Raw genomic sequence first — 51,009 nt, 5'->3', positions numbered from 1 at the left:
CGGCGACGAAAGGCTGGCCTTTGATTTTGTCACAGTACGCCGCCAGTTCGGCGGTGGTTGTAATCGGCGTCATCAATTAGCTATAGCCCCGCGCACGCCCGAGTCTGCAACCCCGGCGGCGAATTTCTTGAGGCCTATTTCACCATGACCGACCGTCCGAACGGCCTCACCTATGCTCAAGCCGGCGTGGATATCGACGCGGGCAACGCCCTGATCGAGAAGATCAAGCCCCTGGCCAAGGCCACCCGCAGGCCCGGGGCGGACGCCGCCCTCGGCGGCTTCGGCGCCCTCTTCGACCTGAAGGCGGCCGGCTACGCCGATCCCCTGCTGGTCTCCACCACCGACGGCGTCGGCACCAAGCTGAAGGTGGCCATCGAGACCGGCATGCACGATACGGTCGGCATCGACCTGGTGGCCATGTGCGTCAACGACCTGCTGGCCCAGGGCGCCGAGCCCCTGCTGTTCCTGGACTATTTCGCCACCGGCAAGCTCAATGTCGAGGATGCCGCCCGCGTGGTGGGCGGCATCGCCGAGGGCTGCCTCCAGGCCGGCGCGGCCCTGGTGGGGGGCGAGACCGCCGAGATGCCCGGCATGTACAGCGAGGGCGACTATGACCTGGCCGGCTTCTCCGTCGGCGCGGTGGAGCGCGGCGCGGTCCTGCCCCGCATGGGCGACCAGCAGGCCGGCGACCTGATCATCGGCCTGGCTTCCAGCGGCCCGCACTCCAACGGCTATTCCCTGGTGCGCCGCATCGTCGAGCGCTCGGGTCTGGCCTGGACCGACACCGCGCCCTTCGACGAGAACCTGAGCCTGGCGAAGGCGCTGATGGCGCCCACCCGCATCTACATCAAGAGCGTCCTGCCCCAGATCAAGGCCGGCCGCATCAAGGGCTGCGCCCACATCACCGGCGGCGGTCTGATCGAGAACCCGCCGCGGGCCATCGCCGAGGGGCTGGAGGCCAGGTTCGACTGGAACGCCTGGCCCCTGCCCCCGGTCTTCGCCTGGATGCAGCAGGTGGGCGGGGTCTCCGACCACGAACTGCGCCGCACCTTCAACTGTGGGGTCGGGCTGATCCTCATCGTCGCCCCGCAGGACGCCCCGGAGGTGCTGGAAGGCCTGCTGGCGGCCGACGAGGACGCCTTCATCTGCGGCGAACTGGCCGCGACCTGAGCGCCACAGGCGCGCCCAACTCCTGCCAAGCTACGGAAAATAAAGAAATTTGGCGGAACCTGCCCTCGGCCCCACGCGTAGCTCACAATGTGGAATTGAGGCTTGAGATGACGCGTGACGAACGGATCGACCGGGAGGCCCTTGGCCTCTGGCGCGCCCTGAGGGACGGTCCGCCGCCCGCGGGCGTGCACGGCGGCGAGCTGCTGAGCATGCTGATCGGCCAGTCCGGCGCCCCGCCCTATGAGCGCCTGCACTCCCCCTATCTGCGCGACAGCCAGATCACCCGGCCGCCGTCGCGGTCATGAATTCCGGGACCGGCCGGCCGATCGAGGCCAGGTCGTCCATCATGGCGCCGCCGTCGCCCCCTACCGCCCCTTGAAGTCCGGCGACCGTTTCTGATTGAAGGCCGCGACGCCCTCGCGCCGGTCCTGCGTGGTGAAGAGGTGGTTGTAGGCGTCCAGCTCCAGGGCCATGGCCCGGTCCAGGGGCAGGACCGCCCCGCCGCGCACGACGCGCTTGAGCGCCCGCACCGACAACGGCGCCTTGGCCGCGATCAGGGCCGCGCGCTCCAGCACCTGGGGCAGCAGGGTCTCGGCCGGGCAGACCCGGTTGACGATCCCCACCGACAGGGCCTCGGCGGCGTCCACCGGCGCGCCGGACATCAGCATCTCGGCGGCCCGCCGCTCCCCCACCGCCCGGGTCAGCAGCTGGGTGCCCCCCAGGCCCGGGATAATCCCCAGCCCGGCCTCGGGCAGGCCGATCCGCGCGGTCTCCGAGGCCCAGGCGAAGTCGCAGGCCAGCGCCATCTCCGCCCCGCCGCCCATGGCCGCCCCGTTGATCGCCGCGATCAGCGGGAAGGGACAGGCGAGCTGGGCGCGGATCATGTCCTCGAACAGGCGGTGCTGCTCGCCCCAGGCCGCGTCGGTCATGCCGTCGCGCTCCTTCAGGTCCGCCCCGGCGCAGAAGAACCGCCCGGCCCCGGTCAGGACCACGGCGCGGACCTGCTCGTCGTCGGCGATCCGCATCCACAGGGCCAGCAGCTCGCGGCCCATGGCGGTGTTGAGCGAATTGGCCGCCTCGGGACGCGACAGCGTCACCACCAGCAGCCCGGGACCCGTCTCCTCGACGGCGATGGTCTGGTTCATTTACCCTCCGGTCCGGCGACGATCCTGGCGTCGTGCAGCTTGGCGATCTCGGTTCCCGACATCTTCAGCAGCTGCGACAGCACCTCGTCGGTGTGTTGGCCAAGTTTCGGGGCGGGGCGCACGTCGCCGCGCGCGTCCTGCGGGATGGTCGCCATGGCGCCGGGCGCGAGATAGCTCAGGCCGCTGGGATGGCGGATGTCCTGGAACATCGGATTGGCCTTGAACAGCCGGGGATCCTCCAGCGCCGCCTCCAGGGTCTGATAGGCGCCCCAGGTCACCCCGCCGGCGTCGAAGGCCGGGGTCAGCTCGGCGGCGGTCCTGGCGGCGAAGGCCCGCTCGAACAGCGGATAGAGCCGGGCCCGGTGGGTGAACCTCAGGCCCTCGTCCGTGGCGAACGAAACGCCGAGCTCGGCCTCCACGACCCCTACCTCGGCGACGATCCCCAGGGTCTCCAGCGCCTTGCTCCACTGCTTGGGCGTGATGGCCAGCAGCATGAGCTTCTCGCCGTCCTTGGTGGTGAAGTCGCGGCCGAAGGCGCCGTAGATGTCGTTGCCCATCCGCGGCCGCTGGTGGCCGGCCAGCAGGGTCTCGGCGGTGAAGCCCAGATTGGCCATGGTCGCCGCCCCGATGTCGGACAGCGGCGCGCGAATCTCCCGGCCCCCACGCCCCTTCATCCGGGCCAGCAGGGCCGAGACCAGGGAGAAGGCGCAATAGGCCCCGGTCAGCAGGTCCCAGGCCGCCAGGACGTGGTTCACGGGGCGGTCGTCCCCCACCGGCCCGGTCATCAGCGGCAGGCCCAGCGCCGAGTTGATCGTGTAGTCCATGCCCTGGGAGCCGTCGGCCCAGCCCATCACGCGCACGCAGATCAGGTCGGGCCGCAGGGCGCTGAGCTTCTCGTAGGAGAGGAATCCGTCCACCGGGAAGTTGGTCACGAACAGGCCGCCGTCCTCGCCGGGCGCGGCCGCCAGCCGCTGCGCCAGCTCACGCCCCTCGGGCCGGGCGAGGTCCAGGGCGACCGACTTCTTGCCCTTGTTCAACCCCTCCCAGTAGAGGCTGTCGCCGCCCTGCGAGAGCGGCCAGCGCCGGAAGTCGGGCCCACCGCCGATATTGTCGAACCGGATCACCTCGGCGCCCATCTGCGCCAGGTAGAGCCCGCAGGTCGGCCCCGCCACGAAGGCCGAGCCCTCCACCACCCTCAGGCCTTTGAGCAAATCGTACATCAGAAGGACTTCGGCATGCCGAGCACGTGGGTGCCTACGTGGCTCAGGATCAGGTTGGTGGAGATCGGGGCCACCTGGTAGAGCCGCGTCTCCCGGAACTTGCGCTCGATGTCGTACTCCTCGGCGAAACCAAAGCCGCCGTGGGTCTGCAGGCAGGTGTCGGCGGCGAACCAGGAGGCTTCGGAAGCAACAAGCTTGGCCATGTTGGCCTCGGTCCCGCAGGGCTCGCCAGCGTCGAACATCGTCGCGGCCTTGTCCACCATCAGCGAGGCCGCGGTCATCTGGACGTGGGCGCGGGCGATGGGGAACTGCACCCCCTGGTTCTGGCCGATGGGCCGGCCGAACACCTCCCGGTCGCGGGCATAGGCGCTGGCCCGGTCGATGAAGAACTTGGCGTCGCCGATGCACTCCGCCGCGATCAGGATCCGTTCGGCGTTCATGCCGTCCAGGATGTAGCCGAAGCCCTTGCCTTCCTCGCCGATCAGGTTGGCGACGGGCACTTCCATGTCGTCGAAGAACAGTTCTGTGGTGGCGTGGTTCAGCATGGTCCTGACCGGTTTGATGGTCAGGCCGCGACCCACGGCCTCGCGCATGTCCACCAGCAGGACGCTCATCCCGGCGCTCGGCTTGGCGGCGTCCTCCCGCGCGGTGGTGCGGCAGAGCAGGATCATCAGGTCTGAGTGCTCGGCGCGGCTGATCCACAGCTTCTGGCCGTTGACGATGTACTTATCGCCCTCGCGCCTCGCGAAGGTGGAGATGCGGGTGGTGTCGGTGCCGGCGGTGGGCTCGGTCACCCCGAAGGCCTGCAGCCGCAGTTCCCCGGAGGCGACCTTCGGCAGGTAAGCCTGCTTCTGAGCCTCGCTGCCGTGCTTGAGCAGGGCGCCCATGGTGTACATCTGGGCGTGGCAGGCGCCGCCGTTGCAGCCCGAGCGGTGGATCTCCTCCAGCACCGCCGTGGCGGCGCCGAGACCCAGGCCCGAGCCGCCATAGGCTTCCGGGATCAGCACCGACAGGAAGCCCGCCTCCGTCAGGGCGGTCACGAACTCTTTGGGATAGATGCGGTCGCGGTCCAGGGCGCGCCAGTACTCTCCCGGAAACTGGGCGCAGAGCCGGCCCACCGCCTCGCGAATCTCGGGGAAGGTCTCACCCGCTGCTGCGCCCACGAAAAAGCCCTCCCTGCGACCAGCCTGAGCTAGCGCATGGAGGGCTCCTTGGAAACGGTGACGCGGCGTCGACTAGACGCCGGCCGATCGCTTAGCCGACGATGTCTTCGTCCTTGAAGAACTGGGCGATCTCGATCTTGGCGTTCTCGACGCTGTCCGAACCGTGCACCGAGTTCTCGCCGACGTTCAGGGCGAACAGCTTGCGGATGGTGCCGGGGGCGGCCTGCTCGGGGTTGGTGGCGCCCATCACTTCGCGATAGCGGGCCATGGCGTTGTCGCCTTCCAGGACCTGCACGACCACGGGGGCCGAGGTCATGGTCTCCACCAGTTCGCCGTAGAAGGGACGCTCAGCGTGCACTTCGTAGAACTTCTTGGCTTGGGCTTGCGTCATCTTGATCCGGCGCTGGGCGACGATGCGCAGGCCCGCGTCTTCGATCACCGCGTTGATCTTGCCGGTCAGGTTCCGCTTGGTGGCGTCCGGCTTGATGATCGAGAAGGTGCGTTCAGTCATGGTCTTGGCTTGTTCTTTGTATCTGAGGCGCGGCCGTCCGCGCCGAAGGGTGCGGGCTTATAGCCGCACCAGGTGACAGCGCCAAGGCAGGTTGCGCGCGACGCGGGCCCCGACCTCTGATATGGAGCGCCCGTCATCGGAGAGACGGTTGATGCGACCCTAGTCAACGCCGCAAGCGAAGACGTGCCGGAGCGTGACAGCCTGAAGTGGATACCGGTTCAGGCGCCCGTCACGCTCCAACGCAAAAGATTGGAGCCTTTTTTGATCGTTTCAGACTTGTCTGAAACGAAAAGGCTCCAGCGACGGCCACCGGGCCGGCCGTTCACTCAACCTGTTTTGTAAGTCCGATCCCATGCTGCAGATCCATGAACTCGTCTTCGACTCCTGGGGCCGTCGTTTCTTCGACGAGGCCACCATCAGCCTGCCCGTGGGCTCCAAGGTGGGCCTGGTGGGCCGCAACGGCGTCGGCAAGTCGACCCTGTTCAAGCTGATCCTGGGCCAGCTCCACCAAGGCTCGGGCGAGATCGGCTATCCCAAGGCCGCCCGCATCGCCTCGGTGGATCAGGAACATCCGGCCACGCCGGTGACCCTGCTGGACACCGTGCTGGCCGCCGACGTCGAGCGCGAGACGCTGACGGCCTCGCTGGACACCGCCGAGCCCGAGCACCTGGGCGAGATCTACGCCCGGCTCAGCGACATCGGCGCCGACCGCGCCCCCAGCCGGGCGGCGGAAATCCTCTCCGGCCTCGGCTTCTCCCACGCCGACCTGGCCCGCCCCATGGCGGAGTTCTCCGGCGGCTGGCGGATGCGCGTGGCGCTTGCCGCGGCCCTGTTCGCCGAGCCCGACCTGCTGCTGCTGGACGAACCCACCAACTATCTCGACCTGGAAGGGGCGCTCTGGCTTGAGGCGCGCCTGAAGAAGTATCCCAACAGCGCCATCATCATCAGCCACGACCGCGAGATCCTGAACAACTCGGTGGACCACATCCTCCACCTGCACTCGGGCAAGCTCGACCTCTATCCGGGCAACTACGACAACTTCGAAACCCAACGCGCCGAGCGCGCGCGCCTGCTGGAATCCAACAAGTCCAAGATCGACGCCCAGCGCGCCCACTTGCAGGCCTTCGTCGACCGCTTCCGCGCCACCGCGTCGAAGGCGACCCAGGCCCAGTCGCGCCTCAAGCAGCTGGCCAAGCTGCCGCCGGTCTCCATCGTCGCGGCCGAACGCACCGCCCCCTTCATCCTGCCCTCCCCCGAGCGGCCGGTGGCCCCGCCCCTGATCCGCCTGGAGGGCGCCTCGGTGGGCTATGACGGCTCGCCGATCCTGCGCAACCTCGACCTGCGGCTGGACCTGGACGACCGCATCGGCCTGCTGGGCGTCAACGGCGCCGGCAAGTCCACCTTCGCCAAGCTGGTGGCCGGCGCCCTGACCGTGCAGCACGGCGACCTGCGCCGCGACCGCCGCCTGAAGGTGGGCTGGTTCCACCAGCACCAGATCGAAGCCCTGGATCCCTCCGACACCCCGCTGGAGATCATCCGCCGTGCCATGCCCGAGGCCAGCGACGCGGCCCGCCGCTCGCGCCTGGCCCAGTTCGGCATGGGGGTGCAGAAGGTGGAGACCACGGTCGCCAACCTGTCCGGGGGCGAGCGCGCGCGCCTGCTGCTGAACATGGTGGCCATGGAAGCGCCCCACCTCCTGATCCTCGACGAACCCACCAACCACCTGGACATCGACAGCCGCCGCGCCCTGCTGGACGCGCTCAACGAATATGCCGGCGCCGTCATCCTGTTCACCCACGACCGTTCGCTGTTGGAGCTGGTGGCCGACCGCCTCTGGCTGGCCGCCGACGGCACCATCGCCCCCTTCAACGGCGACATGGACGACTACGCCAAGCTGGTGATCGACCGGGCCCGCCAGGCCGCCAAGGGTCCCTCCCAGGTTCCCCAGGCCGCCGCCCCGCCGCCGCCGCCCAAGCCCGCCCCCAAGGCCAAGGTCCCCACCGGCACCGCGCGCCGCCGCGCCGAGCAGGCCGAGGCGGCGCTCGCCCGCGCCACCGCCGCGGTGGCCGAGATCGACAAGGCGCTGACCGACCCCACCATCTTCACCAAGGATCCCGCCAGGGCCGCCCGCCTGGGCGCCGACCGGGCCAAGGCCCAGGCCACCCTCGACGCCGCCGAGCAGGAATGGATCGAGGCCGTGGAAGCCTATGAGTCCTTGAAGGCCGACGCCTAACCCAACGTCAGGTTACGCCTTCACAGCCTGGCCCAATCCACCTTAGGCTGTGGCCGTCGTCGCCTTGGGGCTGTGGTCATGTCGGAACTGGACGAGCTCCGCGCCTCCAATGCGGCCCTGCAGGCCCGCGTGCGGGCCCTGGAGGCGGCCCTGGCGGCCAAGCCCCTGATGGAGCGGGCGCCGTTATTCGCCCTGCTCCGGGCCATGCCCCTGCAGATCGCGGTGATCGACCGGCAAGGTGTGTGCGTCTTCGTCAGCGCCAATTTCCGCCCCTGGCTGGCGGAGGACGAGGCGACGGCCCACGGCCATCCCTTTCTCGATGTGCTGGTCCCGTCCCTGCGCCCGATCGCCGCCGAGCTGCTGGCCCTGGCGGCCACCGGCGTCCATCAGCGCGATCTCACCGCCGGCGACCGTGAGGGCCAGGTTCGCGATCTCCAGGTCACGGTGAGCCCCCGCCAGATCGGCCCGGGCCAGATCGACGGCGCCGTCTGGATCGCCCAGGACCTGACCCACCACCGCCTGGCCGACGAGGCCCTGAGGCTCAGCGAACGCCGCCTCAGCCTGGCCACCGAGGCCGCGGGCCTGGGCGTCTGGGACTGGGACCTGGCCACCGGCGCCGTGATCTATTCCGACCAGGCCAAGGCCATCTTCGGCTTTCCGATGGACCAGCCGGTGAGCTTCGAGATGGTCCGCGACCTCGTCCACCCGGAGGACCAGACCATCACCGAGGCCATGGCGCGGCGCGCCACCGATCCGGATCTGCGCGAAAAGGTCTCCTACGACTGCCGCATCGTGCGGCCCGACGGGGCGGAGCGCTGGTTGCTGGCCCATGGCGAGGCCCTGTTCGAGGACACCCCTGAGGGCCCGCGCGCCGTGCGCTATGTCGGCGCCATCCAGGACATCACCGAGCGCGCCCGCGCCGCCGAGCGCCGGCAGTTCCTGATCAACGAGCTGAACCACCGGGTGAAGAACACTCTGGCCACCGTCCAATCCATCGCTCGCCAGACCCTGCGCCCCGGTCAGAGTCCCGGGGAGGCCCGCGGCCTGCTCACCGCCCGCCTGATCGCCCTCTCCGGCGCCCACGACATCCTGACCCGCGAGAACTGGGAGGCGGCCGACCTGCGCGACATCGTCGCCCAGGCCGTGGGCCCCTTCGAGCCGGAGACCGGCGCCCGCTTCGACATCCAGGGCCCGGCCCTGCGCATCGCGCCGAGGGCGGCCGTCGCCCTGGCCATGGCCCTGCATGAACTGGCCACCAACGCCGCCAAGTATGGCGCGCTCTCCACCGAGGCCGGCCGGGTCTCGCTGACCTGGACCCTGGCCGCGCGGGGCGGCGACTCCTGCCTGGTGCTGGACTGGCGCGAGCGGGGCGGCCCTCCGGTGACGCCGCCGACCCGCAAGGGGTTCGGCTCCCGCCTGCTGCTCCAGGGTCTCTCCGCCGACCTCGGCGCGGCCGCGCAGCTGACCTACGAGACCGACGGCCTGCGCTGCCGCATCGACGCTCTGCTGATCGCCGCCAGCGCCCTTGAGGTGGCCTGAGACCGCAACCCGACCAATTAGGGTTTATAATCGCACACCCTGTTCATTCGCCATATTGCAAGAGGGACCCACCCATAACCCCCTGACAGTTCGAAGCTATTAGCACCAGGGGTGGGGCATGCGGCTCGTTACCATCGGCAGTTTGGGAGCCTCGGTCGCCCTGGGTCTGGGGGCCATCATCGTGGCCCGCGTGGCCCTGCCCGACACCGGCAAGGTCCAGGCCGCCCCGGTCGCGGTCTCCCCCATGGCCAACGCCGTCTCCGTGGTGGTGGCCGCCCGGGACATCGCCTATGGCGCCCGCCTCGACGCGGGACAGCTCAAGCTGATCCAGGTGCCCCGCGACGCCGCGCCGGCCAACGCCTTCACCTCCGTCGCCCAGGTCCTGGCCCAGGATCACGGCGGCGCCCCGGTGGCGCTCACCCTGATCGCCGCCCGCGAACCCCTGCTGCCCGCCAAGCTCAGCGGCCCCGGAGCCCGCCCCTCGGTGGCCGCCGAGATCGCGCCCGGCATGCGCGCCTACGCCATCGGCGTGACCGACATCTCCGGCGTCGGCGGCCACGCCCTGCCCGGCGACCACGTCGACGTCGTCATGATGCGCAACCTCACCCCCGACGGCCCGCACAAGGTCCTGCAGTCCCAGCTGGTGGTGCAGAACGTCCGCGTCCTGGGGGTCGACCTCAACGCCGACCCGACCTCCACCAAGGCCGAGAAGCCGTCGACCACCACCCTGGAGGTCAGCGTCAAGGACGCCCAGAAACTGGCCATCGCCGCGGAGATGGGAACCCTCTCCCTGGCCCTGCGCCCCCTCGGCTCCTCCGACGTCGAAGCGGTCGCCGAGGTCGCCTCGGCCGCCCCGCGTGGCCCGAGCCATGTCCGACGCGCCCGGTCCGGCGGCGCCCCCTCGGGCGGCCGCATCACCATCGTCGAAGGCGAAAACAGCGCCGCCCCGGCCGCCAGCCCCAAGCCCGCGGCCTAAGGAACATCCCCCCAATGCTCCGCTCCTCCCTCCTGGGCGCCCTGGCCGCCACCCTGGCCCTCGCCACCGCGCTTCCCGCCTGCGCCGAACAGTTCTCCAGCGAGGCCGCCCGCTCGCGGGTCATCACCGTGCCCCGCAACAAGTCGGCGTCCTTCCGGCTGGATGCGCCCGCCAGCAAGATCGTGGTGGCCCAGCCCGAGACCGCCCAGATCGTCGCCACCACCGACCGCAGCTTCTATGTGCGCGGCAAGGCGCTCGGCTCCACCAACCTGCTGATCTACGGGGCGGGCGGGACCCTGCAGGAGGTGGTGGACGTCCGGGTGGGCTATGACGCCGACGCCCTCCAGGCCGACCTGGCCGCGGCCCTGCCCGGCGAGATGATCGAGGTGCGCAACCTCGGTGAGGGGCTGCTTCTGGCCGGCGACGTCTCCACCACCGCCGCCGCGGCCAAGGCCAAGGCCCTGGCCGAAAAGTTCGCGCCCGGCTCCGTCACCTCGGCCCTGACCGTGCGAGCCTCCCAGCAGGTGATCCTGGAGGTCCGCGTGCTGGAGGCCAGCCGGTCCTCGCTCAAGGACATCGGCTTCAACATCGCCGCCAGCAACAACACCACCTTCGCCCTGCAGACCGGCTCGGGCCTGATCGGCAATTCCAGCCCGCAGGGGGCGCTCAGCATCGGCGGCTCCATCGGGACCGCGCGCATCGACCTGGTCCTACGCGCCCTGGAGGAACAGGGCGTGATCCGCACCCTGGCCAAGCCCAACCTGGTGGCTCTGTCGGGCGAGAAGGCCAGCTTCCTGGCCGGGGGCGAGTTCCCCTTCCCGGTGCCCAACGGCCGTGACTCCGTCACCATCGAATTCCGGCCCTTCGGCGTCACCCTCGACTTCCAGCCCACGGTTCAGGACAACGGCCTGATCCGCCTGCAGGTGGCCCCCGAGGTCAGCCAGCTCGACAGCCGCGCCCCGCTGAAGCTGAACGGCGTCGAGATCCCCAGCCTGATCGTGCGCCGCGCCAACACCACCGTGGAGCTGCGCTCCGGCGAGAGCTTCGCCATCGCCGGCCTGTTCCAGCAGGACTATTCCAACTCCGTCCGCCAGCTGCCCGGCGCCGGCGAGGTGCCGGTCCTGGGCGCCCTCTTCCGCTCCTCGCGCTGGAAGAAGGCCGAGACTGAATTGGTGATCATCGTCACCCCCCGCATGGCCGGCGCCGACGACTACAAGGCCGACCCCGCGGTTCTGGCCGGCAACGAGGCCACCGCCATCGACCTGATCCTCAACGGCCTGTCCCTCGACAAGCCGCTGTCCAAGATCGATGGCCGCACCAAGAGCGGATCGCCCTCATGAGCAACTGGAGCCTTCTGGGCCGCAGGGTCCTGGCCATCGGCGACAGTCTCGCCCCCCTGTCGCGCGGCCCCCTGTTCGGGGCCGCCATGGAGGTTGCGAGCCTCGACCGGCTCGCCGACCTGCGGCCGGGCATGACCGACCTGATCCTCATCGACGCCGACAGCGCCGAGCCGGCCGCCCTGGCCGCGGCGGTGGCGACGCTCGCGGGCGTCACCGACCTGCCCCCGACCCTGTTCCTCGGCGGCCACCTGCCGGTGGGCCTGGTCCGCGCCCTGATGCGCCTGCCCCACGCCGACGTGGTGGAGGCGCCCTACACCAACGAACAGCTCCAGAACGCCATCTACAGCCTGCTGGACCAGGCCGCCGCCCAGGCGCCGGCCGCGCCTGGCCACGCCTCCCGCTGCTGGACGGTGCTGGGCGCCGTGGGCGGCGCCGGGGCCACCATGCTCTCCATCGAGATCGCCAGCGCCCTGGCCGCCAAGTCGCCGCGGGACTCCAGCGTCTGCCTCATCGACCTGCACCTGGCCGACGGCGCCTGCGCCGCCTATCTCGGCGCCTCGCCCGCCATGGGCCTGGCCCAATTCGGCCCCGCCGCCGAGCGAATGGACGCCGCCCTGCTGGCCGCCTTCGCCAGCCCGGTGAGCAAGGGCCTGGACCTGCTGGCCTGTCCCCGCGATCCCACCGCCTTCGCCGCCATCTCGCGCGAGGCGGTGTTGCGCATCCTGGAGATCGCCTGCGACTCCTATGACCACGTGGTCCTCGACATGCCCCGTCACCGTCACGGCTGGACCCTGGAGGCGCTCTCCGGCTCCGACGAGGTGCTGGTGGTCTCCGAACTGACCGTGCCCGCCCTGCTGGCCGCCCGCGCCCTCTCCGACGAGGTGGAGGCCGCCGCGTCCCTGCGGCCGCGCATCGTGCTCAATCGCCTGGCCGCCCGCATGTTCGGCCCCGCCCCCTCCACCGCCGAGGCGGAAAAGGCCCTGCAGCGCAAGGCCGACGGCGCCATTTCCTCGGACTGGGAGGCCGCCGCGGCCTCCGTCAATCTGGGCGGGGCCATCGCCCAGCACCGGCCCAAGTCCAAGATCGTGCGCGACGTCGGGGGTCTGGTGGACCGTCTGCTGGCCGAGCGCGGCCGCCGCGCGCCCCTGGCCGTCCCGGCCGCCGCCTCGCGGGCCGCCTGATGGGACGCTTCAGCCCCGCCAAGCCGGTCGTCCTCGAAGTCGTCGAGACCGAGGCGCCCGCGCCTGCGCCGACCCCGGAGCACGTGGCCGCCGCCACCGCCGCGGCGTCTGCCGCCTCCACGGCGCTGGCCGAGAGCCAGATGCTCGACATCAAGCTCAAACTTCACGCGCAACTCATTGAAGAACTTGATCTCTCCAAACTTGAGAAGGTTGGCGAAAAGGAGATCCGTCGCCAGGTCATGGCCCTGATCGGCGACTTCGCCCGCGCCGAGCGTCTGGTGCTCAACACCGCCGAACTCGAGGAGCTGGGATCGTCGGTCTATGACGAGATGATGGGCCTGGGTCCCCTTGAGCCCCTGCTCAAGGATGACAGCATCAATGACATCCTGATCAACGGTCCCTTCCAGGTCTATGTCGAGCGGCGCGGCGAGCTGGAGCCCACCGCCGTCCGCTTCCGCGACAACGATCACCTGCTGCGCATCGTCAATCGCATCGTCGCCGGGGTCGGCCGCCGGATCGACGAGAGCCAGCCCATGGTGGACGCCCGCCTGCCCGACGGCAGCCGGGTCAACGCCGCCATCGCCCCCATCGCCATCGACGGGGCCTGCGTCTCGATCCGCAAGTTCTCGAAGAAGCCCTACACCCTGGAAAAGCTGGTGGACGTGGGGGCCATGCCCCAGTGCGTCGCCGACTTCCTGCACGGCGCCATCAAGGCCCGGGTCTCCACCGTCATCTCTGGCGGCACCGGCTCGGGCAAGACCACCCTGCTCAACGCACTGTCGGCGGCCATCAGCCACAAGGAACGGCTGATCACCATCGAGGACGCCGCCGAGCTCCAGATGCAGCAGCCGCACATCGTGCGCCTGGAGACCCGCCCCCCCAATATCGAGGGCAAGGGTGAGATCCGGCAGCGGGAGCTGGTGAAGAACGCCCTGCGGATGCGTCCCGACCGGGTGATCCTGGGGGAAGTCCGGGGCGAGGAAGCCTTCGACATGCTCCAGGCCATGAACACCGGCCACGAAGGCTCCATGGCCACCATCCACGCCAACACCCCCCGTGACGCCATCACCCGCCTGGAGCAGATGGTGGCGATGTCGGGCATGAACATCAGTCCCGAGGCGGTGCGCGGCCAGATCGCGTCGGCGGTGGGCCTGATCATCCAGATCATGCGTCTGTCGGACGGCAAGCGGAAGCTGATGAGCGTCACCGAGATCACCGGCATGGAGGGCCAGGTGGTGCAGATGCAGGAGATCTTCTTCTTCAACCGCCTGCACACCTCGGCCGACGGCGCCGTGCATGGCGAGTTCCGCGCCAGCGGCCTGCGCGCCCGCTGCCTGGACGAGATGACCCGGCGCGGCATCGCCTACGACACCGCCAACTTCGATCCCTCGCGGGTGCTGGGATGAGTTTCGACGCCTCCAGCGCCTATCTGGTCCTGGTCTTCGCCGCGGTCTTCGCCGCCTGCCAGGCCGCCTTCGGCCTGCTCAGCACCGCCAAGGTCAAGCGCAAGGTCAACCAGAGGCTCAAGGTCTCCGAGCGCATCGGCGGCATCCAGGAGCTGGTGGTGGAACTGCGCAAGCAGCGGGGCCTCACCGCCGCCGGCGACCTGCGGGCCGGGGTGAAATGGCTGGCCGAGCTGATCGTCCGCTCCGGCGTGCCCTATGACCCCAGGAAGTGGTTGATGGCCGTGATCGCCGCGGCTGTGGTGGGCGCGATCCTGATCGTCGTGGTCAGCCACAGCCTGCTGATGGCGCCGGTGGGCGCGCTGCTGGTGGGCGGCGCCGGACCCATCTTCTTCCTGAAGTTCATGGCCGCCCGCCGGTCCAAGGCCCTGGGCCACCAGCTCCCCCAGGGCCTGGAGATCATCGTCCGCAGCCTGGAGGCCGGTCACCCGGTCCCCACCGCCATCCAGCTGGTCGGCCGCGAGATGGCCGACCCGATCGGCTCGGAATTCGGCATGGCCGCCGACGAGATCGCCTATGGCGCCACCCTGGAACAGGCCATCGGCCGCATGTCCCAACGCTGCCAGCACCCCGACGTCGACCTCTTCGCCGCCACCGTGCGCCTGCAGGAGCGGGCCGGCGGCAACCTGACCGGCCTGCTGAAGCTCAACGCGGCCACCGTGCGCGAGCGCCACCGCATGCGCCTGAAGATCAAGGCGGCCTCCGCCGAGGGCCGGATCTCGGCCATCATCCTCACCGCCGCCCCCTTCATCGCCGGCGGCGCCATCAGCCTCATGTCGCCGGACTTCTACGGCGAGGTGATCGGCGAACCCTTCATCCAGACCGGCCTGCTGGCGATGTTCATCTGGGTGGCCATCGGCAACCTGATCATGCGCCGCATGGTCGACATGCGGATCTGAGCCCATGGACCTCCAGACCCTGATCCTATGGTTCGGCATGGCCATGGTGGCCGGCGGCCTGCTGGGCGGCGGCGTCCTGGCCGCCGGCGAGCTGCGCGTCCGCTCCCTGCGCAAGGCCCGCTTCCAGGACCCGGCCATTCCCACCGTCGAGTCCCGCGGCGAGGTCCGCATCCTTGGCCAGGTGACCGCCAGCGTGCGCCGCCTGGGCCAACAGGCCGCCGTGCGCGACCCCTCCAAGGTCTCCGATGTCCGCATGCGCCTGGTCCGCGCCGGCTTCTTCGGCCGCGAGGCGCCGATCTACTATCTGGGCGCGCGGGCCGCGGCCCTGGCCCTGGCGACGCTGGGCACCATCGTCCTCCTGCCCTTCGCCCTGCAGCCGGGCCGCGGCATGGCCCCCGTCCTGCTGGCCGCTGTCCTGGCCCTGCTGGCCCTGCTGGGCCCCGACCAGGTGCTGTCTGCGCGCCAGAAGGACCGCGAGCGGGAATATGCCGACGGCTTCCCCGACCTGCTGGACCTGCTGGTGGCCTCGGTGGAGGCGGGCCTGTCCCTGGACGCCGCCGTCGGCCGGGTCACCGACGAGCTGGCCCGCCGCTATCCGCGCCTGACCGTCCACCTGCGGATGCTGACCCTGGAGCTGCGGGCCGGCAAGTCGCGCAAGGAGGCCTGGACCGCCTTCGCCGACCGACTGGGCATAGACGACGCCCGATCCTTCGCCACCATGCTGCGCCAGGCCGAGGACATGGGCACCAGCCTGGGGGAGACCCTCTCGGTCTTCTCCCAGGACATGCGCCAGAAGCGGATGCTGCGGGCCGAGGAAAAGGCCCTCGCCCTGCCGGTCAAGCTCACCGTCCCCCTCATCCTGTTCATCTTCCCCTGCCTGCTGGGCGTCCTGCTGCTGCCGGCCGCCTTCCGGCTGATGCACGTGTTTAACTAGGAACAGGGACGCTGCCGGCCTCGTCCAGCAGCCAGTCGCGGAACGCCGCGGCGGCGGGCTTGGCCGGCCCAGGCGGCAGGATCAGGTAGAACTGGGCCGGCGTGCGCACGAACCCCACCGGCGCCGCCAGCCGCCCGGCCTCGATGTCGGCGGCCACATAGACGAAGGGGCTCAGGCCCACCCCCAGCCCCGCCACCGCCGCCTCGAGCATGTAGAACAGGTGCTCGAACTCGCGGTTCTGCGGCGCCTCGGGCAGAGAGAGACCCGTGTGGCGCTCCCACTCCGCCCAGGCCTGCAGGTGCGGCCGGGTGTGCAGCCGCGGCAGGCCGGCGAAGGCCTTCACCCCCGGCCTCCCGTTCACCAGTTGCGGCGCGGCGACGGGGCCATGGAAGTTGTCCAGGAAGGCGATCGCCTCCCCGCCATGCGCCGGCACGTGTTCGGTCAGCCGGATGGCGGCGTCATAGCGCTCGCGGGCGAAATCGGCCGGGGCGAAGCTCTCGGTCACCCGCACCCGCAGGCCCGGATGCTGGTCGTGGAAGGTGCCCAGGCGGGGGATCAGCCAGCGCATGGCGAAGGTGCCCAGGCAGGACAGATGCAGCTCGGCAGCGTCCGCCGACCTCAGGTCGGCGAGCGTTCGCTCCACCCGGTCGAATGCCCCCGACAGCGAGGCCGCCAGCCGCTCGCCGGCGTCGGTCAGCTTCAGCCGGTGCCGCGGCCCCTCAGTGAGCGGCAGGCCCACGCTGAGCTCCAGGCTGCGGATCTGCCGGCTGACCGCCCCGTGGGTGACGCAGAGCTCGTCGGCCGCCGTGGTCATTCGCCCCAGCCGCGCGAAGGCCTCGAAGGCGCGCAGGGCGGTCAGGGGCGGAAGCGAACGCTTGGTCATCGCCGTCTCATGTGAGGTGAAGTCACAAGAACAACACCGTTATATCGTTTGTTGCGCTGCATCAAATTCCACATCCTCCGCGCGAGCCAACGAGCTCGCGACCGAGGGGATTGGTCATGACCGACACCGCCATCCTGGGCCCCGCGCCCTTCCGACCCGCCGCGCCCGAACAACCGGAGGACTGGGCGCCCACCTGGCGGATCTTTGTCGACAAGGCGGCCCAGAACCCCCTGAACGGCTGGCCGAAGGAGGCCTTCGAGCACCACCACCACGCCCGCCGCGTCTTCAACCTGCGCTACCACTTCATCAGCGACCCCGACGCCATCAAGCGGGTCCTGCTGGACAAGGTCGGCGCCTATCCCAAGCCCGGCATCGTCAAGAAGATGCTGGCCCCGGCCATGGGCGAGAGCCTGCTCACCACCGAGGGCGAGACCTGGCGCGAGCAGCGCCGGATGATGGCCCCGGTCTTCACGCCAGCCATGGTCACCGAGTTCACCCCGATCTTCGGGGAGGTCGCCGCCCGGACCGCCGACCGCTGGGCGACAGCCGACAGCGACGTCATCGACGTGGCCGCCGAGTGCCTGCGCACCACCTTCGAGATCATCAACGCCACCCTCTTCTCCTCCGAGGCCGGCCTCTCGGTGGAGGAGTCGGCCGACCACATCGCCGCGGTGATGGCCGCCACCGGCCAGTATCGGCTGGGCGTGGTGCTCGGCGCGCCCTGGCTGGACCAGAACCCCGTCCAGTGGCGCGGCGCCGCCGGCCGGCGCTTCATCATCGGCCGGCTAGCGGCGTTCATCGCCCGGCGCCAAGCCGATCCCACCCCGCCCCAGGACTTCATGACCCGGGTGATCGCCGCCTTCGCCCAGAGCCACCCGCCGAAGGAGGCCGCCAAGCTGGCGCTGGACAACGCCGTCACCTTCCTGGGCGCCGGCCACGAGACCACCGCCAACGGCCTGACCTGGGCGCTCTACCTGCTCAGCCGCGACCGCCAGGCCCAGGACTGGGCCGGCGAGGAGGCCCGCGAGGCCTGGGACGCTGGCGGAACCCCGGAGGAGATCCTGGCCCGCCTGCCCTATCTGAAGATGGTCTGGGAGGAGACCCTGCGCCTCTATCCCCCAGCCCTGCGCATCGACCGCGAGGCGGCGGAGGCGGACGAGCTCTGCGGCCACGCCATCCGCAAGGGCGATCAGATCTCCATCTGGCCCTGGATCGTCCACCGCCACCGCGCCCTGTGGGACCAGCCGGAGCTGTTCAACCCGGAGAACTTCCACCCCGAGGCCAAGGCTGGCCACCATCGCTTCCAGTACATCCCCTTCGGCGCCGGCCCTCGGGTCTGCATCGGGGCGGCCTTCGCCCAGGCCGAAGGCCTGCTGGTGCTCTCCCACTGGCTGGCCCGGTTCCGCTTCCGCCCCGCCGCCGGCCACACCGTCGAACCCACCGGCGACATCGCCATCCGCCCCAAGGGCGGCCTGCCCCTGGTGGTGGAGCGCGTATAGGGCCCACCCCCACGCCCGCCAGCCGACACAATTCCGTCCTGAAACAACATTCCGGGCCCATACCCGGCATTCGACCTAGTCCTTTCGCCCGCTGGCGCGTTAAGGACATCGGCGATGCTGAAAACACCCTCTCCCCCCGTCGGCGTCTCCGAGACGCGTGCGCCCTCCGGGGCGCTCGATCAGCCGCCCCTGCGCATCGCCTTCCTCTCCTACCGCTCCGATCCGCGGGTCGGCGGCCAGGGGGTCTATCTCAGCCAGGCCGCCGCGGCCCTGGCTCGCCGGGGCCACAGCGTCGACATCCTGTCAGGCCCGCCCTATCCGGACGTCCCGGCCGGCGTGCGCCTCATCACGCTGCCGTCCCTGGATCTCTACAACCAGCCGCACAACGGCCACCGCGCCCTGCGCTGGAAGCACCTGGTGAGCTGGACCGACACCGCCGAATATTTCGGCCACTGGGCCGGCAAGTTCATGGAGCCGTGGAGCTTCGGTCGCCGCGCCGCCCGGTACCTGCGCGCCCACCGCCGCGACTACGACGTGGTGCTGGACAACCAGTCCCTCAGCCAGGGCCTGCTGGAGATCGAGCGGGCCGGCTTGCCGGTGGTCGGCGTCGTCCACCACCCGATCCGCCGCGACCTGGAGCTGGCGCTCGCCGCCGAGCCTAGGTGGGGCATGCGCCTGCTGATCGCCCAGTGGTACTCGTTCCTGAAGATGCAGGAGAAGGTCGCCCCCAGGCTCAACGACGTCATCCTGGTCTCCGAGGCCGCGGCCCGAGACGTGGCCCTGTGCCTGGACGTCGACCCCCAGGTGATGAACGTCATCCACCTCGGCATCGACCAGGAGATCTACAAGCCCCAGCCGGACATCCGCCGCCGGGACAACCGCCTGCTCACCACCGCCAGCGCCGACGTGCCGCTGAAGGGGCTCAAGCACCTGATCGAGGCCTATTCCACCCTGCTGGAAACCTATCCGCGCCTGGAACTCGTCGTCATCGGCAAGCTGCGCGAGGGTCCGACCGCGCAGATGCTGGACGACCTCAACCTGCTGGACCGCGTCAGCTTCATCCACGACCTCAGCAACGAGGAGGTGGCCGAGCAATATGCCCGCGCGACAATCTGCGTGACCCCCTCCCTCTATGAAGGCTTCGGCCTGCCCGCCGCCGAGGCCATGAGCTGCGGCGCCCCGGTCATCGTCACCGACGGCGGCGCCCTGCCCGAGGTGGTGGGCGACGCCGGCGTCGTCGTGGCCCGGGGCGACAGCGCCGCCCTGGCCCGCGCCATCGCCGCCCTGCTGGACGATCCCGCCCGCCGCGCCGACCTGGGCGCCGCCGCCCGCCAGCGAGCCCGCACCGCCTTTTCCTGGAGCCGGGTCGCCGCCGCCTACGAGACCGTCCTGCGCCGCGCCGTGGCCCGCAAATGCTGACCGTCCGCCTTGAGACCCTGGGCCTGAAGGCCGGCGACTGGGTCCTGGACCTGGGCTGCGGCGAGGGCCGCCACGTCCACGGCCTGCACATGATCGCCGGCGTCAATGTCGTGGGCCTGGACCTCGATATCCCCAGCCTCATCAAGGCCCGCGACGGCCTCGACCACCTGCCGCCGAGCTCTGGCGACGCGGCTGCCAGCTTCCTCTCTGGGGACGCCTACCGCCTGCCCTTCTCCGACGCGGCCTTCGACGTGGTGATCTGTTCGGAGGTGCTTGAGCACCTGCACGACTACGACAGGGCGCTCGCCGAGATCCGCCGCGTGCTGAAGCCCGGCGGCCGTTTCGTGCCCACCGTGCCGCGCGCCTGGCCCGAACGCATCTGCTGGGCGCTCGCCCCCGGCGCCGGCGGCTATGCCGACCAGCCCGGCGGTCACGTCCGCATCTTCCACGAGCCCGACCTGCGCCGCGCCATCAGCGCGCTCGGCTTCGCCTATCGCGGCAAGCACTACGCCCACGCCCTCCACGCCCCCTACTGGTGGCTGAAGTGCGCCTTCTGGGACCGCCGCGACGACCATCCCCTGGTGAAGCTCTACCACCGCTTCCTGGTCTGGGACCTGATGGACCGCCCGGCCCTCACCCGTGTCCTTGAGGCGGTGACGGCGCCGCTGATGGGCAAGAGTGTGGCGCTCTATTTCCGTAAAGGCCTCGCATGAGTCTGGCCTTCGACCGCGTCGGCGGCCCGCTGGCCCCCCATGCCGGCGCCCTGGACGTCATTCTGGTCCAGCAACAGGCCAACGGCGCCATCCCCTGGTTCGACAAGGGGCCCTGGGATCCCTGGAACCACGCCGAATGCCTGATGGCCCTGGGCGCCATGGGCGAGTTCGACGCCGCCGACCGGGGCTTCGAATACCTGGCCTGGTCGCAGGAGGCGTCCGGCGCCTGGCTCGGCGAGTACGGCAACACCCTGCCCATGGCCGACCGCCTGCACATGGCCCGCACCCCGGCCGCCGCCTTCCGCGACAGCAATTTCGCCGCCTATCCCGCCGTGGCCCTGTGGCACCGCTACCGCCTCGACAACGACCTGGCCTTCGCCCGCCGCTACTGGCCCATGGTCAGGTCCGCCATCGATTTCGTCCTCACCCTGCAGCACCCGGAGGGCGACATCTCCTGGAGCCAGGAGGCTTTCGGGACCGCCGCGGATGACTCGGTGCTGGCGGGTGCCTCCTCGATCCACAAGAGCCTGGACTGCGCCCTGAAGCTCGCCGACCTGGTGGGCGACCCACAGCCGGCCTGGCGCCTGGCCAAGGATCGCCTCAGCCACGCCATCCGCAACGCCCCCCACCGCTTCGACCGCCTGCAGGACCGCTCCGACTTCGCCATGGACTGGTACTATCCGGCCCTGGCCGGGGTGCTGTCGCCGGGCGCCTCCTTCGCCAGGCTGGAGGCCCGCGCCCCCCGCTTCGCGGTCCTCGGCCGCGGCTGCCGCTGCGTGGCCAGCCAGCCCTGGGTGACGGTGGCCGAGTCCTGCGAGCTGGCCATGGCCCTGCTCGGCCTCGGCGCCCGGGCCGCCGCCTGCGCCCTGCTGGATTCCCAGCTCAACCACCGCGACGAGGACGGCGCCTTCTGGATGGGCTGGCAGTTCGCCGAGCAGATCGTCTGGCCCCGCGAACGCCCCACCTGGACCCAGGCCGCCGCCATCCTGGCCTTCGACGCCCGGCTTGGGGCGTCAGCGGCGTCGGATGTGCTGATCTCGCGCTAGCCCCGCGGAGGTCGCATGCGAGGTCTCATAAAAACGCGCACCATCGGGACCACCGCAGCATAAAGCGCCACTCCGGGCACAGCGCCGACAATGAAGGAGAGCAAGAACAGGGGAATGACGCTCGATAACACCGGATATCCGGTTTCGAAGTCGTAGAACTCACCTTGGTTTCCGTTGTACTCGAAGGCCATACTCAGGGCGATCGACGCAACAACCAGTCCGCAGAGCCCTGCGACGATGCCTGCTGTACGAATGTGACCAACCACCGTCATTGGATGCCTCCGACGCGCGACCCAGCTCCACGTTACACCCGTCGCAGCACCCGCAAACTCTTCACCGCCGCCACCTCCTCATAGAGGTCGGAGGCCAGGGCCCGCTGGTAGATCTCGAACGGCGGCCGGCCCCCGTCCGCCGGATCGGGGAACACGTCGTGGATGGCCAGGGTCCCGCCCGCCATCAGGTGCGGCGTCCAGTGGCGCCAGTCCCCCAGGGCGGCCTCCATCGTGTGGCCGCCGTCGATGAACAGGAAGCTGAGCGGCGTCGCCCAGGCCTTGGCGATCAGGGCCGAGCGGCCCACCACCGGGAAGACCACCTCCTCCAATCCCGCCCGCCGCAGGGTGGTGCGCAGGAACGGCAGGGTGTCCATGGCCCCGGCCGCCTCATCCCACAGCTCGGCGTCGTGATACTCCCAGCCCGGCTGGTTCTCCTCCGAGCCGCGATGGTGGTCGACGGAGAACAGCACCCCGCCCGCCGCCTGGCAGGCGGTGCCCAGATAGACCGCCGACTTGCCGCAATAGGCGCCGATCTCCAGGCACGGCCCGCGCGGTGCGCAGGCCAGGGCCGCCACGTGGAGGGCCGCCCCCTCTGCCGGGTCCATGAAGCCTTTGACGCTGTCGATATCGATGGGGAGTTTCATGGCGGCTTCCTAGCAGAGGCGGTTCGCAAGCGCGCGTCCGTGGCGTAACAGTCGTCATAGATTTGCGAAGGTCCCCCATGCGCCCCATCCTGCTCACCGCCCTCCTCGCCTTCCCCCTGTTGACGGCCGCCGCCAAGCCGCAGCCCGAGCTGGTTCAGATCGCCAAGCAGGTTCAGCAGGCGAGGCTTCATGCCACCATCACCAAGCTGGTGGGCTTCGGCACCCGCCACACCCTGTCGGACCGCGCCTCGCCTACCCGCGGCATCGGCGCCGCCGAGCGCTGGACCGCCGCAGAATTCGAGGCGATTTCAAAGGATTGCGGCGGTTGCCTCACCGTCGCGGTTCCCAAGCAGACCTTCACCGGCCGCCGGGTGCCCAACCCCACCGAGATCGGCGCCATCCTGGCCATCCAGAAGGGGACCACCGATCCGGACCGGGTGATCGTCATCTCCGGCCACATCGACAGCCGGGTCACCGACGTCATGAACGCCACCTCCGACGCGCCGGGCGCCAATGACGACGGCTCGGGGACCGCCGCCGTGATCGAGGCCGCCCGGGTGCTGTCGAAGCATAAATTCCCCGCCACCCTGGTCTTCGCGGTGCTGGAGGGGGAGGAACAGGGCCTCTATGGCGGCAAGGTCCTGGCCGCCTACGCCAAGGAGCACGGCTGGCGGGTCGAGGCCGACCTCAACAACGACATCGTCGGCAACACCCATGGCGCCAGCGGCGTCCACAACGACCGCCAGGTCCGGGTCTTCTCCGAGGGCACCAAGGCCGTCGAGACCCCCGACCAGGCCAATGGCCGCCGCTACAACGGTGGCGAGGTGGACTCCCCCTCGCGCAACCTCGCCCGCTTCGCCGACGGCCTGGCCGAGACCTATCTGAAGGGCTTGGACGTCGTCATGGTCTACCGCACCGACCGCTATGGCCGCGGCGGCGACCAGGTGGAGATGCTGAACGCCGGCTTCCCCGCCATCCGGGTCACTGAGGCCGCCGAGCACTACGACCGCCAGCACCAGGACCTGCGCACCGAGAATGGCCGGGTCTATGGCGACACGATCGAGGGGGTCGACTTCCCCTACCTGGCCAAGGTCACCCAGCTCAACGTCGTGATGATGGCGGCCCTGGCGCGGGCGCCGGCTCCGCCGCAGGACGTCAAGATCGAGGGCGCGGTCTCGCCGGACACCAAAGTCACCTGGTCCGCCAGCCCCGGCGCGGCGGGTTATCGCGTTCATTGGCGGGAGACCACGGCGCCGCGCTGGCGGTATTCCAAGGACACGGCCGCCACGTCCGAGACCCTCAAGGGCGTGGTCATCGACGACTGGTTCTTCGGGGTCTCGGCGATCTCCGCCGACGGCTATGAGAGCCCGGTGGTCTTCCCCGGCCCGGCGGGGTCCTTCAGCGTCGTGAAGTGAGGCTCAAGGCGCGTAGCTCGACCGCGCCTTGACGCCCCAGTGGCCGTTCTCGCGGGTGATCACATAGATTGAATCGAACCCGCCGATCACGCCGCCGTCCTTGCGATAGCGTGTGAAGCGGGTGTCGATATGCACCTTGTCGGCGCCCGCGTGGATCACCTCGCGCCGCTCCCAGGCCGAATGGTCCCACTCCGCCAGGGCGCCCTGGTCGAACATGCCCGGCTTATGGTCGCCCGCCTGGATGATCACCAGGGTTCCCGAGGCCAGCCGCACGCTCGGGAAGTTGAAGGTGGCGTCCCAGCGCCCCACGTCGCGGGCGTTGAAGCCCGCCATGAACTCGTCCAGCACCCCCTGGGCGGCGGCGATCTCGGCGGCGTGGTCGGACATGCGAACTCTCCCTCAAGACATCGGCCTTGTTCCTGCTAGCATCGCCGCCAAATCCAGGGAGGCAAGCATGAACAAGCTGATCATCGGCGGCGTCGCGGCGGCCATCGTCATGGTTGCGGCCGGCGGGGCGGTCGTCGCCAAGGAACACTCCAAGATGACCTTCTTCATCACCAGCGTCGGCCCCGGCAAGGGCGGCGACCTGGGGGGCTTGAAGGGCGCGGACGCGTGGTGCCAGAAGCTGGCGACGGAGGCCGGCGCCGGCGACCACACATGGCATGCCTACCTCTCCTCGACGGACGCCAAGGGCAAGGCCCTCAACGCCCGCGACCGCATCGGCAGGGGTCCCTGGTTCAACGCCAAGGGCGTGCAGATCGCCTCCAGCCTCGACGACCTGCACAGCGAGGCGGCCCTGACCGGCAAGGCCAACTCCCTCGACGAGAAGGGAAACCCCGTCAAGGGCCGCGGCGATAGCCCCAACCAGCACGACATCATGACCGGCTCGCTCACCGACGGCCGTCTGGCCCCGCCGGTGGCCTCGCCCCTGCCCGCCAACGCCCCGGTCGGCACGCCCGCCCCCGTCGCCCCGCCGAACCTCACCTGCAACAACTGGACCTCGTCGGCCGAGAGCCGGACGATGGTCGGCCACCACGACCGCATCGGCGGCGGCCAGAACCCCACCTCCTGGAACTCCGCCCACCAGACCCGCAGCTGCTCCCAGCCCGACCTGGTGGCGACCGGCGGCGCCGGGCTCTTCTACTGCTTCGCGATCAAGTAGGACGGGTCGGCCTAGGCCGAGGTTGAACAGGGTGATTGAACTCAAGAAGATCAGGCCGCTGGCCGGCGGTGGCGGCGCCGCGACCATCGATCTTGTCGAGATCGGCGACAGCACATTCGTGCTCAAACGTCAGACGGCGCGCCATGTCGGGGCTGAACGGCTTTTCCAGAGGACCCTCGCCAACGCGAACCTGCCGAGCCTGAAGGTCATCGATCATCCCAGCCTGCGGCCAGACGAGATTCTGCTCGAATATGTAGAAGCCTCCGTAACAGTCGGCCGCTCACTGTCTCTGAGCTTGTGCGAACGCTGGGGCGCGGCGATCGCCGCCCTGCATGCGATCCGTCCCGGATGCTTCATGGAGTTGAATGAGGCCGCCTTGCCGATCGCCGCGAGTTGGCCGGACTTCCTTGAGCGCACCCTCCGCGACGGCCTGGCTAGGCAACGCGGGCGCCAAGACGGGATCCCCTCCCAACTGCTTGATCGTATTGAAAAGCGCCTGGCCCCCCTGCTGGCGTTCCACCCCGACGAGTTCGCTGTCGCGCATGGTGACCTGCATATGAACAACGCCCTGATAAGGGGCGGCGACATCGTACTGTTCGACAAGGCGCCGGGCATCTGGACCGCGCCACAGGTGTTCGACATCGCGTTGGTGGTCACCGAGGCCTTTCCCGGCGCGCGCTACTTGGACAGCCAGGCCAGGAATGGCGACAAGGCGCGCCTTGCGGCCTTCATGTCGGGCTATCGCGGCCTACCGCCAGCGCAGGACGCCTGGATCGACCACTTCGCCCTGCTCCGGTCCCTCCGGCGCTATCCCAGTCCGTTCGTGCCAGACATGCTGACGACGATTCAAACCGCGCTGGACCGGCTTTAGCTTCACCTCTTTCATGATGCCGGTCTGGGCGCCGTAGAATAGGACCCGGCGGCTAGTTAGGCGGAAGAGTCGCCAGGAAGGTGCGCAGGTCCTTGGCCGACGGGTCGGGAATCTGCTCCATCGGCACGTGGCCGACGCCGGGATAGGTGATCAGTTTCGCGCCGGGGATCGCGCTGGCCAGACCCCGCCCGGCGGCGACGTCGATCACCGTGTCGGCCTCGCCGTGCATGACCAGCGTCGGGGTCTTGATGGCGCCGAACGCCGCCTTGTCGACCCGCCGCTGCGGCCCGTCGCGGCCGGAGGTCAGGATGGCCCGGTGGCCGGGCGCCAGGGCCAGCTCCACATAGCGGTCCACCAGGGCCGGGGTGACGAGCTTCTCGTCCACATAGGCCGACCTCAGCCCCTTGGCCGCCAGGGGTCGGGGATTGATGTTGCGCAGGAAGGCGCGGCCCGCCGGATTGCCCAGCAGCTTGAACACCACCGGCGGCTTCTCCTTGCCCTTGTCCGCCCGCGGCCAGCCGGCGGCGTCCACCAGCACCAGGCCGGTCAGCCGGTCGGGATGTGCGAGCCCATAGGCCCAGGCCACGCCCCCGCCCATGGAGTTTCCGACGATCGAGAACCGCTCGGCCTTCAGGTTGCGGGTCAGCTCGTCGACCACCGCCACATTGGTCGCCTGGGCCGCCACATAGCCCTCTGGCGCCCGGGTCAGACCGTGGCCCGGCAAATCGAGGCTGATCACCCGGTAGTCGGGCGCCAGCCGCGCCACCCAGGGCTCCCAGGTGTGCAGGGAGGCGGCGAAGCCGTGCACCAGCACCACGGTGGGCCCGTCGGCCCTGCCCTGGTCGCGGTAGTGGACGCGCAGGTCTCCCGGCAGGTCCATGTAGTGCGAGGCTGGCCCGCCGTACTTGGCCTCCAGGGTGGCGTAGGGGATGTCCTTGGCGGTGATGCCGCACCCGGCCAACACCAGGCTCGCGCCCAAAACCGCCAGCAGTCCGATGATGCGCTTCATGCCCGCTCCCCGTTTGAGGCATCAGGCCCGATTGCCCCTTCGTAAGGTCAACCGCACTTCACCTCTTTCACGATCCCGGTCTGGGCGTCGTAGAAGAAGTTCAGCCGCCGGGGGCTGTAGTCCATGGTCACCGGGCAGGTGGTGCAGGCCACCCGCTGCAGGGCCGGCAGCACCGGGATCGGGATCTCGGTCCGCGAGCGGCCGACATATTTCTGGGCCTCGGCGGCGCCGCACTGGTCGGTGGACGGCGGCGGCGGCGGCGCGGGGCGGTAGGGCGCGGGCGAGGGCGGCGCGGGCGGCGGCGCCTCGCTGGCGCAGGAGGCCATCAGCAGGGCCAGGCCCGCGCCCGCCAGGATCTTGAGTTTCATGCCTGCTTCTCCCAGCCGCGGCCCTGTTGCTTCCAATAGGAGGCGGGCAGGCCCTTGGCCTTGACCGCGCTCCACTGGCGGCGGGCGAGCGCCACCGCCTCCTCGTCACCGCCGTCGAACAAGATCACGCACCGGGCGTAGTCGCCAAGCTCCCCGGGCTCGGCCCCGTCCACCAGGAACAGCGCGTCGGCCCCGTTGGGGTTCTCGGTCCCCGCGGTGATCAGGATCGGCTGCCGCGCCGCGCCCGGCTCGTCGGCCGGGGCGTGGGGCAGGAAGCTCTCGTCGCGATAGGCCCACAGCCAGCCGTCCAGGTGCTCCACCCGCTGTGGCCCGGCGGCGCGCACGATGGCCTTCCAGCCCCGCGCCAGGGTCTTTTCCAGCAGTTCCGGCAGGGCCTGGTCCAGGCCCGTCCGCTCCAGGTGATAGAACCACACCTCGCAGGCCATGCTCAGCCCCGCACCAGGTTGATCAGGGCCGCGGCCACCTCGGCCGGATGGGTCATCATCGCCAGGTGATGGCGGTCGAGCCTCAGGGTGGCGATGCCGTGGGCCCGGGCGACGGCGGCCTCGTCCTCATAGGCCTTGGAGAGCCGCAGATAGGCCCAGCCCACGTCGTCGGGCAGGTCCAGCTCCGGCTCGGCCTCCTCCAGATAGGCCATCGGCGTGGGCGTCAGCTCGGCGAGGAAGGCCTCGCGCGCGCCGCCCTCCGGCAGCAGGGCGGCCAGGACGCCGGCCGGGAACCACTGGTCCCAGGGCGGGGCGCAGCCGTCGCGGGCGGCCTCCCTCAGGGTGCGCACCAAGGCGTCGCCGGCGGTCTCGAACCAGCAGCGGCCAGGATTGGGCAGGATGGCGTCGACGAAGATCACCTGGCTCACCTTTCCCTGCGCGGCGGCCGTCACCGAGGTGGCCAGCGCCCCGGCCCCGGAGTGCGCCACCAGCACCACCGGGTCCATGGGCGCGATCTGCGCCGCCACGCTCTCCCCCAGGGCGGGGAAATAGGGCGGCGTCACCTGGGCCAAGGCCGGCAGCCTGGGCGCGGCGGCCCAGACCCCCAGGTCGGCGAAGGCGTCGATCGCCGGCCGCCAGCAGCTGGCGCCCACCAGGGGGCTATGCAGCAGGGCGAACCGCAAGGCGCCCGATCAGCCTTCGTACTTGTCGGCCACCATGCGGTTCAGCAGCCGCACGCCGAAGCCGGTTGCGCCCTCGGGGATGGTGGGGACGGTCGACGGCTTCTTCCAGGCGGTGCCGGCGATGTCCAGGTGGGCCCACGGCACGCCGTTGACGAAGCGCTGAATGAACATGGCCGCGGTGATGGAGCCCCCCGGCCGGCCGCCGGTGTTCTTCATGTCGGCGATCATGGAGTCGATGTTCTTGTCGTACTGGGCCGGCAGGGGCATGCGCCACAGGGGCTCGCCCTCGGCGTTCGACGCCGCCAGAAGATTACCCGACAACTCGTCGTTATTGCTGAACAGACCACCGACGTCGTCGCCGAGCGCGATGATGATCGCCCCGGTCAGGGTGGCGAGATCCACCATGAACTTCGGCTTGAACCGCTGCTGGCAGTACCAGACGGCGTCGGCCAGGACGAGGCGGCCCTCGGCGTCGGTGTTGATGATCTCGATGGTCTGGCCCGACATGGAGGTGACCACGTCGCCCGGACGCTGGGCGTTGCCGTCGGGCATGTTCTCCACCAGGCCCAGTATGCCCACCGCATTGACCTTGGCCTTGCGGCCGGCCAGCACGTGCATCAGGCCCGAGACCGCGGCCGCGCCGCCCATGTCGGTCTTCATGTGCTCCATGTTGTCGGCGGGCTTGATGCTGATGCCGCCGGTGTCGAAGCAGACGCCCTTGCCGACGAAGGCGATGGGCTGGGCCTTCTTGTCGTCGGCGCCGTTCCACTTGAGGATCGCCAGCTGGCTCTCGCGGATGCTCCCCTGCCCCACCCCCAGCAGCGAGCCCATGCCCAGCTTCATCATCTCGGCCTCGCCGAGGATCTCGACCTCCAGGCCCAGCTCCTCCAGCTGCTTCACGCGCTTGGCGAACTCGGCGGGGTAGAGGACGTTCGGCGGCTCGGAGACCAGGTCGCGGGAGAAGCTGATGGCGTCGGCCAGGGCCGCCAGGTCGGCGAAGGCGGTGACCGCGGCGTCGGCCTCGGCGGTAACCACCTCGGTCTTGACGACGGAGGGCTTCTTCTCGGCCGCCTCCTTGGTCCGGTACTTGTCGAATCGGTAGGCCGCCAGCCGCACGCCGAAGGCCGCGCGGGCCGCCTTGGCCGCGTCGGCGCCCGGCAGCACGACCCGCAGGGTGGTGAGGCCCGAGGTCTTCACCGCGGCATAGGCCGAGGCCGCCGCCGTCTCGGCGCCCATCACGTCGAAGTCGGCGGCCTTGCCGGCGCCCACCAGCACCACGCGGGCGGCGTCGGAGCCGGCCGGGGCGAGCACGTCCAGGGTCTGGCCCTTGGCGCCCGTGAAACGGGCCCCGGCCATAGCCTTGGCGAAGGCCCCGCCCTGGACGGAGGCGGCCTCGCCCTCGAACACGACGATCGCCAGGGCGCTCTTTTCACCAAGCGCGGCGTCAGCCGCGACGAACTGGATATCCATGAAATTCTCTCAAACGTCTCGACCCGGCGCAGCGTGCGCCCTGAACCCTTCCCAGCCTGACCGTTCGTGCGGCGGTTGTGTGGCGGGGCGACGCATGGTTTAGAGCAGCTTCCCGTCCCGGGCGCGGCAAATATCTTGGCCTGCCCCATATTTCTTGCCGATGCGCCTGATCGATCGATACCTGCTTCGTCAGCTCTTGGGACCGACCGTCTATGCGACGCTCGCGCTGACGGCGGTCGCGCTCTTGTCCACCAGCCTGTCGCAGCTCGACATCATCGTCAGCCAGCGCCAGAGCGCGCTGGTGTTCCTCCAGGTGACGCTGCTGGCCATGCCGCAGCTGGTCAACATGGTCATGCCCATCGCCCTGCTGGTGGCCGCCCTGGTGGCCCTCAACCGCCTGCACGTCGAGCAGGAGATCGTGGTCTGCTTCGCCGGGGGCATGAGCCGCTGGCGGGTGATCGCGCCGGCCCTGCGCCTGGCGGGCGTCGTCACCCTGATCGCGCTGTTCATGAACCTCTGGGTCCAGCCGGCCGCCTCGCGCCAGATGCGCGAGACCCTGTTCCAGGTGCGCACGGACCTGGCCTCGACCCTGGTGCGCGAGGGCGAGTTCACCGAGCCCGCCCCCGGCCTCACCGTCTACGCCCAGTCGGTGGACTCCGGCGGCCTGATCCACAACCTCTTCATCCACCAGACCAAGAGCGACGGCGGGGCCACCACCTACACCGCCGACGAGGGCCGGGTGGTCAAGCGCGGCGACAAGCCGGTGCTGCTGATGCGCAAGGGCTCCAACCAGGAGTTCAGCCGCACCGGGGTGCTGAACTTCCTGTCCTTCGACGAGTACGTCTTCGACCTGTCGCGCTACCTGCAGTCCAACGAGATGGTCCACTACAAGCCGTCGGACCGCTACCTGCACGAACTGCTGTTCCCCGACCTGCAGCAGGTCTGGGAGACGCAGAACCGCGACAAGCTGCTGGCCGAGGGCGCCGCGCGCCTCTCGACCCCGCTCTACAACCTCACCTTCATGAGCTTCGCCCTGCTGGCCATCATCGGCGGCGGCTTCTCGCGCCTGGGCTATGGGCGGCGCATCGCGACGGTCGCCGGCCTGGCGGTCGCCGTCCGCATCCTGGGCTTCGTGGTCCAGGCCGGCAGCGAGTCCGAGCCCTGGCTGAACCTCGTCCAGTTCGTCGTGCCCCTGGGCGCCATGGCGCTCGCCCTGCGCGGCATCTTCAAGCAGCGGGTCAGCCGCTTCATCGACATGCGCCAGCGCCCGGCCCGCATCGCCCAGGCGCCCGCATGATCGGGACCGGCCGCCTCGAACGCTACGTCCTGGTCCGCACCTTCACCGGCGTCGGCGCGGCGCTCGCCGTGATCTCGGCGGTGATCCTGCTGGTGCAGTTCGTCGACCTGTCGCGCTCGGTGGGCGTGCGCGCCGATGTCGGCGTCGCCCAGCTGTTCGGCCTGACCCTGCTCAAGGCGCCGGCCCTGGTCCTGCTGCTGCTGCCCTTCGTCTTCCTGGCCGGCGGCATCAGCGCCTATGTGGGCCTCAACCGCTCCAGCGAGCTGGTGGCCATGCGGGCGGCCGGCATCTCGGCCTGGCGCTTCATCCTGCCCTCGGGCGTGGCGGCCTTCCTGGCCGGCGTCCTGGCGGTCACCGCCTTCAATCCCCTGGCCTCGGCCCTCAGCGCCCGGTTCGAGGCCGAGCGCGCCAGCCTGATGGAGAACTACCTCACCGACGCTCCCAAGGAGGTCTGGCTGCGCCAGGGCGACGACCGCAACCAGATCGTCATCCACGCCAAGGCCCGCGACGTGGTGGCCGGCCGGGTGCGGCTCAAGGGGGTATCGCTCTTCGTCTACCAGAAGAACAAGGCCGGCCTGCCCGAGTTCAAGCGCCGCCTGGAGGCCGCCCAGGCCGAGCTGCTGCCGGGCTTCTGGAAGCTCACCGACGTCCGCGAGGCCACCGCCGGCGAAAGCTCGGTGCGCTCCGACTCGCTCTCGATCCGCTCCACCCTGGATTCCGAATCGGCCATGGAGCGGTTCGCCTCGCCCGACGCCATCGCCTTCTGGCGCCTGCCCGCCGCCATCCGCCTGACCGAACAGGCCGGTTTCTCCGCCGACGGCTACCGCCTGCGCTTCCAGCAGCTGCTGGCCACGCCCCTGCTGTTTGCGGCCATGTCGGTCCTGGCGGCGGCCTTTTCCCTGCGGCTGGCTCGCCTGGGAGGCCTCGGCAGCCTGGCGGGGGCCGGGGTGGCCATCGGTTTCATCTTCTTTTTCTTCAACGAATTCTCCGGCGCGCTCGCCGATGCGGAGATCATCCCGCTCTATGCGGCCGCCTGGGCGCCGCCCTTGGTCGCGCTCCTGTCCGGGCTGACTTTGCTCTGCTACACCGAAGACGGTTGAATCGTTGGCGTTCCCGGCTATCCATCCGCCAACAACCGCCTGGAGGGGGTTTCCTAGCTTCATGAGTCGTGGTCGCCGTTCCGTCTCCGTAAAGCGCGGCCTGCTGGCGAGCGTGGCGGTCATCGTCGTGGCGATGTCCGCGCAGGCGCACGCCCAGGCGCCGGGCGGCAAGGCCCCCGTCGACGGGCTTGAGCCCGGTCAGCTCTACATGGAAGCCGACCTCGTCATCCGCGACGACAAGAACAAGATCACCACCGCCCGCGGCGAGGCCGAGGTCCGCTACGAGGGCCGCACCCTGCGCGCCGACGAGTTGGTCTATGACGAGGCCCGCGGCGTGATGACCGCCAAGGGCCAGGTCCAGATCATCAACGCCGACGGCAGCATCGAATATGCCGACGAGCTGGTGCTGGACGAGGCCATGAAGGCCGGGGTCGCCACGGGCTTCGCCGCCCGCCTGGCCCCCAGCATCAAGCTGGCCGCCGCCACCGCCGTCCGCCGCAGCGAGCGGGTCAACGAACTGAACCGCGCGATCTACACCCCCTGCGAGATCTGCGCCGCCGACGGCTCGCCCAAGTCCCCCACCTGGTCCATCAAGGCCGACAAGGTGGTGCAGGATCGCGACCGGCAGCTGATCTACTACCGCAACGCCGTGATCCGCATCTTCGGGGCCCCGGTGCTCTATTTGCCGCTGTTCTGGCACCCCGACCCGCAGGCGGTCCGCAAGTCCGGCTTCCTGCCGCCCAAGCTCGGCGCCTCGAACCGCCGCGGCCTCAGCTATGAGCAGCCCTATCTGCAGGTTCTCTCGCCGTCTTCGGATATCACGCTAAGTCCTCAAATTAACACGAAAGTTAATCCGTTCTTCAACGGACATTACCGCAAGCGGTTCTACTCCGGCGCGATCGACGCCCGGTTCGGCTACACCTATGACGAGGACTTCGACGGCAAGGGCAATCGCTTCGGCGACGCCACCAGCCGCAGCTATGTCCTGGCCTCGGGCCAGTTCGCCATCGACGAGCGCTGGAACTGGGGCTTCACCGCCGAGCGCACCTCCGACGACCTGCTGTTCGACAAGTACGAGATCGGCGACGTCTACGCCGCCCGCGGCCCTTATATCGCCGACGACCGTCGCCTGATCTCCCAGGTCTACGCCACCCGCCAGGACCAGAGGTCCTATTTCTCCGCCGCGGCCTTCTCCATCCAGGGTTTGCGGCCCGGCGACAACGACCGCGCCTTCCCCTTCGTCGGCCCCCTGATCGAGGCCCGCTGGGAGCCGCAGACCAACATCGCCGGCGGCCGCCTGCGCCTACTGGGGTCGGCCGTGGCCCTCACCCGCGAGGAGTCGCCCCTCAGCGTCGCGCCGCAGCGCCTCCCGGGCCTCGACAGCCGCCGGGTGACCGGCGAGGTCGACTGGCGAGCCACCTTCACCGCCCCCGCCGGCATAAGGGTTTCGCCCTTCGTGAACCTCCGCGGCGACGCCTACGCCCTCGACGACCTGAACACCGTCAAGGGCGCGTCGAAGACCCTGTCGCGGGGCCTGGCCGTGGCCGGCGCCGACATCACCTGGCCCTTCGTGCGCCGGTTCTCCGACTCCACCGTGATCCTGGAGCCCATCGTCCAGATCGCCGCCTCCCCCAACGCCCGTCAGGTGGTGGTGGGGACCAGCGCCACGGGCGCGCCGGTCTATCTCAACGAGGACTCGGTCGCCTTCGAGTTCGACGAGACCAACCTCTTCCGGGCCAACAAATTCCCCGGCTACGACCTCTATGAGGACGGCGTGCGGGTGAACGCCGGCGGCCGCGCCTCGGTGTTCTGGGACGACGGGCGCCGCGCCAGCCTGCTGGTGGGCCGCAGCTTCCGCAACCAGAGCAACGACGTCTTCTCCCCCCAGAGCGGCCTGCGCCAGACCCGTTCCGACTGGATCGTCGCCGCCGACGCCCAGCCCATCAAGGGCCTGTCCTTCTTCGCCCGCACGCGTCTGGATTCCGACGACCTCACCGTCCAGCGGGCGGAAGCCGGCGCCAACCTCTCGATGAAGCGGGCCAACGGCTATTTCCGCTACCTGCGCGACCGCGCCAACGCCAACGGGGTCAAGGTGGAGAACCTCGATCTCGGCGGCGACATCTACCTGACCAAGCACTGGGGCCTGACCGCCTACGGCAACCGCGACCTGGTCCAGGACGCCTGGGTGATCCGCGACCTCGGCGTCACCTACCGCGACGACTGCACCCGCGTGGACATCATCTACCGGCGCGAAGACACCGTGGTGGGGCGTCTGGGTCCCACCGAGTCTCTCGCCATACGCCTCACCCTCGCCACATTGGGCGGACCGTTGTATGCGAACTGAAATTCGCCACCGGAATGGCCCTTCGCACCGACCTGCCCATGGCCATCCGCTCCAAGGAAACTCCCCACCCATGATGCGTGCGCGTAATGTCACGGGCCTTTCGGCGCGCGGCGCCGCCATGGCGATCGCCCTGGCCACGACGGCGATCCCTTCGGTCCTCTGGGCCCAGGAGGCGCCGCCAGCGGTCGCTGCTCCCGTCGCCCCGACCCCGCCGGCCGGGATCAACGAGTCCGTCGCCGCCGTGGTCAATGACGACATCATCTCGACCTACGACCTGGCCCAGCGCATGCGTCTGTTGATCGCCACCTCCGGTGTGCAGCCGACGGCGCAGAACCTGCCCCAGTTCCAGCGCGAGGCCCTGATCGGTCTGGTGGACGAGAGCCTGCAGCTCCAGGAGCTGCGCCGCGTCGAGCGCGAGCAGAAGATGGACATCGTCGCCACCGACGACGAGGTCACCGAGGAGCTGGCCGAGATGGCCAAGGGCAACAACATGTCCCTTGAGCAGTTCCTCGGGAACCTCAAGGCCCAGGGCATCGGCGAGGAGACCCTTCGCCAGGAGGTCCGCGCCAACACCAGCTGGCAGCGCTGGATCCGCGGCCGCTACGGCTCGCGGCTGCGCATCGGCGACGATCAGGTCAAGGCCGTGCAGCAGCGCCTGGCCGCCGCCGCCTCCAAGCCCCAGTACCAGATCAGCGAAGTCTTCATCGACGCCAACCGCGTCGGCGGCATGGACACCGCCATGACCGGCGCCGGCCAGCTCATCACCCAGATGCAGCAGGGCGCGCCCTTCCCCGCCGTGGCCCGCCAGTTCTCCGCCGCCGCCACCGCCGCGGCCGGGGGCGACGCCGGCTGGATCACCGCCGGCGAGATGGCCCCCGAGATCGACGCGGCCCTGGAGCAGATGCGCCCCGGCCAGCTGTCGCGCCCGATCCAGGTCAAGGACGGGGTCTACATCATCTACCTGCGCGACAAGCGCGCCGGCGCCGGCGGTATGATGGTCAGCCTCAAGCAGGCCGCCGTTGGGCTGCCCCAGACCGCCGACCAGAGCGCCGTGGAAGCCGCCAACGCCAAGCTGGTGGCCCTGCGCGCCCAGGTGACCGGCTGCGGCGATCTGGAGGCCCAGGCCGCCAAGACGCCCGGCATCATCGCCGGCGACCTGGGCGAGGCCGAGATCAAGGACCTGGCGCCCGCCTTCCGCGAGGCCGCCGAGAGCCTCGAGGCCGGACAGCTCTCGCAGCCGATCCGCACCAGCGCCGGCCTTCACCTGCTGGCGGTCTGCGCCAAGCGCGCCAGCGGCGGCGAGGGCCAGACCCGGGAGCAGATCGAAAACCGTCTGTTCGGTCAGCAACTCAGCATGATCGCCCGGCGTTATATGCGTGACCTTAGGAACTCGGCGACCATCGAGACCAAGTGAAGACAGGCCCACTCGCCCTGACGCTCGGCGACCCCGCCGGCATCGGACCGGAGATCATCGTCAAGGCTTGGGCGCAGCTGCGCCAGTCGGGGCCGGCCTTCCTTGTGGTCGGCGACAGCCAGTCCCTGGCCTCGGCGTCGGGGTCCGGCGCCTCCATCGTCCGCCGGGTCATTTCGCCCGACGACGCCGCCCGGGTCTTCCCCGACGCCATCCCCGTCCTCGACATCCCCCTGCGCGCGCCGGTGGTTTCGGGCCAGCCCACGGCGGCGGCGGCCAAGTCGGTGATCCAGTGGATCGAGACCGGGGTGGGCCTGGCCCTCTCCGGCCAGGTCTGCGGCCTGGTCACCGCTCCCATCGCCAAGGCGCCCCTCTACGAGGCCGGGTTCGCCTTCCCGGGCCATACCGAGTTCCTGGGCGAGCTGACCCAGTCCACCCGCTATGACGGCGCCCGGGGGCCGATCATGATGCTGGCCGTCCCCGGCCTGCGCACCACCCTGGTCACCGTCCACGAGCCCATCGCCAAGGTCGCCGCGGCCCTGAGCATCGAGAAGGTGGTCAATGCCGGCCTGGTCACCGCCCAGGCCCTGCGCCGCGACTTCGGGATCGAGATCCCCCGCCTGGCCGTGGCCGCCCTCAACCCCCACGCTGGCGAGAGCGGGGCCATTGGGCGCGAGGAAAACGACATCATCCTGCCCGCCATCCGCTCCCTGCGCGACCTGGGTGTCGACGCCACGGGACCGACCCCGGCCGACAGCCTGTTCCCCGAGGAGATGCGCGCCCGCTACGACGCCGCGCTCTGCATGTATCATGATCAGGCGCTTATCCCCGTGAAGATGCTCGACTTCTGGGGCGGCGTTAATGTGACCCTGGGCCTGCCGATCGTGCGCACCTCGCCCGATCACGGCACCGCCTTCGACATCGCCGGACGCGGCCTGGCCCGCGCCGACAGCCTGGTGGCCGCCATCCGCATGGCCGACGAGATCGCCACCCGCCGCGCGGGCTGATAGGCAGGGCCATGACCCTCGACGACCTCCCGCCCCTGCGCGACACCCTCGACGGGCACGGCCTGATCGCCAAGAAGAGCTTCGGCCAGCACTTCCTCTTCGACCTCAACATCACCCGCAAGATCGCCCGCCTGGCCGGGGTGGGGGCGGGCGATCACGTCATCGAGGTGGGCCCCGGCCCCGGCGGCCTGACCCGCGCCCTGCTGGAGACCGGCGCGCAGGTCACCGCCATCGAGAAGGACCCGCGCTTCCTCCCCCTGCTGGAGGAGCTGGCGCAGGCCAGCGGCGGCGCCCTGACCGTCCACCTCGACGACGCCCTGACCGCCGACGAGGCCGCCCTGGCGGCGGGCGGGCCGACGGCCGTCGTCTCCAACCTGCCCTACAATGTCGGCACGCCCCTGCTCATCAAGTGGCTGACCGGGCGCTTCCAGCCCATCTCTCTCACCCTGATGTTCCAGAAGGAAGTGGCCGAGCGGATCGTCGCCGCGCCCGGGTCCGACGCCTATGGTCGGCTGGCCGTCATCGCCCAGGCCACCGCTGACGCCAAGCTGGTGATGGAGGTCTCGCCCCGGGCCTTCACCCCGCCGCCGAAGGTGACCTCGGCGGTGGTCCATCTGGTCCCCCACGCCGCGCGCCTAGACCAGGCCCTGTTGGACGCCCTGCAGACGATCACCGCCGCGGCCTTCGGCCAGCGCCGCAAGATGCTCCGCTCCAGCCTCAAGCAGCTGGGGGGCGAGAGCCTCTGTGAAAAGGCCCGCATCGATCCCTCCCGCCGGGCCGAGACCCTGGACGTCGAGGAATTCCTGAGCCTGGCGAAGGCGATCTAACGCGGCGCCATACGCTCGTCGCCGACGGAGCACGCGCCGCGGTCCAGGCCGCTCGGCCCATGGCTGCGGGGGCCATGCCAGTTGGGGCCGTGATCCATCCGCTCGGCGCACAGCGGCCCGTGGTCGGCCGCGGCTGGGCTGGAGGCATAGGACAGCCCGATCGACTGCCGGTCGCCCGACCCATAGCCGCCATAGCCGCCGAACCGGTCGTCGCGGCTCTCGCTGACGGCGATGGCCAGGGTTCCGGTCTCGCCGAGGGGGATCAGGCTCATGGCGTAGACGCTGCGATAGCCGCCGGTGCCGACCGCGATCCCCACCTCGCCGTGGACCTGGCGCTTGCTCTCGCCCGAGGTGATCCCGTCCACGCCCTCGTCCTCAAGGCTGGGCAGGGGCGCCGACCTGATGAACTGGTCGATCTGGGCCGCCGTGGAGAGCTCCGCGACCGGAGCCGGGGTCGCCGAGGCCGTGGCCACCGCCTCCTCCGCCCGCGCCGAGCTCGCCCCCATCAGCGCGGCGAGGGCCAGGCCAGCGGTCCAGGATCGTGGCGTCATGGGGAAGCTCCTTCGCTCTCAAACTCGCCCGCGATTGCGGCGCGCTGAGGGCTCGACTGTTTCAGTCCTAACCCAAAAGCGAGATCGCGCCATCCCAGGCCAGCTTGCCCCCCACCCCGATCAGCAGCAGGTAGATCACCCGGTAGAAGGCGGCGCCCGGGACCCGCCGCACCAGCCACACCCCGGCCCAGGTCGAGGCGATGGCGAGCGGCAGCAAGGCGACCGAGGTGGTCAGGCTCTGGTGGGTGAACTGACCGAGCGCCAGATAGGCCGGGACCTTCATCCAGTTCACCACGGCGAAGAAGATGGCGCTGGTGCCGATGAAGACGTCGCGCGCCAGCCTCTTGGGCAGGACGTACATCTGGAAGGGCGGCCCGCCGGCATGGCTGATCTGGCTGGTGAAGCCCGCCGCGATCCCCGCCAGCACGCCGCGCCAGGCCAGGCCCTCGGGCAGGGCCTCGACCACCGGCGCGGCCGCCCGCTCCAGCCACAGACGCTGCAGGGCGAAGACCACCGAGACCGCCCCCACCGCCAGCTCCACCGCCCCGGGCTTGACGAAGGCCGCCAGGGCGAAGCCCGCGAATATCCCCACCGCCGCGCTGGGCAGCATCAGGATCAGGATCTTCCGGTCCCAGGTCTTCCGGAACGCCCAGACGCTCACCACGTCCTGCACGATCAGGATCGGCAGGGTGATCGAGGCCGCCAGCACCGGCGAGACCGACAGCGCCATCAGCGGCACGGCGATCACTCCGATCCCGGCGAACCCGCCCTTGGCCAGGCCCAGGATGATCACCGCCGGAACCGCCAGGGCGTAGAACCAAGGGTCGGTGATCATCGGCGCGCGCCGCTCTGGTCCGATCCGGTGACGATGTCGGTCCCCGGCCCGCCGTCGCGGATGGTCTTGTCGCGATAGATCACCGCCCCGATCAGATTGGGCGTCCGGCGGATGGCCGCGCAGAAATCGTCCCAGTGTTCGCTCGGAACCCACAGGCAGGGGCTGCGCGGATCCTCGTCGATGGCGAGGTCCACCAGGTCCATGACGCCCATCATCCCAGGGCGGCCACGCGGGCGGCCAGGGCTGCGTTCACCGCCTCATAGGCGGGGACGAAGTCGCGGGCGATCTGGGCCTTGGAGAAGGTCATGGGGATCAGCCCCCTCAGGTCCTCGCCGTGCAGCAGCCGCGTGCCGCCGCCCTCCGGCGACAGGGTGAAGTGATGCCGCCCCCTGAACAACAGCGGAACCGACCCGGCCCAGGCCAGGGCCTTGCCCGGCTCGCAGGCCACCAGCGTCACGGTCTGGGAAATGGTGGCGCCGGGCTTGGCCGAGCCCAGGTTGCGGAACACCATGGGGATCTTGGCCCCCAATACCGCTTCGCCGTGGGCCTCCAGGTTCAGCGGGTTCCATTCCCGATACCGCGCGAAATCGGCCAACACCGCCCACACCGCCTCGGGCGCCGCCGGGATCAGGGCGTCGGTACGGATCAGGTGGGCCATCAGCGCTTCTTGCCCAGCTCGGCGGCGATGTCCTTCACCATCATGCCGACCTTGCGGTAGGCGCTGATGATCTGGTCGTGGGTCACCCCCCAGCGCTTGGCCCAGTATTCCACCTGGTGGCGCTCCTTGGGATCGAGCCGCGGCGAGTCGCGGAAATCCCGCTTGCCCTTGGGTTCGGCCATGTCAGCTCCTTGAATCCGAGCCCCTGGATTGTCACCGCAGCGGGACCAGGGCAAGACCCGGGTCTTCCTCCGCCCGCCGGCGCCCTGATCCAAGCTTGACCAGGATCAATCCTAGCGCGCGCCACCCGAGGCATGATCTTCCCAAGTTGTCCGCCGCATTTTGGAGCAACGATGAAGGCCCACGCCTTCGCAGGATGAGGAGACCCCCATGACCCGTGTTCTGAGCGCCGCCCTGGCGCTGTCCCTCTTGAGCGGCGCCGCCGTCGCCCAGCCCTACGACCCCTACAATCGGAGCAACGATCCGCAGAACCGCTACCAGTACCAGCGCACCCCCGGCGGCTATCAGTACGGCCCCCGCTGGTCGCGGGGCGACCGCCTGCCCAGCCAGTACCGGCAGAACGACGACATCGTCCGCGACTGGCGTCAGCTCGGCCTGCGGTCCCCGCCCCGCGGCTATCGCTGGTACCGTTACGACAGCCACAACTACTTCCTGGTGGCCACCTCCAGCGGCCTGATCGCCGAGACCGTCTACCGGGACGACCGCGACCAGCGCTGGAACCAGCGCTACACCCGCACCTACACCTATCAGGACGACAGCTATTACCAGCAGTGCCGCGACAAGCCCGATCCGGCCGGCGTCCTGATCGGCGCCATCATCGGCGGCCTGCTGGGCCAGTCCGTGGGCGGCGACAACCGGACGGGAACCACCGTCACCGGGGTCATCGTCGGCGGCGCCATGGGGGCGGCCCTCACCGGAAATCTCGACTGCGAGGACCGCAGCTACGCCTATCGGACCTATTACGACGGCTTCAATTCCGGCCGCCAGGGCAGCCGCTACCAGTGGCGCAACCCCAGCAACGACCACCGCGGGACCTTCCAGGTCGGCCAGTACTACAACGACGCCGGCGGCTTCCGCTGCACCACCTACAGCCAGACCGTCTACATCCAGGGCCGCACCCAGCAGGCCCGCGGCCACGCCTGCCGACAGCCCGACGGCTCCTGGACCGTCGTCGACTAGGTTCGCCTCCTAGGTTCGGCCCGCCGCTCCGGTCCAGCCGGGGCGGCGGGTCAGGCCGGCGGGCAGGCCAGGCCCAGCCGCACGCCCTTCAGATAGCCCCGCCGCGCCGTGGCCGCCAGGATCGCCAGCCGCAGCTCGCGGTCCAGCTTGCCGGCCTGGGTCATCCAGCGCAGCACCCAGCGATAGGGGATGGCCCCGCGCACCGCGCCCACGATCGCCCGGTCGGCCGCCCGTCCCATGGCCCCGGACCGGGTCTCCGCCGCCGCCAGCACATCGACGTCGGGGCCCAGCAGATCGTCGAGCTGGAGGATCTCGCGGGCCAGGGCCGCGCAGTCGGGGGGACTTGGCAGGGCGTAGGGCGCGGCCGCCACCGCCTTCATTTCCGGCGGCGTCACCGCCCCGGTGATCCCCAGCCCGCTCTCCCCGCCCCGCACCATGGCGCCCGACCGCTGGGTGGCGACGGGCGGGGTGGGTTCCGGCGCGGCGCCGTCGCGCGTCGAGGCGCAGCCTCCCGCCGCCAGGCCAAGGACCAGGACGGTGGCGAGGGCGGCGCGCGGAAAGGATCTGGTCATCGCTGTCATGGTCTCAACCCAGGGTGTGCGGGAGCTTGGCCGCACAACACGCCCCACGACCTGATTCAGATCAAGGCCCCGCGAGGTTCTGCGCCGAGGATCGCGACCGCCTTGACCGCGCGCGGTCCTTGCCGCCTGACTGGCGCCGATGGACACCGAAGACGATCTTCTGCTCCGCCTGGGCCTGGCCCTGGCCATCGGCCTCATCGTCGGCATCGAGCGCGGCTGGCGCTGGCGCGACGCCCCGGAGGGCGCCCGCACCGCCGGGGTGCGCACCTTCACCCTCATCGGCCTGCTGGGCGGGCTCTGCGGCGCCCTGTCGATCCTCGCGGAAAGCTTCGTCCCCTGGGTGGCGGGCCTCGCCGTCCTCACCGCCGCCTTCGCCGTCTTCAGCTACCGGGAAAGCACCGCCGAATCCGACTTCAGCGTCACCAATGTGGTGGCGGCCATGACCGTCTTCGTCCTCGGCGTCCTGGCCGCCATGGGCGACATCCGCGCCGCCGCCGCCGGCGGGGTGGCCACCGCCGGCCTCCTGGCCAGCCGCGAGACCCTGCACCGCGCCGTGGCCCGCCTCAGCTGGATCGAGCTGCGCGCGGCCCTGCTGTTGCTGGCCATGACCGTGGTGGTCCTGCCCCTGCTGCCCAACCGCACGGTCGACCCGCTGAACGCGCTCAATCCCTACGAGCTCTGGCTGCTGATGATCCTCATCGCGGCGGTCTCCTACAGCGGCTACATCGCCCAGAAGGTGGCCGGCCCCGACCGCGGACCGCCGCTCGCGGGCCTGCTGGGGGGCCTGGCCTCCTCCACCGCCACCACGCTGGCCATGGCCCGCCTCAGCCGCCAGGCCGACGACGCCCGCGGCCTCGGCTCCGGGGTCTGCCTGGCGGCCATGGTCTCCCTGACCCGCGCCACGGTCCTGGCTGGCGTCCTGGCGCCGGACCTGATCCCCCTGGTGGCCGTTCCCGCCGCCGCCGGGGCCCTGGTCTTCGCCGCCGCAGGCCTCCTGCCCCTGCTGCGCCCGGCTGTCGGCGCCCCGGCCCGGCCCGACACCGTCCCCTTCGAGCTCACCGCCGTGCTCGGTTTCGGCCTGCTGCTGATCGTCGTCACCTTCCTCGGCGCCTGGGTGACGAAGGAGGCGGGCGTCACCGGCGGCTACCTGTTCGCCGTGGTCTCGGGCCTGGTGGACGTCGACGCCATCACGCTGTCGACCGCCCGCTCGGTGGCCCGCGGCGTCAGCCTCGACTTCGCCGCGGGCGCCATCCTGGCCGCCTTCGCCGCCAACGCCGTCCAGCGCGTCGTCTTCGCCCACCTGTTCGGCAGCCGCCCCTTCGCCCTGCGCTTCACCCTGGCCTCCGCCCTGGCCCTCGCCGCCGGCGCCGCGGCCTGGGGCGTCCAGGCGGCGCTGTAGGCCGCGCCCCCAAGATGCTCCCCCTCTGGGGGAGCTGTCAGCAAAGCTGACTGAGGGGGACTTTGACTCTTGTTTTGGGGCGGTAAGGGTCAACGACGTTGATCCCCCTCCGGCACGGACCTGCGGTCCGCGCCACCTCCCCCACATCGGCGCTGCGCGCCTGGGGGAGGATCTGCAGGGCTCGCCCCCAGCCGCCCATCCCCCTAAGCTCCCCCCATGATCCGCAACCGTCCCGGCGTCCTGCTCGCCATCGCCTCGGCCGTCCTGTTCGGCGCCAGCACCCCCTTCGCCAAGCTGCTGCTGGGGGGCGGGGTCAGCCCCTGGCTGCTGGCCGGCCTGCTCTATCTGGGCTCGGGCCTGGGCCTCGCCGCCGTCCACCTGGCTAGAGGCGCCCTGGGGGTCCCGGCCGCCGAGGCGCCCCTGCGCCGCGCCGACCTGCCCTGGCTTGCCCTGGTGGTGCTGAGCGGCGGGGTCGTCGGCCCGGTCCTGCTGATGGTGGGCCTGGCGACCACCGCGGCCTCCAGCGCCGCCCTGCTGCTCAACCTCGAGGGCCTGGCCACCATGGCCATCGCCTGGCTCGTCTTCCGCGAGAACGTCGACCGCCGCCTGCTGCTGGGCGCCGCCGCCATCCTGGCCGGCGCCGTGATCCTGTCGTGGCAAGGCGGTCCCGCGGGCCTCGGCCTCGGCGCGGTGGCCATCGCCGGCGCCTGCCTGGCCTGGGGGATCGACAACAACCTGACCCGCAAGCTCAGCGCCGCCGATCCCGTGCAGATCGCCCTCATCAAGGGCCTGGCCGCCGGCGCCGTGAACCTCGCCCTGGCCCTGGCCCTCGGCGCCCGCCTGCCGCCCCTGACGGAGACCCTGGGCGCCGGCCTGGTGGGCCTGCTGGGCTACGGCGTCAGCCTCGTCATGTTCGTGCTCGCCCTGCGCCACCTCGGCGCGGCGCGCACCGGCGCCTACTTCTCCACCGCCCCCTTCATCGGAGCGGTCCTGGCCATCGGCATGTTCGGCGAGCCGGTCACCGCCCAGCTCATCGCCGCCTCAGCCCTGATGCTGATCGGCGTGGCCCTGCACCTGATGGAGGCCCACGAGCACCCCCACACCCACCAGGCCATGGCCCACGAGCACCGCCACGTCCACGACGCCCACCACCAGCACGAACACGGCCCGAACGACCCGCCCGGCGAACCCCACAGCCACCCCCACCGCCACGCCCCCCTGACCCACACCCACGCTCACTATCCGGACCTGCACCACCGACACGGGCACGGGGCGGGGTAGGCAAGGTCGCAGACTCATCTCCTCTCCCCTTTCAAGGGGAGAGGTTGGGTGAGGGGATCGTCCCGCAACTCACCACCTGGCCGGACCGCCCCCCTCACCCGACCTCTCCCCCCAGAAGAAGGGGGAGAGGAGGATCTAGCGCCTATTCCACCGCCTTCGCCGCCTCCCGCCGCCTCATCCCCGGCAACCGCGCCGGGATCGGGTTCAGCGCCGACACCTCCGGCAGGCTCATCCCCGCCGCCGTGACCATCGCCCGCAGCGTCTCCACCTCATCCTCCAGGCAGAAGTCGCGGACCTGCACATTGATCACCGGTGCCTCCGGCTCCAGGTCCCGCTCGACCCGCGCCCCATAGACCCGCGGCGCCAGCTTGGCCGCCTGCCATTTCAGGGTGTCGATCCGCAGCTTCGCCACCGCCACCGACTTGGCCGTGGCCGCCTTGGCGATGGCGCGGGCCTCGTCGAACATCCGATGCGCCTGGATGCGGCGCGCCTCCCCGTACTGGTCGGCGAACTCGGGATAGTCGGCCAGCCAGCGATAGACCGTCGCCGAGGACGGCAGGTCGGGGGCCGCGCACACCGCCTCCAGCCCCTGCGACCCCGCCGCCAGCCGTTCGCACACCGCCCGCGCCAGGGCCTCGTCGAACACCACCGGCCGCACCCGCCCCACCAGCGGCCGCGCCGCCTGCACCGCTAACCCCGTGGCCCGCGCCGCGTCCACCTTCGCCTTCAGGTCCGGAAACCGCCTCAGCCAGGCCCGCAGCGTGCTCTCGTGCGGCATCTCCTCGTCCCGGCACACCACCGCCAGCGGATCGCCCGCCTCCAGCCGCAGACACACCTCTTCCACCACCAGGGCGACCTCGCCCCAGACCCGCTTCCGGCTCATGGGAATATCCTGAAATTATAAGGGATCACGGTCCCAGGGACGCGCCGCGCGCAGCCCTGACCGATAATTTTCAAACTACCAAAACGCGCGCAAAATGCAAGAACATTTACGGAACATTTGAACTGCATCTCCACGCGACGCACGCGAACCCGGATGCGTGCGCGCCGCGGCGCCGGTCGGCGCGGATGGAATCCCTTGCGCGCCGGGCGAGCCAATTGGTTAGGCTTGCAGAAGGAGATTGTGCGATCACATGCTCAGAATGTCGCAGCGGCGCCGAGGACATGATGACCAGAGGTGAGCAATTCGTTGAATCCTTGCGCCTCAAGCATGACTTCTACGATCGCCATGAGCGGCGGTCCTATCTTCGCATGGTGGAGGTGGCCAAGCGGATCGTGGATCAACCAAGCCTGCTGAGGGCTGGGGACGCGTTCTTGGAGCGTTTCGCCCGCTCCGATCCTCAACAGGCGACCGCCTACGCGACGTGGAAGCGCACCCTGACCTTGTCGGCCGAGGAAGTTGCGCGCCAGCTCCTCGAAGACAGTGATCGGGGCGCCAACCTGCGCGACACCGCCCCCGTCTTTGTCGTGGTGCCCCGGGACGAACTGAACCGAGCCTGGCGAGCTCCGACCCCATGATGCTGATCCAGAACGTGAACCATATCCTGCGCGCCGCGGGAGAGGTCACGGGTCAGACCCGGTTCGTTCTCATCGGTTCCGCAGCGGTTATCGCCTGGCGCCGCGTTGTCCCGGTTGAGATGGCGATGACACGGGAAGTCGATCTCTTCGCCTATGATGTCGAAGACGTGGATGGCGTTTCGGAAGAGCTGGACGGTTCTCTTGGTCAGGGGTCCAACTTCGACAACACATTTGGCTACTACTGCGACGGCGTCGGCGCGGAGACAGCGATACTACCGACCGATTGGCTGGACCGCGCGATGGAGTATCGGACTCCCGAGGCGCCTGGAATTACGGCCATTGTTCCCGAGCCCGAGGACATCGCATTGGCGAAGCTCTGCGCCTGGCGACCAAAGGATATCAGTTGGCTCGTTGCGGCCGCCCGAGGCGCCATCATCAAACTCGACGTGATGCGCGCCAGGCTTCAACACATGCCGGCCCGCGCCGGAGACTTTGAGGAACTCTCGGCCCGCCTCCTGAGGCTTGATCAGCAAGGCCGAAGGTAGAGCGTGACGGTGGATACCGGTTCAGGCGCCAACAATGAGAGACCGCCCCTACCCCTCCGCCAGCAACCCCTCCACGAACCCCGGCAACCACGTGTTCCGCCCCGGCTTCAGCCGCTCGGCCCGGTAGATGTGGCTCAGGTCCGCATAGGCGCGGTCGAAGTTCTTGTTCACGATCACATAGTCATAGGCGCCCCAGTGGGCGATCTCGTCCTTGCCCAGCGCCAGGCGGCTGGCGATCACCGCCTCTGAGTCCTGGGCCCGCGCGTGCAGCCGCCGCGACAGGTCCTCCCACGATGGCGGCAGGATGAACACCCGCACGCTGTCGGCGGGCGCGGCCGTCGCGATCTGCCCCGCGCCTTGCCAGTCGATGTCGAACAGCACGTCCTTGCCGGCGTCCAGGGCGGCCATCACCGCGGCCTTGGGCGTGCCGTAGAGATTGCCGTTCACCTCGGCCCATTCCAGGAAGTGGCCCTGCGCGATCATCGCCTCGAACCCCGGGCGGTCGACGAAGAAGTACTCGCGCCCCTCCTCCTCGCCCGGACGCGGGTCGCGGGTGGTGGCCGAGATCGACAGCGTCAGGTCGCTGTTGTCCGACACCAGCCGCCGCGACAGCGAGGTCTTGCCCGCGCCGGCCGGGCTGGAGACCAGCAGCAGCAGGCCGCGCCGGGTGGTTTCCCAGGGCTTCGAATGGTCGTCGGTCATGGTCGCCCTCCCTCCCCTTCATGGGGAGGGACAGATTGCGTAGCGACCGGGGTGGGGGAGTCTGGCGGGAATTCCCCATCCGTCCGAGGCTGCGCCTCGTCCACCCTCCCCATGAAGGGGAGGGAAAATTCATTCCACATTCTGCACCTGCTCGCGGAACTGCTCGATGGTGGCCTTCAGGTCCAGCCCCACCGTGGTCAGGCCCGGCAGGGCCGATTTCGAGCACAGGGTGTTGGCCTCGCGCATGAATTCCTGGGTCAGGAAGTCCAGCCGCCGCCCGGCCGGGCCCTCGCCGGCCATCAGGGTCCGGGCGGCCTCCACATGGCCGGCCAACCGGTCCAGCTCCTCGCGGACGTCGGCCTTCACCGCCAGGGCCGCGGCCTCCACCACGATGCGCTCGGCCACGCCGGGTGCGTCGGGCGCCAGCTCGTTCATCCGCCGCTCGAAGCGCTCCTTGATCGCCGCCGTCTGGCCCGCGGCCTCGGTCTCGGCCTGGATCACCAGGCCGGCGATGCGGTCGATCTGCCCGGCCAGGACGAGCGCCAGGGACGCGCCTTCCTCCCGCCGGTTGGCCAACAGGGCGTCCAGGGCGGCGTTCAGGCTGGCGGCCATGGCGGCCTCCACCTGCGCGAGCGTTTCGGGATCGTCCACCGCCTCGCCGGCCTCGATCACGCCGCGCAGGGCCAGCAGCCCGTCCAGGCTGGGCGTCGCCGCCCGCCCCTCGGCGACATAGGGCGCGCCCGCCGCCAGATAGCGCTCCAGCTGCTCCAGGTTGATGGTGACCTTGCCGGCCGCGTCGCTGCGCTTGCCGGTGATCGCGATGGTGACATTGCCCCGCTGGAACCGCGCCTGGGCGGCGTCGCGCGCCGTCCGGTCCAGGGCCTCGAACCCGGGGACCCCGCGATAGCGGATCTCCAGGTTGCGCCCGTTCACCGAGCGCGCCTCCACCGACCAGCTCCAGTCGCCGCTGGCGCCCTCGGCCCGGCCAAATCCCGTCATGCCGGAGAGGGGCATCAGAGGCCTCCGAACCGGAGTCCTTCTCCCCTTGCGGGAGAAGGTCGCCGGTCGGAGACCGGTCGGATGAGGGGTCGCACTGACCTCTCAGACCAAACAACCACGTCATCCCGGCCAAGGCCCGTCAGGGCCGCAGAGCCGGGACCCAGGGGCGACCACACTGCGCCGGCCCCTGGGTCCCGGCTCTCCGCTTCGCTGCGGCCGGGATGACGCAGTGGGTTTGCAGGATAGGGACATCGACCCCTCATCCGACCCTGCTCCGCAGGGCCACCTTCTCCCGCAAGGGGAGAAGGAACCCGGGGGCGAAGGCTCACGGCTCCACCGTCACGCCGGGCGCGTCCACGGGCGCCCCGGCCAGGGTCTCGTTGCTGGTGGCCGCCCCACGGTTACGCTCGATGGCGCGCCATTTGGCGACATTAGCGTTGTGCTCCTCCAGGGTGGAGGCGAAGACGTGCCCCCCGGTCCCGTCGGCCACGAAATAGAGCTCGTCGGTCTTGGGCGGGTCCAGCACCGCGGCGATCGCCGCCCGGCCCGGATTGGCGATCGGCGTCGGCGGCAGGCCGTTGATGGCGTAGGTGTTGTAGGGGGTGGCCGCCGCCAGCTCCGAGGCGCGGATGCCGCGCCCGAGCGGCTCGCCCTGGGTCAGGCCGTAGATGATGGTGGGGTCGCTCTGCAGGCGGATGCCCTGGCGCAGGCGGTTGATGAACACCGCCGCCACCCGGGGTCTCTCGCTCGCCTTGCCGGTCTCCTTCTCCACGATGGAGGCCAGCGTCACGGCCTCCTCGGGGGTGGTGAAGGGCAGGCCCGGCTGGCGCTTGGCCCACAGGCTGGTCAGCAGCTCGTCGCGGGCGTCCATCATCCGGCGCAGCACCGCCGAGCGGTCCTCGCCCCGCTCGTACTGATAGGTCTCGGGCAGGATCGAGCCCTCCGGCGGGGCGGCGGCCACCCCGGTCAGGTCGGTCTTGGCGGTCAGCGCGGCCACCACCATGGCGCTGGTGCGGCCCTCGGGGATGGTGATCTGGTGGCGGACGATCTTGCCGTCGCGGATGTCGGCCAGCACGCTGGCCATGGAGGCGCGGCTGGCGAACTCGTATTCGCCGGCCTTCAGGGCCCGCGCCGCCCCGGTGATCTGGGCGGCGGCCACGAAGACCGGGGCCGAGCGGATGACGCCCTCATGGGAAAGCGTCGAGGCGATCTCGGGCAGGCTCGCGCCGTGCCGCAGCATCACCGTGGTGGCGTCGCCGGCCTTGGCCGCGGGCCCCGGTCCCTGGAAGGACCAGACCACCCAGACCGCCACCAGCATGGCGGCCACCGCCAGGGTGGCGGCGGCGCTCAGCAGCATGATGACCAGCCTGCGCAAGGGGGTGATGCCGCCGTTCCGTTTGGGGGATCGCGGCCTCTGGCTCACGTGACCTTCTTGAACACGACCGAGGCGTTGGTGCCGCCGAAGCCGAAGCTGTTGGACAGGGCGTAGGTGATCGCCATCGGTTTCGCCTTGTGGGGGATCAGGTCGATCACCGTATCCACCGAGGGGTTGTCCAGGTTGAGGGTCGGGGGGGCGATCTGGTCGCGGATGGCCAGGCAGGAGAAGGCCGCCTCGATGGCCCCGGCCGCGCCCAGCAGGTGGCCGGTGGCCGACTTGGTCGACGACATGGAGATGTCCTTGGCGTGATCGCCCATCAGCCGGGTGACCGCGCCAAGCTCGATCTCGTCGCCCATCGGGGTCGAGGTGCCGTGGGCGTTCACATAGTCGATGTCGCCCGGCGTGACGCCGGCGTCCTTGAGGGCCGCCTTCATGGCCCGGAAGCCGCCGTCGCCGTCCTCGGCCGGGGAGGTGATGTGGTAGGCGTCGCCCGCCAGGCCGTAGCCCACGACCTCGGCGTAGATCTTCGCGCCGCGCGCCTTGGCGTGCTCGTATTCCTCCAGCACCAGGATGCCGGCGCCCTCGCCCATGACGAAGCCGTCGCGGTCCTTGTCATAGGGACGGCTGGCCTTGGTGGGCTCATCGTTGAAGTTGGTCGACATGGCGCGCGCGGCGATGAAGCCGGCCATGCCCACCGGGCAGATGGCCGCCTCGGCCCCGCCGGCGATCATGATGTCGGCGTCGCCGTACTTGATCAGCCGGGCGCCGTCGCCGATGGCGTGGGCCCCGGTGGCGCAGGCCGTGACCACCGAGTGGTTGGGGCCCTTGAATCCGTAGCGGATGGAGACCTGGCCCGAGGCCAGGTTGATCAGCGCCGACGGAATGAAGAACGGCCCGATGCGGCGCGGCCCCTTCAGGTGCAGCTCCACGGCGTTCTTCTCGATGGTGGCCAGGCCGCCGATCCCCGAGCCGATGATGACCCCGGTGCGTTCCTTGTCCTCGTCGGTCTCCGGGACCCAGCCCGAATCCTTCACCGCCTCGTCGGCCGCGGCCATGGCGTAGAGGATGAAGTCGTCCACCCGGCGCTGGTCGCGCGGGCTCATGGTCTGGTCGGGGTCGAAGGAGCCCGGGACGTCGGGCCCGCCGCCGCCGCGCCCATCGACGCGCGGGACCTCGAAGGCCACCTGACAGCCATAGTCGGTCGGATCGAAGGTCGTGACCCGACCCGCGCCGGACTTGCCCGCAAGCAGGGCCTGCCAGCTCAGTTCGGTTCCCTGGCCCAGGGGGGTCAGAAGACCGATGCCGGTGACCACAACTCGACGCATGGTGGAGCTCCAAAACGCAGACCGCCGCGGCTCATGTGAGCGTCGCGGCGGTCAAATCTTGAACGAACTCTGGGCCTTAGGCGCCCAGACGCTCTCCGATGAACTTCACCGCGTCGCCGACGGTCTGGATGTGCTCCGCCGCGTCGTCGGGGATCTCGATATCGAATTCTTCTTCGAAGGCCATCACCAGTTCGACGTTGTCGAGGCTGTCGGCGCCCAGATCGTCGATGAAGCTCGCCTTCTCGGTGACCTTCTCCGGATCGGCGTCGAGGTGTTCGATGACGATCTTACGCACGCGCTCGAGGATGTCGGACATCAGGTTTAGTTCCTCAATTAGTCACTTGATCCATCCGTGACCGCCGACATGTTGTCAACCG

The 51,009-nt window shown here is 70.1% G+C and carries 53 protein-coding genes; 28 read left to right on the top strand and 25 right to left on the bottom strand.

Features of this window, described 5'->3' with window-relative positions; translation table 11 throughout:
* The first annotated feature begins 144 nt into the window (after window positions 1-144).
* Window positions 145-1,170 (top strand): phosphoribosylformylglycinamidine cyclo-ligase, encoded by a 1,026-nt coding sequence (purM, locus tag Q7T09_RS00630; protein ID WP_304697026.1) that lies wholly within the window; start codon window positions 145-147, stop codon window positions 1,168-1,170.
* 107 nt (window positions 1,171-1,277) lie between these two features.
* On the top strand, window positions 1,278-1,475 hold the full coding sequence (locus Q7T09_RS00625; protein ID WP_304697025.1) for a hypothetical protein: 198 nt from the start codon (window positions 1,278-1,280) through the stop codon (window positions 1,473-1,475).
* 60 nt (window positions 1,476-1,535) lie between these two features.
* Here Q7T09_RS00625 and Q7T09_RS00620 read toward each other — a convergent pair whose 3' ends face one another.
* The 4 genes from Q7T09_RS00620 to ndk all read right to left on the bottom strand — a co-directional run bounded on the left by Q7T09_RS00620 (window position 1,536) and on the right by ndk (window position 5,209).
* Window positions 1,536-2,315, bottom strand: a complete 780-nt coding sequence (locus Q7T09_RS00620) for an enoyl-CoA hydratase/isomerase family protein (RefSeq protein ID WP_304697024.1) — start codon at window positions 2,313-2,315, stop codon at window positions 1,536-1,538.
* Window positions 2,312-3,535, bottom strand: a complete 1,224-nt coding sequence (locus Q7T09_RS00615) for a CoA transferase (RefSeq protein WP_304697022.1) — start codon at window positions 3,533-3,535, stop codon at window positions 2,312-2,314. Before Q7T09_RS00615 ends, Q7T09_RS00620 begins: the two co-directional genes overlap by 4 nt.
* Entirely contained in the window at window positions 3,535-4,698 is a 1,164-nt protein-coding gene (locus Q7T09_RS00610) for an acyl-CoA dehydrogenase family protein (protein WP_304697019.1), read from the bottom strand. Before Q7T09_RS00610 ends, Q7T09_RS00615 begins: the two co-directional genes overlap by 1 nt.
* A gap of 91 nt (window positions 4,699-4,789) precedes the next feature.
* Window positions 4,790-5,209 (bottom strand): nucleoside-diphosphate kinase, encoded by a 420-nt coding sequence (gene ndk / locus Q7T09_RS00605; protein ID WP_304697018.1) that lies wholly within the window; start codon window positions 5,207-5,209, stop codon window positions 4,790-4,792.
* Between the two features lie 352 nt (window positions 5,210-5,561).
* On the opposite strand from ndk, the gene Q7T09_RS00600 reads away from it, so the two are divergent.
* The 8 genes from Q7T09_RS00600 to Q7T09_RS00565 all read left to right on the top strand — a co-directional run bounded on the left by Q7T09_RS00600 (window position 5,562) and on the right by Q7T09_RS00565 (window position 15,774).
* On the top strand, window positions 5,562-7,442 hold the full coding sequence (locus Q7T09_RS00600) for an ABC-F family ATP-binding cassette domain-containing protein (protein ID WP_304697017.1): 1,881 nt from the start codon (window positions 5,562-5,564) through the stop codon (window positions 7,440-7,442).
* A gap of 78 nt (window positions 7,443-7,520) precedes the next feature.
* Window positions 7,521-8,981, top strand: coding sequence for a sensor histidine kinase (locus tag Q7T09_RS00595; protein WP_304697015.1), 1,461 nt, complete (start codon window positions 7,521-7,523; stop codon window positions 8,979-8,981).
* 118 nt (window positions 8,982-9,099) lie between these two features.
* Window positions 9,100-9,957 carry a Flp pilus assembly protein CpaB gene (cpaB, locus tag Q7T09_RS00590; protein ID WP_304697014.1) on the top strand — a complete coding sequence of 286 codons (858 nt, stop codon included), beginning with the start codon at window positions 9,100-9,102 and terminating at the stop codon, window positions 9,955-9,957.
* A gap of 14 nt (window positions 9,958-9,971) precedes the next feature.
* Window positions 9,972-11,297: a type II and III secretion system protein family protein gene (locus Q7T09_RS00585; protein WP_304697013.1), complete on the top strand. Its 1,326-nt coding sequence runs from the start codon at window positions 9,972-9,974 to the stop codon at window positions 11,295-11,297.
* Window positions 11,294-12,478: a hypothetical protein gene (locus Q7T09_RS00580; RefSeq protein WP_304697012.1), complete on the top strand. Its 1,185-nt coding sequence runs from the start codon at window positions 11,294-11,296 to the stop codon at window positions 12,476-12,478. The genes Q7T09_RS00585 and Q7T09_RS00580 overlap by 4 nt, the downstream gene beginning before the upstream one ends.
* Window positions 12,478-13,884, top strand: a complete 1,407-nt coding sequence (locus Q7T09_RS00575; protein WP_304697011.1) for a CpaF family protein — start codon at window positions 12,478-12,480, stop codon at window positions 13,882-13,884. The genes Q7T09_RS00580 and Q7T09_RS00575 overlap by 1 nt, the downstream gene beginning before the upstream one ends.
* Window positions 13,881-14,840 (top strand): type II secretion system F family protein, encoded by a 960-nt coding sequence (locus Q7T09_RS00570; protein ID WP_304697009.1) that lies wholly within the window; start codon window positions 13,881-13,883, stop codon window positions 14,838-14,840. The genes Q7T09_RS00575 and Q7T09_RS00570 overlap by 4 nt, the downstream gene beginning before the upstream one ends.
* Window positions 14,841-14,844: 4 nt before the next feature.
* A complete protein-coding gene (locus Q7T09_RS00565; RefSeq protein WP_304697007.1) occupies window positions 14,845-15,774 on the top strand; it encodes a type II secretion system F family protein in 930 nt (309 codons plus the stop codon).
* Here the strand turns inward: Q7T09_RS00565 and Q7T09_RS00560 are convergent.
* Window positions 15,767-16,657: a LysR substrate-binding domain-containing protein gene (locus Q7T09_RS00560; protein ID WP_304697006.1), complete on the bottom strand. Its 891-nt coding sequence runs from the start codon at window positions 16,655-16,657 to the stop codon at window positions 15,767-15,769. The genes Q7T09_RS00565 and Q7T09_RS00560 overlap by 8 nt on opposite strands.
* A 116-nt stretch (window positions 16,658-16,773) precedes the next feature.
* Between Q7T09_RS00560 and Q7T09_RS00555 the strand changes: the two genes are divergently transcribed.
* The 4 genes from Q7T09_RS00555 to Q7T09_RS00540 all read left to right on the top strand — a co-directional run bounded on the left by Q7T09_RS00555 (window position 16,774) and on the right by Q7T09_RS00540 (window position 21,334).
* Window positions 16,774-18,156 (top strand): cytochrome P450, encoded by a 1,383-nt coding sequence (locus tag Q7T09_RS00555; RefSeq protein ID WP_304697005.1) that lies wholly within the window; start codon window positions 16,774-16,776, stop codon window positions 18,154-18,156.
* 114 nt (window positions 18,157-18,270) lie between these two features.
* Complete coding sequence (locus Q7T09_RS00550; protein ID WP_304697004.1) at window positions 18,271-19,575, top strand: glycosyltransferase family 4 protein; 1,305 nt, start codon at window positions 18,271-18,273, stop codon at window positions 19,573-19,575.
* Entirely contained in the window at window positions 19,569-20,288 is a 720-nt protein-coding gene (locus tag Q7T09_RS00545; protein ID WP_304697003.1) for a class I SAM-dependent methyltransferase, read from the top strand. Before Q7T09_RS00550 ends, Q7T09_RS00545 begins: the two co-directional genes overlap by 7 nt.
* Window positions 20,285-21,334: a hypothetical protein gene (locus tag Q7T09_RS00540; protein ID WP_304697001.1), complete on the top strand. Its 1,050-nt coding sequence runs from the start codon at window positions 20,285-20,287 to the stop codon at window positions 21,332-21,334. Before Q7T09_RS00545 ends, Q7T09_RS00540 begins: the two co-directional genes overlap by 4 nt.
* Here the strand turns inward: Q7T09_RS00540 and Q7T09_RS00535 are convergent.
* Both Q7T09_RS00535 and Q7T09_RS00530 read right to left on the bottom strand, forming a co-directional pair.
* Window positions 21,331-21,606 (bottom strand): hypothetical protein, encoded by a 276-nt coding sequence (locus tag Q7T09_RS00535; RefSeq protein ID WP_304697000.1) that lies wholly within the window; start codon window positions 21,604-21,606, stop codon window positions 21,331-21,333. The two genes, Q7T09_RS00540 and Q7T09_RS00535, sit on opposite strands and share 4 nt — an antisense overlap.
* A gap of 32 nt (window positions 21,607-21,638) precedes the next feature.
* Window positions 21,639-22,250: a class I SAM-dependent methyltransferase gene (locus Q7T09_RS00530; protein ID WP_304696999.1), complete on the bottom strand. Its 612-nt coding sequence runs from the start codon at window positions 22,248-22,250 to the stop codon at window positions 21,639-21,641.
* Between the two features lie 77 nt (window positions 22,251-22,327).
* Here Q7T09_RS00530 and Q7T09_RS00525 point away from each other — a divergent pair, with 77 nt between their 5' ends.
* Window positions 22,328-23,665, top strand: coding sequence for a M28 family peptidase (locus tag Q7T09_RS00525; RefSeq protein WP_370689179.1), 1,338 nt, complete (start codon window positions 22,328-22,330; stop codon window positions 23,663-23,665).
* A 3-nt stretch (window positions 23,666-23,668) separates the two neighbouring features.
* Here the strand turns inward: Q7T09_RS00525 and Q7T09_RS00520 are convergent, their stop codons facing one another.
* On the bottom strand, window positions 23,669-24,052 hold the full coding sequence (locus Q7T09_RS00520; RefSeq protein ID WP_304696998.1) for a hypothetical protein: 384 nt from the start codon (window positions 24,050-24,052) through the stop codon (window positions 23,669-23,671).
* A 67-nt stretch (window positions 24,053-24,119) separates the two neighbouring features.
* Here Q7T09_RS00520 and Q7T09_RS00515 point away from each other — a divergent pair, with 67 nt between their 5' ends.
* Both Q7T09_RS00515 and Q7T09_RS00510 read left to right on the top strand, forming a co-directional pair.
* Window positions 24,120-24,827: a hypothetical protein gene (locus Q7T09_RS00515; protein ID WP_304696996.1), complete on the top strand. Its 708-nt coding sequence runs from the start codon at window positions 24,120-24,122 to the stop codon at window positions 24,825-24,827.
* Window positions 24,828-24,858: 31 nt separating this feature from the next.
* The gene (locus Q7T09_RS00510) at window positions 24,859-25,698 is read left to right on the top strand and encodes a phosphotransferase (protein ID WP_304696995.1); all 840 of its coding nucleotides are present in this window, start codon (window positions 24,859-24,861) and stop codon (window positions 25,696-25,698) included.
* 52 nt (window positions 25,699-25,750) lie between these two features.
* Here Q7T09_RS00510 and Q7T09_RS00505 read toward each other — a convergent pair whose 3' ends face one another.
* The 5 genes from Q7T09_RS00505 to Q7T09_RS00485 are packed head-to-tail and all read right to left on the bottom strand — an operon-like array spanning window position 25,751 to window position 29,674.
* A complete protein-coding gene (locus tag Q7T09_RS00505) occupies window positions 25,751-26,707 on the bottom strand; it encodes an alpha/beta fold hydrolase (protein WP_304696993.1) in 957 nt (318 codons plus the stop codon).
* Between the two features lie 47 nt (window positions 26,708-26,754).
* Complete coding sequence (locus tag Q7T09_RS00500) at window positions 26,755-27,075, bottom strand: peptidase inhibitor I78 (RefSeq protein WP_304696992.1); 321 nt, start codon at window positions 27,073-27,075, stop codon at window positions 26,755-26,757.
* Window positions 27,072-27,521 (bottom strand): DNA polymerase III subunit chi, encoded by a 450-nt coding sequence (locus Q7T09_RS00495; protein ID WP_304696991.1) that lies wholly within the window; start codon window positions 27,519-27,521, stop codon window positions 27,072-27,074. The genes Q7T09_RS00500 and Q7T09_RS00495 overlap by 4 nt, the downstream gene beginning before the upstream one ends.
* Before the next feature lie 2 nt (window positions 27,522-27,523).
* Window positions 27,524-28,204 carry an alpha/beta fold hydrolase gene (locus Q7T09_RS00490; protein WP_304696990.1) on the bottom strand — a complete coding sequence of 227 codons (681 nt, stop codon included), beginning with the start codon at window positions 28,202-28,204 and terminating at the stop codon, window positions 27,524-27,526.
* Window positions 28,205-28,213: 9 nt separating this feature from the next.
* On the bottom strand, window positions 28,214-29,674 hold the full coding sequence (locus tag Q7T09_RS00485; RefSeq protein ID WP_304696989.1) for a leucyl aminopeptidase: 1,461 nt from the start codon (window positions 29,672-29,674) through the stop codon (window positions 28,214-28,216).
* A 160-nt stretch (window positions 29,675-29,834) separates the two neighbouring features.
* Here Q7T09_RS00485 and lptF point away from each other — a divergent pair, with 160 nt between their 5' ends.
* The 6 genes from lptF (at window position 29,835) to rsmA (ending at window position 37,660) form a co-directional block, all read left to right on the top strand.
* Window positions 29,835-30,971, top strand: a complete 1,137-nt coding sequence (lptF, locus tag Q7T09_RS00480; protein WP_304696988.1) for an LPS export ABC transporter permease LptF — start codon at window positions 29,835-29,837, stop codon at window positions 30,969-30,971.
* Window positions 30,968-32,071: an LptF/LptG family permease gene (locus Q7T09_RS00475; RefSeq protein WP_304696987.1), complete on the top strand. Its 1,104-nt coding sequence runs from the start codon at window positions 30,968-30,970 to the stop codon at window positions 32,069-32,071. Before lptF ends, Q7T09_RS00475 begins: the two co-directional genes overlap by 4 nt.
* 61 nt (window positions 32,072-32,132) lie before the next feature.
* The gene (locus Q7T09_RS00470; protein WP_304696986.1) at window positions 32,133-34,415 is read left to right on the top strand and encodes an LPS-assembly protein LptD; all 2,283 of its coding nucleotides are present in this window, start codon (window positions 32,133-32,135) and stop codon (window positions 34,413-34,415) included.
* Between the two features lie 70 nt (window positions 34,416-34,485).
* Window positions 34,486-35,829: a peptidylprolyl isomerase gene (locus Q7T09_RS00465; protein ID WP_304696985.1), complete on the top strand. Its 1,344-nt coding sequence runs from the start codon at window positions 34,486-34,488 to the stop codon at window positions 35,827-35,829.
* The gene (gene pdxA / locus Q7T09_RS00460; protein ID WP_304696984.1) at window positions 35,826-36,833 is read left to right on the top strand and encodes a 4-hydroxythreonine-4-phosphate dehydrogenase PdxA; all 1,008 of its coding nucleotides are present in this window, start codon (window positions 35,826-35,828) and stop codon (window positions 36,831-36,833) included. The genes Q7T09_RS00465 and pdxA overlap by 4 nt, the downstream gene beginning before the upstream one ends.
* 11 nt (window positions 36,834-36,844) lie before the next feature.
* The gene (gene rsmA, locus Q7T09_RS00455) at window positions 36,845-37,660 is read left to right on the top strand and encodes a 16S rRNA (adenine(1518)-N(6)/adenine(1519)-N(6))-dimethyltransferase RsmA (RefSeq protein WP_304696983.1); all 816 of its coding nucleotides are present in this window, start codon (window positions 36,845-36,847) and stop codon (window positions 37,658-37,660) included.
* On the opposite strand, the gene Q7T09_RS00450 is transcribed toward rsmA, so the two are convergent.
* The 5 genes from Q7T09_RS00450 to Q7T09_RS00430 all read right to left on the bottom strand — a co-directional run bounded on the left by Q7T09_RS00450 (window position 37,657) and on the right by Q7T09_RS00430 (window position 39,886).
* Window positions 37,657-38,211 (bottom strand): hypothetical protein, encoded by a 555-nt coding sequence (locus Q7T09_RS00450; RefSeq protein WP_304696982.1) that lies wholly within the window; start codon window positions 38,209-38,211, stop codon window positions 37,657-37,659. The genes rsmA and Q7T09_RS00450 overlap by 4 nt on opposite strands.
* A gap of 67 nt (window positions 38,212-38,278) precedes the next feature.
* A complete protein-coding gene (locus Q7T09_RS00445; RefSeq protein ID WP_304696981.1) occupies window positions 38,279-39,046 on the bottom strand; it encodes a sulfite exporter TauE/SafE family protein in 768 nt (255 codons plus the stop codon).
* On the bottom strand, window positions 39,043-39,249 hold the full coding sequence (locus Q7T09_RS00440; RefSeq protein ID WP_304696980.1) for a hypothetical protein: 207 nt from the start codon (window positions 39,247-39,249) through the stop codon (window positions 39,043-39,045). Before Q7T09_RS00440 ends, Q7T09_RS00445 begins: the two co-directional genes overlap by 4 nt.
* 8 nt (window positions 39,250-39,257) lie before the next feature.
* On the bottom strand, window positions 39,258-39,704 hold the full coding sequence (locus Q7T09_RS00435) for an SRPBCC domain-containing protein (protein ID WP_304696979.1): 447 nt from the start codon (window positions 39,702-39,704) through the stop codon (window positions 39,258-39,260).
* Window positions 39,704-39,886, bottom strand: coding sequence for a DUF3606 domain-containing protein (locus tag Q7T09_RS00430; RefSeq protein ID WP_304696978.1), 183 nt, complete (start codon window positions 39,884-39,886; stop codon window positions 39,704-39,706). The genes Q7T09_RS00435 and Q7T09_RS00430 overlap by 1 nt, the downstream gene beginning before the upstream one ends.
* A 208-nt stretch (window positions 39,887-40,094) precedes the next feature.
* On the opposite strand from Q7T09_RS00430, the gene Q7T09_RS00425 reads away from it, so the two are divergent.
* On the top strand, window positions 40,095-40,904 hold the full coding sequence (locus Q7T09_RS00425) for an RcnB family protein (RefSeq protein ID WP_304696977.1): 810 nt from the start codon (window positions 40,095-40,097) through the stop codon (window positions 40,902-40,904).
* Window positions 40,905-40,954: 50 nt separating this feature from the next.
* On the opposite strand, the gene Q7T09_RS00420 is transcribed toward Q7T09_RS00425, so the two are convergent.
* A complete protein-coding gene (locus tag Q7T09_RS00420) occupies window positions 40,955-41,476 on the bottom strand; it encodes a hypothetical protein (protein ID WP_304696976.1) in 522 nt (173 codons plus the stop codon).
* Window positions 41,477-41,624: 148 nt separating this feature from the next.
* Between Q7T09_RS00420 and Q7T09_RS00415 the strand changes: the two genes are divergently transcribed.
* Together Q7T09_RS00415 and Q7T09_RS00410 are read left to right on the top strand one after the other, a co-directional pair.
* Window positions 41,625-42,884, top strand: a complete 1,260-nt coding sequence (locus Q7T09_RS00415) for a DUF4010 domain-containing protein (RefSeq protein WP_304696975.1) — start codon at window positions 41,625-41,627, stop codon at window positions 42,882-42,884.
* A gap of 216 nt (window positions 42,885-43,100) precedes the next feature.
* Window positions 43,101-44,165, top strand: coding sequence for a DMT family transporter (locus tag Q7T09_RS00410; RefSeq protein WP_304696974.1), 1,065 nt, complete (start codon window positions 43,101-43,103; stop codon window positions 44,163-44,165).
* A 142-nt stretch (window positions 44,166-44,307) separates the two neighbouring features.
* On the opposite strand, the gene Q7T09_RS00405 is transcribed toward Q7T09_RS00410, so the two are convergent.
* The gene (locus tag Q7T09_RS00405) at window positions 44,308-45,048 is read right to left on the bottom strand and encodes a hypothetical protein (protein WP_304696973.1); all 741 of its coding nucleotides are present in this window, start codon (window positions 45,046-45,048) and stop codon (window positions 44,308-44,310) included.
* A 281-nt stretch (window positions 45,049-45,329) separates the two neighbouring features.
* Here Q7T09_RS00405 and Q7T09_RS00400 point away from each other — a divergent pair, with 281 nt between their 5' ends.
* A complete protein-coding gene (locus tag Q7T09_RS00400) occupies window positions 45,330-45,683 on the top strand; it encodes a hypothetical protein (RefSeq protein ID WP_304696972.1) in 354 nt (117 codons plus the stop codon).
* On the top strand, window positions 45,680-46,228 hold the full coding sequence (locus tag Q7T09_RS00395; protein WP_304696971.1) for a DUF6036 family nucleotidyltransferase: 549 nt from the start codon (window positions 45,680-45,682) through the stop codon (window positions 46,226-46,228). Before Q7T09_RS00400 ends, Q7T09_RS00395 begins: the two co-directional genes overlap by 4 nt.
* Before the next feature lie 48 nt (window positions 46,229-46,276).
* On the opposite strand, the gene gmk is transcribed toward Q7T09_RS00395, so the two are convergent.
* The 5 genes from gmk to Q7T09_RS00365 all read right to left on the bottom strand — a co-directional run bounded on the left by gmk (window position 46,277) and on the right by Q7T09_RS00365 (window position 50,948).
* Complete coding sequence (gmk, locus tag Q7T09_RS00390; RefSeq protein WP_304696970.1) at window positions 46,277-46,930, bottom strand: guanylate kinase; 654 nt, start codon at window positions 46,928-46,930, stop codon at window positions 46,277-46,279.
* Between the two features lie 129 nt (window positions 46,931-47,059).
* Window positions 47,060-47,944: a YicC/YloC family endoribonuclease gene (locus Q7T09_RS00385; RefSeq protein WP_304696969.1), complete on the bottom strand. Its 885-nt coding sequence runs from the start codon at window positions 47,942-47,944 to the stop codon at window positions 47,060-47,062.
* A 310-nt stretch (window positions 47,945-48,254) separates the two neighbouring features.
* Window positions 48,255-49,286 carry an endolytic transglycosylase MltG gene (mltG, locus tag Q7T09_RS00375; protein WP_370689180.1) on the bottom strand — a complete coding sequence of 344 codons (1,032 nt, stop codon included), beginning with the start codon at window positions 49,284-49,286 and terminating at the stop codon, window positions 48,255-48,257.
* Window positions 49,287-49,348: 62 nt separating this feature from the next.
* The gene (gene fabF, locus Q7T09_RS00370; RefSeq protein ID WP_304696967.1) at window positions 49,349-50,632 is read right to left on the bottom strand and encodes a beta-ketoacyl-ACP synthase II; all 1,284 of its coding nucleotides are present in this window, start codon (window positions 50,630-50,632) and stop codon (window positions 49,349-49,351) included.
* Window positions 50,633-50,708: 76 nt separating this feature from the next.
* The gene (locus Q7T09_RS00365; protein ID WP_056019455.1) at window positions 50,709-50,948 is read right to left on the bottom strand and encodes an acyl carrier protein; all 240 of its coding nucleotides are present in this window, start codon (window positions 50,946-50,948) and stop codon (window positions 50,709-50,711) included.
* Window positions 50,949-51,009 lie beyond the last annotated feature (61 nt).

Source organism: Phenylobacterium sp. (genome assembly GCF_030645195.1).
Taxonomy (GTDB): Bacteria; Pseudomonadota; Alphaproteobacteria; order Caulobacterales; family Caulobacteraceae; genus Phenylobacterium.
This window is presented reverse-complemented; position numbering and strand designations above follow the sequence as displayed.

Coding starts and splice junctions, on each gene's coding strand:
- purM (WP_304697026.1), top strand. CDS start 145: ATGACCGACCGTCCGAACGGCCTCACCTATGCTCAAGCCGGCGTGGAT.
- Q7T09_RS00625 (WP_304697025.1), top strand. CDS start 1,278: ATGACGCGTGACGAACGGATCGACCGGGAGGCCCTTGGCCTCTGGCGC.
- Q7T09_RS00620 (WP_304697024.1), bottom strand. CDS start 2,315: ATGAACCAGACCATCGCCGTCGAGGAGACGGGTCCCGGGCTGCTGGTG.
- Q7T09_RS00615 (WP_304697022.1), bottom strand. CDS start 3,535: ATGTACGATTTGCTCAAAGGCCTGAGGGTGGTGGAGGGCTCGGCCTTC.
- ndk (WP_304697018.1), bottom strand. CDS start 5,209: ATGACTGAACGCACCTTCTCGATCATCAAGCCGGACGCCACCAAGCGG.
- Q7T09_RS00600 (WP_304697017.1), top strand. CDS start 5,562: ATGCTGCAGATCCATGAACTCGTCTTCGACTCCTGGGGCCGTCGTTTC.
- Q7T09_RS00595 (WP_304697015.1), top strand. CDS start 7,521: ATGTCGGAACTGGACGAGCTCCGCGCCTCCAATGCGGCCCTGCAGGCC.
- cpaB (WP_304697014.1), top strand. CDS start 9,100: ATGCGGCTCGTTACCATCGGCAGTTTGGGAGCCTCGGTCGCCCTGGGT.
- Q7T09_RS00585 (WP_304697013.1), top strand. CDS start 9,972: ATGCTCCGCTCCTCCCTCCTGGGCGCCCTGGCCGCCACCCTGGCCCTC.
- Q7T09_RS00580 (WP_304697012.1), top strand. CDS start 11,294: ATGAGCAACTGGAGCCTTCTGGGCCGCAGGGTCCTGGCCATCGGCGAC.
- Q7T09_RS00575 (WP_304697011.1), top strand. CDS start 12,478: ATGGGACGCTTCAGCCCCGCCAAGCCGGTCGTCCTCGAAGTCGTCGAG.
- Q7T09_RS00570 (WP_304697009.1), top strand. CDS start 13,881: ATGAGTTTCGACGCCTCCAGCGCCTATCTGGTCCTGGTCTTCGCCGCG.
- Q7T09_RS00565 (WP_304697007.1), top strand. CDS start 14,845: ATGGACCTCCAGACCCTGATCCTATGGTTCGGCATGGCCATGGTGGCC.
- Q7T09_RS00560 (WP_304697006.1), bottom strand. CDS start 16,657: ATGACCAAGCGTTCGCTTCCGCCCCTGACCGCCCTGCGCGCCTTCGAG.
- Q7T09_RS00555 (WP_304697005.1), top strand. CDS start 16,774: ATGACCGACACCGCCATCCTGGGCCCCGCGCCCTTCCGACCCGCCGCG.
- Q7T09_RS00550 (WP_304697004.1), top strand. CDS start 18,271: ATGCTGAAAACACCCTCTCCCCCCGTCGGCGTCTCCGAGACGCGTGCG.
- Q7T09_RS00545 (WP_304697003.1), top strand. CDS start 19,569: ATGCTGACCGTCCGCCTTGAGACCCTGGGCCTGAAGGCCGGCGACTGG.
- Q7T09_RS00540 (WP_304697001.1), top strand. CDS start 20,285: ATGAGTCTGGCCTTCGACCGCGTCGGCGGCCCGCTGGCCCCCCATGCC.
- Q7T09_RS00535 (WP_304697000.1), bottom strand. CDS start 21,606: ATGACGGTGGTTGGTCACATTCGTACAGCAGGCATCGTCGCAGGGCTC.
- Q7T09_RS00530 (WP_304696999.1), bottom strand. CDS start 22,250: ATGAAACTCCCCATCGATATCGACAGCGTCAAAGGCTTCATGGACCCG.
- Q7T09_RS00525 (WP_370689179.1), top strand. CDS start 22,328: ATGCGCCCCATCCTGCTCACCGCCCTCCTCGCCTTCCCCCTGTTGACG.
- Q7T09_RS00520 (WP_304696998.1), bottom strand. CDS start 24,052: ATGTCCGACCACGCCGCCGAGATCGCCGCCGCCCAGGGGGTGCTGGAC.
- Q7T09_RS00515 (WP_304696996.1), top strand. CDS start 24,120: ATGAACAAGCTGATCATCGGCGGCGTCGCGGCGGCCATCGTCATGGTT.
- Q7T09_RS00505 (WP_304696993.1), bottom strand. CDS start 26,707: ATGAAGCGCATCATCGGACTGCTGGCGGTTTTGGGCGCGAGCCTGGTG.
- Q7T09_RS00500 (WP_304696992.1), bottom strand. CDS start 27,075: ATGAAACTCAAGATCCTGGCGGGCGCGGGCCTGGCCCTGCTGATGGCC.
- Q7T09_RS00495 (WP_304696991.1), bottom strand. CDS start 27,521: ATGGCCTGCGAGGTGTGGTTCTATCACCTGGAGCGGACGGGCCTGGAC.
- Q7T09_RS00485 (WP_304696989.1), bottom strand. CDS start 29,674: ATGGATATCCAGTTCGTCGCGGCTGACGCCGCGCTTGGTGAAAAGAGC.
- lptF (WP_304696988.1), top strand. CDS start 29,835: ATGCGCCTGATCGATCGATACCTGCTTCGTCAGCTCTTGGGACCGACC.
- Q7T09_RS00475 (WP_304696987.1), top strand. CDS start 30,968: ATGATCGGGACCGGCCGCCTCGAACGCTACGTCCTGGTCCGCACCTTC.
- Q7T09_RS00470 (WP_304696986.1), top strand. CDS start 32,133: ATGAGTCGTGGTCGCCGTTCCGTCTCCGTAAAGCGCGGCCTGCTGGCG.
- Q7T09_RS00465 (WP_304696985.1), top strand. CDS start 34,486: ATGATGCGTGCGCGTAATGTCACGGGCCTTTCGGCGCGCGGCGCCGCC.
- rsmA (WP_304696983.1), top strand. CDS start 36,845: ATGACCCTCGACGACCTCCCGCCCCTGCGCGACACCCTCGACGGGCAC.
- Q7T09_RS00450 (WP_304696982.1), bottom strand. CDS start 38,211: ATGACGCCACGATCCTGGACCGCTGGCCTGGCCCTCGCCGCGCTGATG.
- Q7T09_RS00445 (WP_304696981.1), bottom strand. CDS start 39,046: ATGATCACCGACCCTTGGTTCTACGCCCTGGCGGTTCCGGCGGTGATC.
- Q7T09_RS00440 (WP_304696980.1), bottom strand. CDS start 39,249: ATGGACCTGGTGGACCTCGCCATCGACGAGGATCCGCGCAGCCCCTGC.
- Q7T09_RS00435 (WP_304696979.1), bottom strand. CDS start 39,704: ATGGCCCACCTGATCCGTACCGACGCCCTGATCCCGGCGGCGCCCGAG.
- Q7T09_RS00430 (WP_304696978.1), bottom strand. CDS start 39,886: ATGGCCGAACCCAAGGGCAAGCGGGATTTCCGCGACTCGCCGCGGCTC.
- Q7T09_RS00425 (WP_304696977.1), top strand. CDS start 40,095: ATGACCCGTGTTCTGAGCGCCGCCCTGGCGCTGTCCCTCTTGAGCGGC.
- Q7T09_RS00420 (WP_304696976.1), bottom strand. CDS start 41,476: ATGACCAGATCCTTTCCGCGCGCCGCCCTCGCCACCGTCCTGGTCCTT.
- Q7T09_RS00415 (WP_304696975.1), top strand. CDS start 41,625: ATGGACACCGAAGACGATCTTCTGCTCCGCCTGGGCCTGGCCCTGGCC.
- Q7T09_RS00410 (WP_304696974.1), top strand. CDS start 43,101: ATGATCCGCAACCGTCCCGGCGTCCTGCTCGCCATCGCCTCGGCCGTC.
- Q7T09_RS00405 (WP_304696973.1), bottom strand. CDS start 45,048: ATGAGCCGGAAGCGGGTCTGGGGCGAGGTCGCCCTGGTGGTGGAAGAG.
- Q7T09_RS00400 (WP_304696972.1), top strand. CDS start 45,330: ATGATGACCAGAGGTGAGCAATTCGTTGAATCCTTGCGCCTCAAGCAT.
- Q7T09_RS00395 (WP_304696971.1), top strand. CDS start 45,680: ATGATGCTGATCCAGAACGTGAACCATATCCTGCGCGCCGCGGGAGAG.
- gmk (WP_304696970.1), bottom strand. CDS start 46,930: ATGACCGACGACCATTCGAAGCCCTGGGAAACCACCCGGCGCGGCCTG.
- Q7T09_RS00385 (WP_304696969.1), bottom strand. CDS start 47,944: ATGCCCCTCTCCGGCATGACGGGATTTGGCCGGGCCGAGGGCGCCAGC.
- mltG (WP_370689180.1), bottom strand. CDS start 49,286: ATGCTGCTGAGCGCCGCCGCCACCCTGGCGGTGGCCGCCATGCTGGTG.
- fabF (WP_304696967.1), bottom strand. CDS start 50,632: ATGCGTCGAGTTGTGGTCACCGGCATCGGTCTTCTGACCCCCCTGGGC.
- Q7T09_RS00365 (WP_056019455.1), bottom strand. CDS start 50,948: ATGTCCGACATCCTCGAGCGCGTGCGTAAGATCGTCATCGAACACCTC.